The organism is uncultured Caulobacter sp. (assembly GCF_947036865.1).
Taxonomy (GTDB): Bacteria; Pseudomonadota; Alphaproteobacteria; order Caulobacterales; family Caulobacteraceae; genus Caulobacter.
Genome location: NZ_CAMQSF010000027.1, coordinates 1 through 48,465, shown reverse-complemented (window position 1 = coordinate 48,465; position 48,465 = coordinate 1). Strand labels below are relative to the sequence as shown.

The window sequence follows — 48,465 nt, the reverse complement described above, 5'->3', positions numbered from 1 at the left end:
ACCCGCGACCTCCGGCGTGACAGGCCGGCGCTCTAACCAACTGAGCTACATCCGCGTCGTGCGCCAGGGGCGCGACGGTCGTCCGTGGACCGAGGGGAGGGAAGCTGGCCACCGCGAAGGTGGCGCGAATGACGGGGCTCGAACCCGCGACCTCCGGCGTGACAGGCCGGCGCTCTAACCAACTGAGCTACATCCGCATAACCGTTCGCCGAGGCGAAAGCGCGACCCGCCGATCGGCGAGGCGCGTCTGATATGTCGCGCGGGGACTCGTGTCAACGGCCATATCGTGGAAGCGGCAAATCGCCGTCGCCGGCGCTCGAGTCCCGGCGCGAAACCCTTCGGCCGGCCAGGGCGGTCGGGCCTTGTCGGGCAAAGGCTTGGCCGCGCCGTCGCGACCGATCGCCGATCCGCGAAACCTCGCTAGTTGCGATCGTTTCTCAATGTGTCCGGGGTGTTTGAAGCGCCGACGACAGTGGGCTACAACCCGCTCGATTCAAGCCAAGGGCTGTCATGACCGCCTTCCTCCTCCAGTATCTGCCGATCGTGATCTTTCTCGGGATCGCGGCGGCTATCGGCATCGTCTTCCTGCTGGCCGCCGCCGTGCTCGCGCCGAAGGCGCCCGATCCGGAAAAGCTCTCCGCGTACGAATGCGGCTTCAACGCCTTCGACGACGCGCGCATGAAGTTCGACGTCCGGTTCTATCTGGTGTCGATCCTGTTCATCATCTTCGACCTGGAAGTGGCGTTCCTGTTTCCCTGGGCGGTCACGCTGCTGAAGCTGCCGCACGACGTGGCGCAGTTCGCCTTCTGGTCGATGATGGCCTTCCTCGGCGTCCTGACGGTCGGCTTCATCTACGAATGGAAGAAGGGCGCCCTCGAATGGGAGTGATCGTTCCCGCCAATTCCGCCGGCCGCTCGACGGTCGAGGGCTATGACCCCAAGCTGCACGACCCGTTCTTCGACGGCGTCTCGCAGCAGCTGGCCGACAAGGGCTTCATCACCGCCGCCGCCGACGACCTGATCACCTGGGCCCGCACCGGCTCGCTGATGTGGATGACGTTCGGCCTGGCCTGTTGCGCGGTCGAGATGATGCAGGCCTCGATGCCGCGCTACGATCTGGAGCGCTACGGCTTCGCGCCGCGCGCCAGCCCGCGCCAGTCGGACGTGATGATCGTCGCCGGCACGCTGACCAACAAGATGGCCCCGGCTCTGCGCAAGGTCTACGACCAGATGCCCGAGCCGCGCTATGTCATCTCGATGGGCAGCTGCGCGAACGGCGGCGGCTACTACTATTACAGCTACAGCGTCGTGCGCGGCTGCGACCGCGTGGTGCCGGTGGACATCTATGTCCCGGGCTGCCCGCCCACGGCCGAGGCCCTGGTCTACGGCGTGCTGCAGCTGCAGAAGAAGATTCGTCGGATGGGGACGATCGAGCGATGACCGACGTGGTTCCGACCGAGACCGCCGCTTCGCCGCTCGAGCTGCTGGGTCAGGCGATCGTCGCCAACAGCACGGGCGCGATCACCGGCTATTCCATCGCGTTCGGCGAGCTGACCGTGCATGGCCCGGCCCACCGCGTGGTCCAGGCGCTGGAGTTCCTGCGCGATCATCCCGAGTGCCGCTTCCACCAGCTGGTGGACCTGACGGCCGTCGACTATCCGCAGCGCGAGCGTCGTTTCGACGTGGTCTATCACCTGCTGTCGCTGGTGAAGAACCATCGCATCCGCCTCAAGGTCCAGACCGACGAGGACACCGCCGTTCCCAGCGTGACGCCGGTCTTCCCGGTCGCCGACTGGTTCGAGCGCGAGGCGTTCGACATGTACGGCGTCTTCTTCGAGGGCCATCCGGATCTGCGCCGGATCCTGACCGACTACGGCTTCCACGGCCACCCGCTGCGGAAGGACTTCCCCATGACGGGCTATGTGGAGGTGCGCTACGACGACGAGCTCAAGCGCGTCGTCTACGAACCCGTCAAGATCACCGAGTTCCGTGCGTTCGATTTCCTCTCGCCCTGGGAAGGCGCCAAGTACGCGCTGCCCGGTGACGAGAAAGCCGAGAAGCGAGCGGGGGATGCCTGATGATGGGTTTGCGACGGCCGACGTTCCGTTCCGCCACCGCGTTCTTTCTGGTCGCCTTTTCGACCGCGTTCCTGATGACCATCGGGATGCGGTTGACCGGCTGGTTCACGAAGGCGCCGGTGATCACGCCGGATCAGAACAGGTCCCTGGGCGTCGCGATCATGATCTCCGTCATCACCTTGGCCATCGGGGCCAGCATCCGCCGGATGGAAGTGGCCGAACTGCGCAGCGCCTTGCTGGGCGCGGCCTCCGTGCTGCTGGCCCTGCCGCTTTCCCAGGCCGCGATCTCCCAGAGCTGGAGCGTCGCGACCACCATCGTCACCTTGTTGGGCGTCGTCCTGCTCATGGCCGGACTGATCGTGTCGCTCAGCATCGAGCAGCGTAACGAAGGTCAGAACCCATGACCGGCACCAATTCGCCCGCCGCGGCGACCGACTTCTTCCGTGACGAGGCCACGGTTCCGGCGATCCCGGAAACGCTCGTCCGCAAGTTCAACATCAATTTCGGCCCGCAACATCCGGCCGCGCACGGCGTGCTGCGCCTTGTTCTGGAGCTGGACGGCGAAATCGTCGAACGCGTCGATCCGCACATCGGCCTGCTGCATCGCGGCACCGAAAAGCTGATGGAAGCGCGCACCTATCTGCAGAACGTGCCGTACTTCGACCGCCTGGACTACGTGGCGCCGATGAACCAGGAGCACGCGTTCTGCCTGGCCATCGAGAAGCTGCTGGGCGTCGAGGTTCCGATCCGCGGCCAGATCATCCGTGTTCTGTATTCCGAAATCGGCCGCATCCTGAACCACCTGCTGAACGTGACGACCCAGGCCATGGACGTCGGCGCCCTGACGCCGCCGCTCTGGGGCTTCGAGGAGCGCGAGAAGCTGATGGTCTTCTACGAGCGCGCCTGCGGCGCTCGCCTGCACTCCAACTATTTCCGCCCGGGCGGCGTCCACCAGGACCTGCCGCCGGAGCTGGTCGAGGACATCGACGCCTGGGCCAAGGCCTTCCCGAAGATCTGCGACGACATCGAGGGCCTGATCACCGACAACCGCATCTTCAAGCAGCGCAACGTCGACATCGGCGTGGTCAGCAAGGAAGACGCGATCGCCTGGGGCTTCTCGGGTGTGATGGTTCGCGGCTCCGGCATCGCCTGGGACCTGCGCCGCAGCCAGCCCTACGAGAACTACAACGACTTCGAGTTCGACATCCCGCTGGGCAAGAACGGCGACTGCTACGACCGCTATCTCTGCCGCATGCAGGAGATGCGCGAGTCGACCAAGATCATCCGCCAGGCCTGCGACATGCTTCGCAAGACGCCGGGCCCGGTGCTGTCGGAGGACAACAAGGTCAGCCCCCCGCGCCGCGCCGAGATGAAGCGGTCGATGGAAGCGCTGATCCATCACTTCAAGCTCTATACCGAAGGCTTTAAGACGCCCGAGGGCGAGGTCTATGCCTGCGTCGAGGCGCCAAAGGGCGAGTTCGGCGTCTATGTGGTCTCGGACGGCACCAACAAGCCCTATCGGTGCAAGATCCGCGCCCCGGGCTTCCCGCACCTGGCCGCCATGGACTGGATGAACCGCGGCCACATGCTGGCCGACGTCTCGGCCATCCTCGGCTCGCTGGACATCGTGTTCGGGGAGATCGACCGTTGAGCCTGGCCGATATCGCCCAGGCGCAGCTCGACGCCTACAACGCCCAGGACCTCGACGCGCACTGCGTCCACTTCGCCGACGACGTGATCGTGGGCGGGCTGAACGGCGATGTCGCGCGGACCGGAATCGAGGCTTACCGCGCCTGGTACGAAAAGGTCTTTTCGGATTTTCCGAAGAACAAGGCCCAGCTGCTGAACCGCATCGTGGTCGGCTCGAACGTGATCGATCACGAGCGCGTCGACCGCGGCAACGGCGATCCCGTGTTCGAGGTCGCCGCCATCTACACTTTCAAGGGCGACAAGATCGCTCGCGTTGATTTCGCCCGATGAGCGCCCCGAAATGAGTGTGAGACGTCTCGCTAAAGAACAGCCCGCCAGCTTCGCCTTCTCGGCGGAGAGCCAGGCCAAGGCCGACTGGTGGAAGGCCAAGTACCCGCCCGCGCGCAAGCAGTCGGCGGTGATCCCGATGCTGTGGCTGGCCCAGAAGCAGGAAGGCTGGGTGTCGGAGCCCGCGATCCAGGAGATCGCCAGGCAGCTCGAAATGCCGGTCATCCGCGTGCTGGAGGTCGCCACCTTCTACGTGATGTTCCAGCTGCAGCCGGTCGGCAAGGTCGCCTTCGTGCAGCTGTGCGGCACGACGCCGTGCCAGCTGCGCGGCGCCGAGGACCTGAAGAAGGTCCTGAAGGCCAAGATCGGCGACGCCAACCATGTCTCCGCCGACGGCAAGTTCAGCTGGGAAGAGGTCGAATGCCTGGGCGCGTGCTGCAACGCCCCGATGGCCGCGATCAACGACTACTACTACGAGGACCTGACGCCGGAGACCCTGGCCCAGATCCTCGACGACTTCGCGGCCGGCAAGGCCCCGAAGCCGGGCAGCTACGACGGCCGCGGCGCGTCGGAGCCGAAGGGCGCGATCCACACGCTCACGGACCCGAAGCTGTACGACGGCTCGTACGCCAAGAAGATCAAGATCCCGAACCTGCCCGAGAAGCCGAAGGCCTCGAAGGCCAAGCCGGAACCCACCGCCTAACATGACCGCCGACGCCGCTCTCCAGAAGAAGCGCCTGACCGTGATGCTCGCCATCAACGCGGTGTGCTTCGTGCTGGCCGGCGTGGCGATCTATGGCGCGGTGTCGCTGCGGATCGACTGGCTGCGGCTGGTCTTCCTGGGCGCGATTCTCGCGGGTCTGGGCTCGCACGTCTGGTTCATCCTGGGCTGGATGCGGGCGACCAAGGGGGAGGGCGCCTCGTCATGATCGACGACAGCGCGCTCAACATCCGCAGGGCCGCCTACGCGGACTCCATTCGGGCGCTCGGCCGCCGGGAGCGCGGCGTGGGTTTCCTGGCCTGTCTCGTCGGCGCGATCCTGTTGATCTGGGGCCGCACCGTCCAAGGCGCGCCGTCTTGGGCGGTCGTCGCCGGTCTCGTCACGATTGGCGTGGGCTGGTCGCTTTTCGCCTATGTCATTCTCCGTCGGACGCGCTATGTGCGCGCCCATCCTTTCGATCCGCAAAGCTGAGTCATGGTCGGTATCCTCGAAGACAAGGACCGCATCTTCACCAACCTCTACGGTCTCCACGACTGGGGCCTCGAGGGCGCGAAGAAGCGCGGCTGCTGGAATGGCACCAAGGACATCCTGGACGCCGGGCGCGACTGGATCATCGACAACATGAAGAACTCCGGCCTGCGCGGCCGGGGCGGCGCCGGTTTCTCGACCGGCCTGAAGTGGTCGTTCATGCCCAAGGAAGTGAAGGAAGGCCGTCCTCACTACCTGGTGGTCAACGCCGATGAGTCCGAGCCGGGCACCTGCAAGGACCGGGAGATCATGCGGCATGACCCGCATCTCCTGATCGAGGGCTGCCTGATCGCCTCGCGCGCCATGCTGGCCCACGCCTGCTACATCTATATCCGCGGCGAGTACGTGTTCGAGCGCGAGCGCCTGGAGGCGGCGATCAAGCAGGCCTACGAGGCCAAGCTGATCGGCAAGGACAATGTCCACGGCTGGGACTTCGACCTCTACGTCCACCACGGCGCCGGCGCCTATATCTGCGGCGAAGAGACGGCCCTGCTGGAAAGCCTGGAAGGCAAGAAGGGCCAGCCGCGCCTGAAGCCGCCGTTCCCGGCCGGCGCGGGTCTCTATGGCATGCCGACCACGGTCAACAACGTCGAGAGCATCGCCGTCGCGGGCACCATCCTGCGCCGCGGCGCGGCCTGGTTCGCCGGCTTCGGCCGTCCGAACAACGCCGGCACCAAGCTCTTCTGCGTCTCGGGCCATGTGAACCTGCCCTGCAACGTCGAAGAGGCGATGAGCATCCCGTTCCGCCAGCTGATCGAGGATCACTGCGGCGGCGTCCGGGGCGGCTGGGGCAACCTGAAGGCCGTCATCCCGGGCGGCTCGTCGGTGCCGATGATCCCGGCCGAGCAGTGCGAAGACCTGCCGATGGACTTCGACGCCCTGCGCAATCTGAAGTCGGGCCTCGGCACGGCGGCCGTGATCGTCATGGACAAGTCGACCGACCTGGTCCGCGCCATCGCCCGCCTGTCGTACTTCTACAAGCACGAGAGCTGCGGCCAGTGCACGCCGTGCCGCGAGGGCACCGGCTGGATGTGGCGCGTCATGGAGCGCATGGCGACCGGCGAGGCCGATCCGAAGGAGATCGACACCCTGCTGGACGTCACGACCCAGGTCGAGGGTCACACCATCTGCGCCCTGGGCGACGCGGCCGCCTGGCCGATCCAGGGCCTGTTCCGCCACTTCCGCCACGAGGTGGAGGAGCGGATCGCGTCGTATCGCGCCGGCCGCCCGCACGTGCAGGGCGCCAAGCTGATCGCGGCGGAGTAGGGAAGTGGCCGACGAACCGGACAATCTGGTTCTTGTCCTCCTCCAGAGGATGAACGATCGCCTGGTCCGCATGGACGAGAAGATCGATCGTCTTGTGGATGACGTGCGAGACCCGAAGGTCCGGATGAGTAACGTGGAAGAAGGATTGGGCGGGGTCAATCGCCGCCTGGATCGGCTTGAAGTGCGTGTCGAACGTATCGAAAAGCGTCTGGAACTAGTGGATTCGCCCTACGGCGGAGTGCGGGAATAATGGCTACAGCCAAGGTCAATGGCGTCGAGGTCGAGTTCGAGCCCGGCATGACGGTTCTGCAGGTCGCGGAACTGGCCGGGGAGGAGATCCCGCGCTTCTGCTATCACGAGCGCCTCAGCATCGCCGGCAACTGCCGCATGTGCCTGGTCGAGGTGAAGCCCGGCCCGCCGAAGCCGCAGGCCTCGTGCGCCCTGCCGGCCGCCGAGGGCCAGGAGATCTTCACCAAGACCCCGATGGTCAAGAAGGCCCGCGAAGGGGTGATGGAGTTCCTGCTCATCAACCACCCGCTGGACTGCCCGATCTGCGACCAGGGCGGCGAGTGCGACCTGCAGGACCAGGCCATGGGCTATGGCCGCGACGACAGCCGCTACGAGGAGAACAAGCGCGCGGTCGAGGAAAAGGCCATGGGCCCCCTCATCAAGACCGTGATGACGCGCTGCATCCAGTGCACGCGTTGCGTCCGCTTCATCACCGAGGTCGCCGGCTCGCCGGAAATCGGCCTGATCTCGCGCGGCGAAGACGTTGAAATCACGACCTATCTGGGCGCGGCGGTGACGTCGGAGCTCAGCGCCAACGTCATCGACCTGTGCCCGGTCGGCGCCCTGACCTCCAAGCCCTACGCCTTCGAAGCCCGTCCTTGGGAACTGAAGAAGACCGAGAGCGTCGACGTGATGGACGCGCTCGGCTCGGCCATCCGCGTCGACGCCCGCGGCAACGCGGTGCTGCGCGTGCTGCCGCGCGTCAATGACGAGGTCAACGAGGAGTGGATCTCGGACAAGACGCGCTACGCCGTCGACGGCCTGCAGCGCCAGCGCCTGGACCGTCCTTACGTCCGCGTCGGCGGCAAGCTTCAGCCCGCCACCTGGGCCCAGGCCTTCCAGGCGATCGCGGTCAAGATCAAGGCGACCGCGCCCGAGCGGATCGGCGTCATCGCCGGCGACCTGCAGGACGCCGAGAGCCTGAAGGCGACCAAGGACCTGTTCACCGCCCTGGGCGTGAAGAACCTCGACAGCCGCCAGGACGGGTCGGCCCTGGGCGCGGGTCCGCGCGAGGGCTGGCTGTTCAACGCGACGATCGCCGGGATCGAGAACGCCGACGTCGTGCTGTTCGTCGGGGCCAATCCGCGCCTCGAGGCGCCGGTGCTGAACGCCCGGTTCCGCAAGCAATGGCTGGCCGGCAAGACGCGCTTCGGCGTCATCGGCGAGCAGGCCGACCTGACCTTCGGCTATGACTATCTGGGCGCCGGCGCCAAGACGCTGTCGGGCCTGGCCAAGAGCAAGAACGACTTCGTCGCCGCCCTGAAGGCCGCCGAGCGTCCCGCGATCATCATCGGCCAGGGGGCCCTGGCCCGCGCCGATGGCGCGGCGATCCTCAAGGCCGCCGCCGGCCTCGCCAAGACGATGAAGGTGGTGCGCGAAGGCTGGAACGGCTGGAACGTGCTGCACACCGCCGCCGCCCGCGTCGCGGGCCTCGACATGGGCTTCATCCCGGCCGAGGGCGGCCTGTCGACCGCCGACATGCTGAAGCCGGGCGCCCTGGACGTGCTCTTCCTGCTCGGCGCCGACGAGTGCGAGACGGCCGCCTCGGACGCCTTCAAGATCTATCTCGGCACGCACGGCGACAACGGCGCCCACAAGGCCGACGTGATCCTGCCGGGCGCGGCCTACACCGAAAAGAACGGCCTCTATGTGAACCTGGAAGGCCGGGTCCAGGTGGGCCGCCGCGCGGTGTTCCCGAAGGGCGAGGCCAAGGAAGACTGGTCGATCCTGCGGGCGCTGTCGGAGGTGCTGGGCCACAAGCTGCCCTATGACAGCCTGGACCAACTGCGCGCCAAGCTGTTCGCCGATCACCCGACCTTCGGCCAGATCGATTACGCGCCGGGCTCCGTGGCCACGGCGTTCGACGTCGGCGCGCTGGGCGCCGACGGCGAGGTATCGGACGCGCCGTTCGAGAGCCCGATCAAGGCCTTCCACCTGACCAACCCCATCGCGCGCGCCAGCGTGACCATGGCCGAATGCGCGGCCGTGGCCTCGGGCGCCGCCAAGATCGCCGCGGAGTAGATCGTGGACCAGACCAATCCGCTTCTCTGGTTTGGCCTCACGACCGGCGGCGTGCTGCTGGTGGTGATCTGGGTTCTGCTGAGCCTGGCCTTCCTGCTGCTGGCCGACCGCAAGATCTGGGCCGGCGTCCAGATGCGCAAAGGCCCGAACGTGGTCGGCCCCTTCGGCCTGCTGCAGTCGTTCGCCGACTTCTTCAAGTTCGTGCTGAAGGAGATCGTGATCCCAGCCGGCGCCGACAAGGTCGTGTTCATCCTGGCCCCGCTGATCAGCCTGGTGCTGGGCTTCGTCGGCTGGGCCGTGGTGCCGTTCGCGCCGGGCTGGGTCGTCTCCAACCTCAATGTCGGCATTCTCTACCTGCTAGCGATGAGCTCGCTGGGCGTCTACGGCATCATCATGGGCGGCTGGGCTTCGAACTCGAAGTACCCGTTCCTGGGCGCGCTGCGCTCGGCGGCGCAGATGGTGTCTTACGAAGTCTCGATCGGCCTGATCATCATCACCGTGATCCTGCTGGCGGGTTCGATGAACCTGTCGACCATCGTCGAAAAGCAGAACGGCTGGTTCTGGAACTGGAACGTGTTCGGCGGCGCGGGTCTGAAGAACCTGATCCTGCTGCCGGTCATGGTCGTTGCCATGGGCATGTTCTACATCTCGGGCCTGGCCGAGACGAACCGTCCGCCGTTCGACCTGCCGGAAGCCGAATCCGAGCTCGTGGCCGGCTACCAGGTCGAGTACAGCTCGACGCCGTACCTGCTGTTCATGGTCGCCGAATATTCGAACATCGTGCTGATGTGCGCGATGATCAGCGTGCTGTTCTTCGGCGGCTGGAACCTGGGCCTGCCGATCGACCTGGTGGCGATGTGGGGCTGGTGGGGCAAGCTGGCCCTGGCGCTGGTCTTCTACGCCAAGATCGTCTTCTGGTTCTTCATGTTCGCCATGGCCAAGGCCATCGTGCCTCGCTACCGCTACGACCAGCTGATGCGGTTGGGCTGGAAGGTGTTCCTGCCGACCTCGCTGGTGCTGGTGGCCGCGGTCGCCGCCTGGCGCGTGTTCGGACCGGGGGCCTGATGCGCCGCGCCGCCGTCTTCGCGCTGGGACTGACCGGTCTCGCCCTCTCGGCCTGCCAGGCCGTGACGGCGCCGAACCAGTCCTACTCGCTGGGAGACGGCGTCGTGGCCTATGACGACCTGCGTCGCGCCGGCGACAAGTGCAAGGCCGACGGCGGGACGATCCGATTCAAGGAGGACGGGGGCGACCCCGCCCAGCTTTCGAACTACACCTGCGTGATCCCGCGCAAGACGAAGTAGCGGCCTTTCGGCCCGTATTGTTTTAGGAGAGGCTCTGGTGTTCCAGCGCATCACTCAGGCGGTCAAGGGCGCGGCCCTTCTGGACTTCGCGGGGGCGTTCGGCCTGGCCATGAAGTACATGGTCGCCCCGAAGAAGACGGTGATCTATCCGAACGAGCGCAACCCGCAGTCGCCGCGTTTCCGGGGCGAGCACGCCCTGCGTCGCTATCCCTCGGGCGAAGAACGCTGCATCGCCTGCAAGCTCTGCGAGGCCGTGTGCCCCGCCCAGGCCATCACGATCGAGGCCGAACCGCGCGAGGACGGCAGCCGCCGCACGACCCGCTACGACATCGACATGGTCAAGTGCATCTATTGCGGTCTGTGCCAGGAGGCCTGCCCGGTCGACGCCATCGTCGAGGGGCCGAACCTGGAGTTCGCGACCGAGACCCGCGAAGAGCTCTATTACGACAAGCAACGGCTTCTCGATAACGGCGACCGGTGGGAGCGCCTGATCGCGAAGAATCTGGAGTTGGACGCGCCCTACCGCTAAAGGACGGGCGAATCCGAAGGCGGCGGCGCGTCGTTCCGATGCGCGGTCATTGGACTTAAGTTTTCAGGGGAGCCCTGGGCCGATGCCCTTGCAGGCGATCGCATTCTATCTGCTGGCTTTCGTGACCCTCGCGTCGGGCTTGCTCGTCGTGTCGGCCAAGAACCCGGTGCACTCGGTGCTCTTCCTGATCACCGCCTTCTTCTCGGCCGCCGGCCTCTTCGTCCTCTTGGGCGCGGAGTTCCTGGCGATGCTGCTGGTCGTTGTCTATGTCGGCGCGGTGGCGGTGCTGTTCCTGTTCGTCGTCATGATGCTGGACGTCGACTTCGCCGAGCTGCGGCAGGGCTTCACCCAGTACCTGCCCTATGGCGGCGCGGTCGGGGTGGTGATCGCCGTCGAGATGGTGATGGTCATCGCGGCCGTGGCCAGCAACGGCGCGGCCGCCAAGCACGCGCTGCCGAACGCCTCGCCGGGTGGGGCGTCGAACACCGAGGCGCTGGGCCGGGTGCTCTACACCGACTACGTCTTCTTCTTCCAACTGGCGGGCCTGGTGCTGCTGGTCGCCATGATCGGCGCCATCGTCCTGACCCTGCGCCACAAGCCCGGCGTCAAGCGCCAGGACATCGGCAAGCAGGTCGCCCGCACGCCCAAGACCGGCATGCAGCTGGTCCAGATCAAGCCGGGTGAGGGGATCTCCGAATGATCGGCCTGCCGCACTATCTCGTCGTCGCCGCGATCCTGTTCACGATCGGCGTCTTCGGCATCTTCGTGAACCGCAAGAACATCATCGTCATCCTGATGTCGATCGAGCTGATCCTGCTGGCGGTGAACATCAACCTGGTGGCGTTCTCGGCCTTCCTGCACGACGTGGCGGGGCAGATCTTCGCCATGTTCGTGCTGACCGTGGCCGCCGCCGAGGCGGCCGTGGGTCTGGCCATCCTCGTCACCTTCTTCCGCAACCGCGGCGACATCGCGGTTGACGACGCCAGCATGATGAAGGGCTAAGCGACGTCATGCAGACGCTTGTCACTATTCTCGTTTTCGCGCCGATCATCGCCGCCGCCATCGCCGGCCTGTTCGGCCGCCGTATCGGCAACGTGGCCTCGCAGTCGGTCACGACCGGCGCGCTGATCCTGGCCTGCGCCCTGTCCTGGTACACGTTCAGCCAATGGACCTGGGGCCACATGGAGGCCTTCACCGTCCAGCTGTTGCCGTTCATCCACGTCGGGGACTTCCAGGCCAACTGGTCGATCCGCATCGACGCCCTGTCGGCGACCATGCTGATCGTGGTCACGACGGTCTCGGCCCTCGTGCACATCTATTCCTGGGGCTACATGGCCGAGGACGACAGCAAGCCGCGCTTCTTCGCGTACCTGTCGCTGTTCACCTTCGCCATGCTGTCGCTGGTCACCGCCGCCGACTTCATGCAGCTGTTCTTCGGCTGGGAAGGCGTGGGCCTGGCCTCGTACCTGCTGATCGGCTTCTGGTACAAGAAGCCCTCGGCCAGCAGCGCCGCCATCAAGGCCTTCGTAGTCAACCGCGTCGGGGACTTCGGCTTCGCTCTGGGCATCATGACGACCTTCTGGGCGTTCGGCACGATCCAGTTCGCCGAGATCTTCCCGCAGATCGCCGCTCACGCCGGCAAGACCTGGCAGTTCGCGGGGCACACGTTCCCGCTGATGGATATCGCCTGCTTCCTGCTATTCATCGGCGCGATGGGCAAGTCGGCGCAGTTCTTCCTGCACACCTGGCTGCCGGACGCCATGGAAGGCCCGACCCCGGTCTCGGCCCTGATCCACGCGGCCACCATGGTCACCGCCGGCGTCTACATGCTGTGCCTGCTGTCGCCGATGTTCGAATACGCGCCCGTCGCCAAGAACATCGTCACGGTGATCGGCGCGGTGACGGCCCTGTTCGCCGCCACGGTCGGCCTGACCCAGAACGACATCAAGCGCGTGATCGCCTACTCGACCTGTTCGCAGCTGGGCTACATGTTCTTCGCGGCCGGTGTCGGCGCCTATCAGGCGGCCATGTTCCACCTGTTCACCCACGCCTTCTTCAAGGCCCTGCTGTTCCTGGGCGCCGGTTCGGTGATCCACGGCATGCACCACGAGCAGGACATGCGGAAGTACGGCGCCCTGGCCAAGCTTCTGCCGGTGACCTTCATCGCCATGACGATCGGCACGATCGCCATCACGGGCCTGGGCATCCCGCCGCTGGAGCTGGGCTTCGCCGGCTTCTACTCGAAGGACACCATCATCGAGGCGGCGTTCGCGGCGGGCCAGCACAACCCGATCGGCATGTTCGCCTGGGTGATCGGCGTCCTCGTGGCGGGCCTGACTTCTTTCTACTCCTGGCGCCTGGCCTTCTTCACCTTCAACGGCCACGCCCGCTGGGGTCATTACGACCACCACGCGCACGGCCACGACGATCACGCCTCGCACGCCCAGATCGAGACGCACGACGAGCCGCTGCCGGACGATCACCACGACGATCACGGCCATGGCCACGACCACAAGCCGCACGAAAGCCCCTGGGTGATGCTGTTCCCGCTGGTGGTGCTGTCGATCGGCGCCATCGCCGCCGGCTTCGTGTTCGTCGATTATTTCGTCGGCCACGAGCAGGGCGAGTTCTGGCGCGGCGCGATCTTCAACGCCCCGACCAACCACGTGCTGCACGAGGCCCATGGCGTCGCCGAGTGGGTCAAGTACAGCCCGCTGGTCGCCACGATCATCGGTCTGATCGCCGCCTGGTACGTCTACATCCTGAAGGAAGGCCTGGGCGCCAAGCTGGCCGCCCGTCAGGGGCCGCTGTACGTCTTCTTCTACAACAAGTGGTTCTTCGACGAGCTCTATCAGGCCACCTTCGTGCGCCTGGCCAAGTTCCTCGGCGACCTGTTCTGGAAGGGCGGCGACCAGAAGCTCATCGACGGCCTGGGCCCCGATGGCGTCAGCGCGGTCTCGTACGAGGTCGGCAAGCGCACCGGCAAGCTGCAGACCGGCTATCTCTACCACTACGCGTTCGTCATGCTGCTCGGCGTCGCCGGCCTGCTGACCTTCGCCCTATACGCCTTCCGTTGAGGGGACGGAGTTCATGATCGGCCTTCTCAGCCTTACGACCTTCGCGCCGCTGCTCGGCGTCGTGGCGATCCTCGCCGCGCGCGCCCTGAACGGCGCGAGCGGAAAGACCGACACGCTCGCCAAGTGGATCGCCCTGGTGACCACGCTGGTGACGTTCGGCCTGTCGATCGTCCTCGTCGCCCAGTTCGACCCGAAGAACCCCGGCTTCCAGTTCGTGGAAGACATCGCCTGGTTCGCGGGCCTGCACTATCGGATGGGCGTCGACGGCATCTCGGTGCTGTTCGTCCTCCTGACCGCCTTCCTGCTGCCGATCTGCGTGGTGGCCAGCTGGAAGTCGGTCGAAAAGCGCGTGGTTGAATATCTGATCGCCTTCCTGGTTCTCGAGACCCTGGTGATCGGCGTGTTCTGCGCGCTGGACCTGATCCTGTTCTACCTCTTCTTCGAGGGCGGCCTGGTCCCGATGTTCCTGATCATCGGCATCTGGGGCGGCAAGCGCCGGGTCTACGCGGCCTACAAGTTCTTCCTCTACACGCTGCTCGGTTCGGTGCTGATGCTGGCGGCCATCCTGGCCATGATCGCCATCGCCCACACCTCGTCGATCCCGGCGCTGATGACCTTCAAGTTCGCGCCGTGGCTGCAGACCTGGCTGTGGCTGGCCTTCTTCGCCAGCTTCGCGGTGAAGATGCCGATGTGGCCCGTGCACACCTGGCTGCCCGACGCCCACGTCGAGGCGCCGACCGCCGGCTCGGTCATCCTGGCGGGCATCCTGCTGAAGATGGGCGGCTACGGCTTCATGCGCTTCAGCCTGCCGATGTTCCCCAATGCCTCGGAGCTGTTTCAGCCGCTGGTGTTCGCGATGTCGGTGATCGCCATCGTCTACACCTCGCTGGTCGCCTTCCGGCAGACCGACATCAAGAAGCTGATCGCCTATTCGTCGGTCGCCCACATGGGCTTCGTGACCATGGGCATCTTCTCGGGCAACGCGACCGGCGAGCAGGGCGCCCTGTTCCAGATGCTGAGCCACGGGGTGATCTCGGGCGCGCTCTTCCTCTGCGTCGGCGTCGTCTACGACCGCATGCACACCCGCGAGATCGCCTTCTACGGCGGTCTGACCAGCCGGATGCCGTGGTACGCCGCGACCTTCATGCTGTTCACCATGGGCAATGTCGGCCTGCCGGGCACTTCGGGTTTTGTCGGGGAAATCCTGACCATGACCGGCGCCTACAAGGCCTCGACCTGGACCGCGCTGGTCGCCGCCTCGGGCGTGATCTTCTCGGCCGTCTACGCCCTGACCCTGTATCGCCGCGTGATGTTCGGCGAGATCACCAACCCGCAGCTGGCCACGATCACCGATCTGGACACGCGCGAGATCCTGATCTTCGCCCCGCTGATCGTGTCGACCCTGGTGCTGGGCATCTATCCGAATTTCGTGTTCAACCTGACCGCGTCGTCCGTCGACGCGCTGGTCGGCGCCTGGCGCGCCGCCGTGGGCGGGTGAGGAGCCAATGACGTTTTCCGCCAACTTCTCGCTCGTTCTGCCCGAGGTCGTCCTCGCGGTCGCGGCCCTGGTCCTGCTGGTCGCCGGCGCCTTCCGGGGCAAGGTCGGACCGATCTTCACCCTGGCCGCCGTCGCGGCCCTGATCGCGGCCGCCGCCACGGCGGTGTTCGGTCCGCACGGCCACGCCTTCAACGGCGTTTACGCGGCCGACGCCGCGGCGACCTACGCCAAGGTGGCCATCTATCTGTCGAGCGCCGTGGCCATCGTGCTCGGCGACCGCTGGCTGGCCCAGCGCGGCGACCAGAAGTTCGAATACGCGGTCCTGGTCATCCTGGCCGCCGTCGGCATGGGCGTCACCGCCTCGGCCGGCGACCTGATCAGCCTCTATGTCGGCGTCGAGCTGCAATCGCTGGCCCTGTACGTGCTGGCCGCCATGCGGCGCGACGACGCCAAGTCGTCGGAAGCGGGCCTGAAGTACTTCGTGCTGGGCGCCCTGTCGTCGGGCCTGCTGCTGTACGGCAGCTCGCTGATCTACGGCTTCACCGGCTCGACCCACTTCAGCCAGATCGCCCTGGCCGCCGCCCATGGCGGGACGCACGGCACGGGCCTGCTGTTCGGCCTGGTGTTCGTGATCTGCGGCCTGGCGTTCAAGGTCTCGGCCGCGCCGTTCCACATGTGGACCCCGGACGTCTACGAAGGCGCCCCGACCCCGGTGGTCGGCTTCTTCGCCGCCGCGCCGAAGCTGGCCGCCATGATGATGTTCGCTCGCGTGCTGGGCGACGCCTTCCCGGCCTCGGGCGACAAGTGGCGTCAGATCCTGGTGATCGCGGCTCTGCTGTCGGTCTTCGTCGGCGCCTTCGCGGGCCTGGCCCAAAGCAATCTGAAGCGCCTGTGGGCCTACTCCTCGATCGCCAATGTCGGCTACGCCCTGCTGGGCGTGGCGGCCGGCGGCGAGAAGGGCCTGCAGTCGATGCTGGTGTTCATGGTGCTCTACATGGTCGACGTCACCGGCTTCTTCGCCTGCCTTCAGGCGCTGAACCGCGGCGGCAAGTCGATGGAGACCATTCAGGACATGGCCGGTCTGGTGAAGGAGCGCCCCGGCATCGCCGTCGCCATGACCGCCTTCTCGCTGTCGGCCCTGGGCCTGCCGCCGTTCTCGGGCTTCTGGTCGAAGTACTATGTGTTCGGCGCGGCGCTGGCCACGGGCGATGTGATGATGCAATGGGCCGCGGTGCTGGGCCTGGTCGGTTCGGTCGTGGCGGCCTTCTACTATCTGCGCCTGATCAAGACGATGTGGTTCGACGAGTCGGCCGGCGCGGTCGACGCGCCGTCGCCCTCGGCCCGCGCCGTCGGCTTCGCGGCCGCGATCTTCTCGTTCCCGATCGTGTTGGTGGCCCTGATGTGGCTCGACCCCGCCGCCAAGGCCGCCGCGGCCGCCTTTGGTCACGCGTGACGTGACGGGCGGCGCGCCCGTCGTCGTCCTCGACGAGATCGACTCCACCAACGCCGAGGCCCGTCGCCGGGCCGAGGCGGGCGAGACCGGGCCGCTATGGCTGCTCGGCCTTCGCCAGACCGCAGGCCGCGGTCGCCGCGGGCGCGCCTGGGAGACGGGAGCGGGCAATCTCGCCGCCACCTATCTGTTTCGCACCGACAAGCCACCCGCCGAGGCGGCGCAGGTGTCCTTCGTCGCCGCCCTCGCGGTGGCCGACATGCTGGGTCAGTACGCGCCGGCCAAGCTGGTCAGCCTGAAATGGCCCAATGATCCGCTGCTCGGCGGCCTCAAGGTCAGCGGGATCCTGGTCGAGTCCGGCGCGTCGCCGACGGGCGGGCTGTGGATCGCCGTTGGGATCGGCGTCAATCTCGCGCGCAAGCCGATCGACGCCGAACGGCCCGCCACCGCCATCGCCACCTACCGCGACAGCCCGCCGCCATCGCCGATCGAAGCCTTGGAAGTGCTTTCGGGCGCGTTCGATCGCTGGTCCCGGACGTGGACCACCCTCGGCTTTCCCGCCATCGCCGACGCCTGGACGGCGCGCGCCCACGGCCTGGGCGAGGCCTGCGTCGCGCGTCTGGGAACGGAGACGGTTGAGGGCGTCGCCGAGGGCCTGGACGGCGACGGCGCGCTGCGGCTTCGTCTGGCCGACGGCCAAGTCCGCCGGATCACCGCCGGCGATGTCTTCTTTGGAGGCGCGTGATGCTGCTGGCCATTGAGCAGGGCAACACCAACACGATGTTCGCCATTCACGACGGCCAGTCGTGGGTGGCCCAATGGCGGGCGGCGACCGAGAGCACCCGCACCGCCGACGAATACGTGGTCTGGCTCTCGCAGCTTCTGTCGATGCAGGGCCTGGGCTTCCGGGCCATCGACGCGGTGATCATCTCCAGCGTCGTGCCGCAGTCGATCTTCAATCTGCGCAACCTTTCCCGCCGCTATTTCGGCGTCGAGCCGCTGGTGATCGGCGAGAACGCCAAGCTGGGCATCGACGTCCGCATCGAAAAGCCGTCCGAGGCCGGGGCGGACCGCCTGGTCAACGCCATCGGCGCTCACATGGTCTACTCGGGCCCGCTGATCGTCATCGACAGCGGCACGGCGACGACCTTTGACATCGTCGCGGCGGACGGCGCGTTCGAGGGCGGGATCATCTCGCCGGGCATCAACCTCTCGATGCAGGCGCTGCACGAGGCGGCGGCGAAGCTGCCCCGGATCGCCATCCAGCGTCCCGCCGGTAACAAGATCGTGGGGCGCGACACCGTGTCCGCGATGCAGTCTGGCGTGTTCTGGGGATATATCTCTCTGATCGAGGGCCTCGTGTCGCGCATCAAGGCCGAGCGCGCCGAGCCCATGACCGTCATCGCCACCGGCGGTGTCGCCTCGCTGTTCGAGGGCGCCACCGACAGCATCGACCATTTTGACTCGGATCTGACGATCCGGGGCCTCCTCGAAATCTACCGAAGAAACACCATCTCCGAGTCCTGATGAAAAAATCCAAAGACGACGAACTCGTCTTCCTGCCGCTGGGCGGGTCGAACGAGATCGGCATGAACTTCAACCTGTATGGCTTCGGCCCGCCCCACGATCGCAAATGGATCGTGGTCGATCTGGGCGTCACCTTCGGCGACCAGACGACGCCCGGCGTCGAGATCATCCTGCCCGATCCCACCTATATCGAGCCGTATGCCGACGACATCGTCGGCATCGTCCTGACCCACGCGCACGAGGACCATCTGGGCGCCGTGCACTGGCTGTGGCCGCGGCTGAAGGCGCCGGTCTACGCCACGCCGTTCACCGCCTTCCTGCTGCGCGAGAAGCTGCGCGACGCGGACCTGCTGGACGAGGTGCCGATCACCGAGATCCCGCTGGGCGGAACGTTCGAGCTCGGGCCCTTCTCGCTGGAGCTGATCACCCTGACGCACTCGATCCCCGAGCCGAACGGCCTGGCGATCAAGACGCCGCTGGGCACGATCCTGCACACCGGCGATTGGAAGATCGATCCCGAGCCGCAGCTGGGCGCGCCGACCGACGAGGCCGCCATCCGCCGCCTTGGCGACGAAGGCGTTCTGGCCATGGTCTGCGACAGCACCAACGTCTTCGTGGAAGGCCAGGCGGGTTCGGAGGCCGATGTCCGCAAGGCCTTGGGCGACCTGATCCAGAGCCTCAAGGGCAAGATCGCCGTGGCCTGCTTCGCCTCGAACGTGGCGCGGATGGACACCGTGATCCGCGCCGCCCAGGCCAGCGGGCGCAAGGTGTGCCTGGCCGGGCGCTCGATGCACCGCATGGCCGCCGCCGCGCGGTCGGTGGGGCTGCTGCAGGGCATCGAGCCCTTCATCAACGACGACCAGGCCAAGCACCTGCCCGAGAACGAGGTGCTGTTCCTCTGCACCGGCAGCCAGGGCGAGGCCCGCGCGGCGCTGTCGCGCATCGCCGACGGCAGTCATCCCCACGTCAAGCTGGGGCAGGGCGACCACGTGATCTTCTCCTCGCGGGTCATCCCGGGCAATGAGATCCCGATCCGCAATCTGCAGAACAAGCTGGCCGACCGCGGCGTGCGCCTGCACACCGAGCGCGACACGCCAGGCATCCACGTCTCGGGCCACCCGTGCCGCGACGAGCTGCGCCAGATGTATTCCTGGGTGCGTCCGCACATCGCCGTGCCGACCCACGGCGAGCGCCGCCACCTGATCGAGCACGCCGCCTTCGCCAAGGATCTGCAGGTCCCGCACGCCGTCTCGCCGCGCAACGGCGACATGGTGCGCCTGGCCCCTGGCCAGCCGGGGATCATCGACGAGGTGCCGGCCGGCCGCCTCTATGTCGACGGCGGCGTCGTCACGCCGGAGAACGGCGAGGCCCTGCGCGAGCGGCGGCACGCGGCGTTCAATGGCATGCTGGCGGTCTCGATCGTGCTCGACGGCCGCAACAGGATCGTCTCGGGCCCGCAGGTGCGCGGCATCGGTCTCACCGGGGACGACGAGTACAGCCTCGACGACGCGCTGGACGACCTCTGCGAGGAGGCCGAGAGCGCCTACAAGAAGCTGGACGGCGACGCCCGCGAGCTCGACGAGACCATCGAGAGCGCCATCTCCCGCGCCGTGAAGAAGGCGGCGTTCCGCATCTGGGAGCGTAAGCCCGTGGTAGAGACGACGGTGCTGAGGCTCTGATCGGGTAGGGCGGCCGCGAAAACGCCGTGGTCGCCCTATCTTTCCGCAATGCAGCACTGGTGCTAGGCCATCACCCAACAACCAGAAAAGCAGCGGGAGTTTCGGCGATGATCGGCAAGTTGAACCATGTGGGCGTCGCGACGCCTTCGATCGACGACTCTGTGAAGCTGTATCGCGAGTTGCTCGGCGCCACCTCGGTGACCGAGAAGTGGGCGATGCCGGAGCAGGGGGTTTGGGTGTGTTTCGTCAACCTGCCCAACAGCCAGATCGAACTGATCGAGCCGTATGGCGAAAATTCCCCGATCCACGGCTTCCTGGCCAAGAATCCGAAGGGCGGCCAGCACCACATCTGCTTCGAGGTCGAGAACATCTACGAAGCTCGCGACGATCTGGTCGCCAAGGGCGCGACGGTGCTGGGCGAGCCGCGCATCGGCGCCCATGGCACGCTGATCATCTTCGTTCACCCCAAGGACATGGGCGGCCTGCTGGTCGAGCTCATGGAAACGCCCAAGGAGGCGCATCACTGATGAGCCCGATCACCTGGTTCGCGATCTACGCCACCATCTGGTGGACGGTGTTGTTCGCCGTGCTGCCGCTGGGCTCGCGCAGCTTCCACGAGGCCGGGATCACACCGCCGCCGGGCGCGGATCCCGGGGCCCCGGTCAATCCGGACCTGAAGCGCAAGTTCCTGACGACCACCTGGGTTTCGGCGATCGTGTTCGCGATCTTCTTCGCCGTGGTGCAGTTCCATCTGGTCACTCTGCCGGATCTTCCGGCCGCGGCCTGACCGGCGGGCGCCCAAGGCTTGGGCGTGGCGTGGGCGATTTGCCCTCGATCGCCCAAGGCTTGGGCGAACCACCTCGATTTTGGCGCGCGGGCCGCACGCCCGTGCCCCAACAGATGTTCGGGCGCTAAGGTGGCTTCAGGAGATCGGCCTTGCCGGTCTCGCTCTGTGGCGTCTTCCCCGACGATGACTGACAGGCCGCGCGGCGATCCGCGCGGCCTCTCTTTTTCCGCCACGGAGCCTTACTTTAGCCTCGCGCGTTGCCAAGCTCACGGCCGAGGGGGTATCTCAAGCCCCTCTCGAATTCCCGGAGTTTCCAAGCTGATGCGCTTGTCGCGCTATTTCCTGCCGGTGCTGAAGGAAGCGCCGTCCGACGCCCAGATCGTTTCGCACCAGCTGATGCTCCGCGCCGGCATGATCCGCCAGGAGGCGGCGGGCATCTACGCCTGGCTGCCGCTGGGCCTGCGCGTGCTGAACAAGATCGAGCAGATCGTCCGCGAGGAAATGGATCGCGCCGGCGCCATCGAGCTGCTGATGCCGACCATCCAGCTGGCCGACCTGTGGCGCGAGAGCGGCCGCTATGACGACTACGGCGACGAGATGCTGCGCATCACCGACCGGCACAAGCGCGAGCTGCTGTTCGGTCCGACGGCCGAGGAAGTCGTCACCGACATCTTCCGCGCCTCGATCAAGAGCTACAAGGACCTGCCCAAGAACCTCTACAACATCCAGTGGAAGTTCCGCGACGAGCGCCGTCCGCGCTTTGGCGTGATGCGCGGCCGCGAGTTCTTCATGAAGGACGCCTACAGCTTCGACCTCGACGCCGATGGGGCGCGCAAGTCCTACAACCGTATGTTCGTGGCCTATCTGAACCTGTTCGCGCGGATGGGCTTGAAGGCCGTGCCGATGCGCGCCGACACCGGTCCGATCGGCGGCGACCTCTCCCACGAGTTCATCGTGCTGGCCGAGACCGGCGAAAGCGCGGTGTTCTGCCACAAGGACCTGGTCGAGATGCCGGCCCCCGGTCCGGACCTCGACTGGATCAACGGCGACCTGCAGCCTCTGGTGAACCAGCGCACGGCGCTCTACGCCGCGACCGAGGAAATGCACGACGAAGCGGCCTTCAACGCCCTGCCGGAAGCCGACCGTCTGTCGGCGCGCGGCATCGAGGTCGGCCACATCTTCTCGTTCGGCACGAAGTACTCCGAGCCGATGAAGGCCACGGTCCAAGGCCCCGACGGCCAGCAGGTCCCGGTGCAGATGGGCAGCTATGGCGTCGGCGTCTCGCGTCTGCTGGGCGCGATCATCGAGGCCAGCCATGACGAGGGCGGCATCATCTGGCCGGAAAGCGTCGCGCCGTTCGACGTCGGCATCGTCAACATGCGCCAGGGCGACGCCGGCTGCGACGAGGTCTGCGACAAGGCCTACGCGGCCCTGACCGCCGCCGGCAAGGACGTGCTCTACGACGACACCGACGCCCGGGGCGGCGCCAAGTTCGCGACCATGGACCTGATCGGCCTGCCCTGGCAGCTGATCGTCGGTCCCAAGGGCGTGGCCGAGGGCGTGGTCGAGGTCAAGAACCGCAAGACCGGCGAGCGCTACACGGCCTCGCTGGACGCCGTGATCGCCAACCTCACTCAAGGACGCTGATGCCAGACGCCCGCGCCGCCGGTCCCTTCAGTCGCTGGGAGCGCTCGGTCGCTCGCCGGTATCTGTTCGCCAAGCGCAAGAACGGCGGCGTGGCGCTGATCGCGATCATCTCGTTCTGCGCGGTGATGCTGGCGGTGTTCGCCCTGATCACCGTGATGAGCGTGATGAACGGGTTCCGGGCCGAGCTCCTCGGCCGGATCCTAGGCTTCAACGGCCATCTCTACGCCCAGTCCCCGCTGATCAACGGGCCGGATCGCGAGACGGTGATCCGCCGGATCAAGGCCGCGCCGGGGGTGATCCAGGCGACGCCGATGGTCGAGGCCCAGGCCATGGTGATCGGGCCGACCCAGGTGACCGGGGCCATCGTGCGTGGCGTCTCGACGGCCGACCTGCGGCGCACCCGGATCATCGCCGACAACATCAAGAAGGGCTCGATGGCCGGCTTCGGCCAGGGCGAGTATGGCGGCGACATCGTGCTGATCGGCGATCGCATGGCCCAAAGCCTGGGCGTCCAGCCCGGCGACGCCATCAGCCTGATCTCGCCCTCGGGCTCGGCCACGGCCTTCGGCAGCGGCACCCAGGAGAAGAGCTACATCGTCGGCGGGATCTTCAGCGTGGGCATGAGCCAGTTCGACGAGGCCTTCGTCTATATGCCTCTGGAGCAGGCCCAGCTGTTCTTCGGTCGCGACACCTCGGTCGACTATGTCGAGATCAAGGTCGACGATCCCGACAAGGCCACCGCGTACAAGCACGATGTCGAGGTCGCCAGCGGTCCCGGCGCCCTCGTCACCGACTGGGTCGACAAGAACCACAGCTATTTCACCGCGCTGCAGGTCGAGCGGAAGGTGATGCGGCTGATCCTGTTCTGCATCGTGGCCATCGCGACGCTGAACATCATTTCCAGCCTGGTCATGCTGGTGAAGAACAAGGGCAAGGACATCGCCATCCTGCGCACCATGGGCGCAAGCCAGGGCGCGGTGCTGCGGATCTTCATCATGGCGGGCGCTTCGATCGGCGTGGCCGGCACGCTTTGCGGCCTGGCGCTGGGCGCGCTCTTCTGCACCTACATCACCCCGATCCAGAATTTCGTGGAATGGGCGACGGGGACCTCGGTGTTCAACGCCGACGTCTACATGCTCTCGCACATTCCGGCGAAGATCGACTGGACGGAGGTGGGCGGCATCGTCGCGATCTCGGCCCTGATGAGCATCCTGGCGACGCTGCCGCCGGCGCTGCGCGCCTCCCGCCTCGATCCGGTGGAGGCGCTGCGTTATGAGTGAGCCCATCCTGGCCCTGCGCGGAGTCGAGCGCGTCTACAAGACCGAGGCCGGCGACCTGCCCGTGCTGCGCGGCGTCGATCTCGACGTCTATCCCGGCGAAGTGGTCGGCTTGATCGGCCCCTCCGGCTCCGGCAAGTCGTCGCTGCTGCACTCCGCGGGCCTCCTGGAGCATCCCGACGCCGGCCTCGTCGCCCTGGAGGGCCGCGACTGCTCGCGGCTCTCGGAGCGGGCGCGAACCCGCATTCGCCTGGGCACGGTGGGCTTCGTCTATCAGTTCCACCACCTGCTGCCCGAGTTCACCGCGCTGGAGAACGTCGCGATGCCGCTGACCATCGCCGGCAAGCGTCGCAAGGACGCGGAGGCGAGGGCGCTCGAACTGCTCGAGAGCCTGGGGCTCGGCGCCCGCGTTCACCACCAGCCCGCTCAGATGTCCGGCGGCGAGCAGCAGCGGGTGGCCATCGCCAGGGCCCTGGCCAATCGCCCCAAGCTGCTGCTGGCCGACGAGCCGACGGGGAACCTCGACCCGGCCACGTCGGCGGCGGTGTTCCAGGCGCTGTACGAGGTCGCCCGCCAGCAGGGCGTGGCGGCCTTGATCGCGACGCACAACATGGAGCTGGCGCGCTATATGGATCGCGTGATGGCCTTGAAGAACGGCCACCTTGAGGCTCAGCGCTTCTAGAACTGCTGGCGGAAGGCCGCTTGCAGAACCGTCTGGGTCTGCCGGGGCGCCAGCCCCAGCCGCGCGCGATCGCGCCGGAAGCTGCTGATGCGCAGCGCCTCGAACACGACCTGTCGGTTCGGCATTACGTCCCAGCGATAGGCGGCCAGCTGCGACCAGCCGTGCTCGGCGTTGTTGTCCGTGCCCTTGTTGGTGCGGTCGGTCGTCGAGAAGTGATCCAGGCGCGCGGTCAGCGAGCCCGGGCCGACCGCCTTGCTTGCCGAGACATAGGCCGCCTCGAACCCCATGTCGGCCCAAATCCCCAAGGCGTTCGAGTAGCCCATCAGGGTTTCGCCGGTCATGGCCTGGGCTTTCAGGGCGACCGCGTCGAGGTCCAGTCGCGCGCCGAGGTTCCAGAACCGTGTCTGCCAAGACCATTCGCGATGGGCGTCGACGCTAGTGCGGTCGCCGCGATTGTCGTAGCCGAACAGATCGATCGTCACCCGTGACGAAGGCTGCCAGGCCAGACGGCCGTAATAGCCTATATGCCCGTCGATCTCGGCCAGCGGTGTGGTGAACGGCGCTTGCCGCGTCGCCATCTTGGCGCTGAGCGGCGGCAGCGGGAAGCGGCCGAACACCGGCGACTTCAGATCGTGCAACGCCCAGCCGCGGAAGGTCAGCTCGGTGCCTGAGGTGTCGCCGTGCTTGAAGCCGCCGGCGGTCAGGGTGAAGGTCTGGTCGCCGAGCGTCCGCCGGACCGTGGCCTCGACCCCGACGACCTTGGTCTCCTCCGCCACCCAGCTATTGATCGCCGACGGCGTGAGCGTGTCGGCGACGGACCAGTCGAGGCCGTCATGCTCCAGCGAGATCGGCGGATAGAAGACCCCGGCGCGGCCGGAGATCCGCACCGCCGACCCAGGCCGCGAGCGATAGGCCAGATAGCCCTCGCCAAGCTCGATCAGATGTCGTTGCCCGTCCTGGCTCTCGCCGACCACCACGGCCGAGAGGGTGTCGGAAAACCGCGGGTTCCAGACCAGCGCGGCCTCGCCCAGGCGCAGGCCCTGGTGGCCGGCGCCGAAGCGGGCCTTGCCGACGCGGCCGTCGACCCAGGAGGCTTCGCCGTCGGCGCCCACCAAGCGCAGATCAATGACGCCGGACACCGTCTCACGTGAAAAGAGATCAGCCTCCGCGCGCGCCGCTTCGCCTAGCGCCAAGCTTAGCGTGAGCGTCAGCAGAGATGTGGCGAGTCCTTTCATGGCGCTAGTCTGCCGCCGAGCGCCTGAGATAACGTTAAGCCAGCGCCCTTTTCATTGCTTGAAAGAAGCCGTCGCGATCTATCTCTTTGATCACCCTTGCGTTGGGTGGTCGACGTTTCAGACTGGGGTCGGCGATCTCGATATCCGGCAGGATCGCGTGCGAGACGGACAGATAGCCGCGCGTCAGCTCGCCGATCGTCTCGACATCGACGACGCAGTCCTCGGCGGCCAGGATCAGCCGCTCGTCCAGCGCGAGGGCGCAGGTGAGGGCGTCGGGGTGCAGGCTGCCGTTCAAGCCCTCGGTCTCGCGCGCGAAAGCCAGCGACGCCCGGTTCACGTCCGTGAAGAACCGGGCCCGCTCGGTGCCGAGCGCCTCCAGTTCCGCCAACTGCTCCATGTCCAGCAGTCCGTCTTGTAGGGTGAGGGTCCAGGTGACGATCGAGAGGTTGAACCCGGCGTTGACCACGATCTTCGCGGCCTCGGGGTCGACATAGAAATTGTACTCGGCCGCCGGCGTCACGTTCCCCACGCCGTTGTCCGTACCGCCCATGATCCACAGGCGCTTCACGGCCTGGGCGATCCTGGGTTCGCGCAGATAGGCAAGGGCGATGTTGGTCAGCGGCGCCTGAGCGATCAGCGTGATCTCCCCGGGCGCGGCCATGATCCGGCGGACCAGCTCGTCCACCGCGTGCCCCTCGGCGGGGCGTTGGGCCGTTCGCGCGAAGCCGCTGTCGCTCATGCCGTCGCGGCCGAAGACATAGGCCGCGTCGAGCGGCGCGCGGGTGAAGGGCGCCTGGGCGCCGAGATAGACCGGAACCGCGCCCCCTCGACCGCAGCGCTCCAGGGTGACCAGGGCGTTCTCGGCGTGCTGGACGAAGCCGACATTGCCGTGGGCGATAGTGATCGCCTCGACCGTCACCTCCGGGCGGGTCAGGGCCAGCATCAGGGAGAAGACGTCGTCTCCGGCGGTGTCGGTGTCGATGATCAGGCGCATCCCGCCGATCTGCACCGTTCGGCGCGACTTGGCCATGGCTTATCGCCGCCGCGCCAGGAAGAGCGCCGGGCGGGCGAAAAAAGAGCGGCGGACATCGAAAGAACATCTTGTGAACAGAACAAAAGCGGAATATGGAACAAAACAAGAAATCTGTGGAGGTTCCGATGATCCGTGTCGCGCGTGAGTCTTTGGCCCTTGTGTCCGTCGCCGGCTTCGTCTGGATGATGTGCACGGTCGCCCAGTTGGTGGCCTGAGTCGCGCGGGCGGCTGGGGTGTAGCGGAGAACGGCGATGGCGGACGCGGAGGGGCAAGGTTTCGTCCACCTGCGGGTCCGTTCGGCCTATTCGCTGCTCGAAGGGGCCATCAAGGCCGACCAGATCGGCAAGCTGGCCGCCGCGGCCGGAATGCCGGCCGCCGGTCTCGCCGACCGGGCCAACCTGTTCGGCGCCTTGGAATATTCGTCCTACGCCAAGGACGCGGGGGTGCAGCCCATCATCGGTTGCGCCTTGCCGGTCACCGGCATCGGCGGCGGTCCGACGGAACGCTGGGCGCGCGCGCCGACGGTCACGCTCCTGGCGCAGAGCGAGCAGGGCTATCTGAACCTCTCCGAGCTGTCGTCGATCGCCTATCTCGACAGCGCCGAACTGCCCGAGCCGATCGTGCCTTGGGCCAAGGTGGCGCGGTACAGCGAGGGCCTGATCCTGCTGTCGGGCGGGACCGACGGGCCGGTGGACGCCCTGTTCGCCGCCGGCAAGTCGGGCGAGGCCGCGGCGGCCCTGGCCGAGATGCATCGGGTCTTCGGCGACCGCTTCTATGTCGAGCTGCAGCGTCACGGCCTGCCCAAGCAGGCGGCGGCCGAGCCTGGCCTGGTCCATTGGGCCTATGACAACGACGTGCCGCTGGTCGCCACCAACGACGTCTATTTCGCCAAGGAAGGCTTCTACGACGCGCACGACGCCTTGCTGTGCATCGCCGACGGCGCGTTCGTCGGGCAGGACGAGCGACGTCGCGTCACGCCCGAGCACTGGTTCAAGCCGGCCGCCGACATGCGCAAGTTGTTCTCGGATCTGCCGGAAGCTTGCGACAACACGCTCGACATCGCCCGGCGCTGCGCCTTCATGGTCCACAAGCGCGCGCCGATCCTGCCCAGCTTCCCGACGGGCGACGGTCGCAACGAGGCCGAGGAACTGCGCCATCAGGCCCGCGAGGGCCTCAAGATGCGCCTCGACGGGCTGACCCTGTCCGCCCCCGAGGAGGAGTACTGGAAGCGGCTCGAGTTCGAGCTGGGCATCATCGAGAAGATGGGCTTCCCAGGCTACTTCCTGATCGTGTCGGACTTCATCAAGTGGGGCAAGGCGCACGGCATTCCGGTGGGGCCGGGGCGGGGTTCGGGGGCCGGTTCGCTGGTCGCCTGGGTGCTGACCATCACCGACCTCGACCCGCTTCGCTTCGGCCTGCTGTTCGAGCGCTTCCTCAATCCCGAGCGGGTCTCGATGCCCGACTTCGACGTCGACTTCTGCCAGGAGCGGCGCGAAGAGGTGATCTCCTACGTGCAGGAAAAGTACGGCCGCGATCGCGTGGCCCAGATCATCACGTTCGGCTCTCTGCAGGCGCGCGCCGTGCTGCGCGACGTGGGCCGGGTGATGCAATTGCCGCTCGGGCTCGTCGATCGCCTCTGCAAGATGGTGCCGAACAATCCGGCCGCGCCGGTGACCCTGGCTCAGGCCATCGAGCTGGAACCTCGCCTGAAGCAGGCCAAGAAGGAAGACGCCAACGTCTCGGCCTGTCTCGACGTCGCCCTGCAACTGGAAGGCCTGTTCCGCAACGCCTCGACCCACGCGGCCGGCGTGGTGATCGGCGACCGGCCGCTCACCCAACTGACCCCGCTCTACAAGGATCCGCGCTCGGACCTGCCCGCCACCCAGTTCAACATGAAATGGGTCGAGAGCGCTGGCCTGGTGAAGTTCGACTTCCTGGGCCTGAAGACCCTGACGGTGCTCGACCGCGCGGTTAAGCACCTGAAGAAGCGCGGCTTCGACATCGATCTGGGCAGGCTGCCGTTCGACGACGCCAAGACCTATGAGCTGCTCGCCTCGGGCCAGACGGTCGGGGTGTTCCAGCTCGAAAGCCAGGGCATGCGCGACACGCTGCGCAAGATGCGCTGCGGCTCGATCGAGGAGATCACCGCGCTGATCTCGCTGTATCGCCCTGGTCCGATGGACAACATCGACACCTTCGTCGACTGCAAGTTCGGCCGCAAACCCGTCGACACCCTGCATCCCTCGCTGGAGGGGGTGCTGAAGGAGACCTACGGCGTCATCGTCTATCAGGAACAGGTGATGCAGATCGCCCAGATCCTGGCGGGCTACAGCCTGGGCGAGGCCGACCTGCTGCGCCGGGCCATGGGCAAGAAGAAGAAGGAGGAAATGGATCTACAGAAGATCCGTTTCGTCTCCGGCGCCAAGGAGAAGGGCGTTCCCGAGGAGCAGTCGGGCTCGATCTTCGAACTGGTGGCCAAGTTCGCCGGCTACGGCTTCAACAAGTCGCACGCCGCCGCCTATGCCTTCATCTCGTACCAGACGGCCTGGCTGAAGGCGAACACGCCGGTCGAGTTCTTCGCCGCCTCGATGAGCCTTGATCTGTCGAACACCGACAAGCTGGCGGTCTTCCACCAGGACGCCCGCAAGTTCGACGTCACGGTGCGGGCGCCGGACGTCAATGTCGCCGGCGCCGATTTCGAGGTCGAGAACGGCGAGGTGCTGTACGCGCTGGGGGCGATCCGAAATGTCGGCCTGGAGGCGATGAAGCATCTGGTGGCCGTCCGCGAGGAGGGCGGGCCGTTCCGCGACATCTTCGATTTTGTCGAGCGGATCGATCCCAAGCAGGTCAACAAGCGCGCGATCGAAAACCTGGCCCGGGCCGGCGCCTTCGACTCGATCCACAAGAACCGGGCTCAGATCGTGGCCTCCGCCGACGTACTGATCGCGCACGCCCAGAGCGTCTATGCCGACCGCCAGGGCGGGCAGGGCGGTCTGTTCGGCGCCGATCCGGGCGCGGGGCGACCCCGCCTCTCCAAGACCGAGACCTGGAACCAGGTCGATCTGCTGGACGAGGAACTCTCGGCCGTCGGTTTCTATCTGACCGGGCACCCTCTGGAGGACATGGTCGGCCTGCTGCGTCGCCGCCGCACGGCGATGCTGACCGAGGCCATGGCCCAAGCCGAGGCCGGGATGGAAGCCTTCCGCATGTGCGGCGTGGTCCGCCGCCGGCAGGAGCGCGCCTCGCAAAGCGGCGAGAAGTTCGCCTTCGTCTCGCTGTCGGACCCGACCGGCGAGTACGAGGTGCTGTTCCCCCCCGAAAGCCTGCGCAAATGCCGCGACGTGCTGGAGCCGGGCAAGGCCGTGGCGATCAAGGTTCGGGCCAAGGCGCGCGACGGCGAGGTTCGCTTCTTCGGCGACGACGCCGAGCCGATCGAAAAGGCGATCGAGAACGTCGTCGCCGGCCTGCGCGTCCACCTGTCGCCAAGCGCGGCCGAGATCGAAGCCTTGAAGCGCCGTCTCGAACCCGCGCAGTCGCAGAGGGGCGGGGAGGTCACGGTGGTGGCGGCCATCGGCGGCGGCCGCGAGATCGAACTGCGTCTGCCGGGGCGCTACACGCTGGACGCCGCCTTGCGCGGCGCGTTGAAGACCGCGCCCGGGGTGGCGCTGCTGGAGGATGTCTAGGAATAATCCCGTTGCGTTTGCTCGGACTAGGAGCGCGTGGGAAGACGAGACGTGTGGACGCGCCGTCGTGGCGGCGGGCCGAGAGACGAATGGTGAGGCCTAGGCCGGGCTCGAAAGCGTCTCGGGAGCCATGCCCTTCGATGAACTGGAGGCGGCGCGGGCTTAAGAGGAGGCCTAGCCGAGCGCCAGCTTGGTGCGTGCCCCCGGCTCTGGCTGACGTTCTGTCTCGAAACCGTAGGGCCTTGAAGCCAAGCGAACGCCATGTCGCCAGACGGCCAGGCTGAAGGCCGCGACGGGGCTGGGGCGCTATTTCAGTGGAAGAACTCGAAGAGACCCGACGCCGCTCGGCGAACCGGTAGCGCCTGTCGATCCGGCGCGAGATCGGCGGCGACCCCCAAGATGGCGACGGACCTGAGCGTCGTCGGTGTTCGCGGGCCTCGCTGAAGATCGTCCCGTGAGCGCCTCGGCTCACCAGGCCGCCGCGCGGCCGTTGGCCAGGCCAGCCCGAAACAGCCGTCGCTCGGCCGCCTTGCCGCCCTTGACGATCACGGGCCTCTCGGCGGCGCGCAGCAGCGGCAGGTCGTCGAGGCTGTCGGTATAGGCATAGGCCCAGCGCGCGCCGTGGCCGGCTTCGGCCAGGGCCTGGCACTTGCGCTGGTTGCGGCAATGGACGTCGGCGACCCAGCCGCCGGCGCGGCGCTTCAGCGAGGTGCCCAGCACCTCGATGGGCTCGCCCAGCGGGCCGATCAAGGCCTTGGCCAGCACCGCGGGGGCCGCCGTGACCACCACGACCCGCTCTCCGCGGGTCAGATGGTCGCGCAGAGCGGCCAGACCGCCGGCGCGCCAGGACAGCGCGCTGGTCCCGGCGCGGAACCGTTCGCCGAACGCCTCGCAGGAGGCTTGCAGGTCTCTTTCGCGGAGCCCGACCGTGGCGATCCAGAGCAGGATCGAGGCGCCGGCGCGGCGCGTGCGCGGGATCGCCACCATCGGCACGGCGATTGGCGCGATCGCCAGCATCGCCAGCGCGCGCGGCGGCGAGCGGCGCATCCGGTCCCAAAGCCAGAGCGCCGTGGAATCGCCGTCGAGCAGAGTTCCGTCCAGATCGAAGACCGCGAGCATCAAGCCTCCTCCCGCCTCGCTCATATCGACGACGCGGACGCGGAGGAGCCTCAGTCCGCCTGTGTCGCCTAGGCGACGAAACCAGATGATGTCGCGGCGCTCTCCGCGTTCGCGGCTGGCCGCCGGGGCCGGATGTGCTCGCGGGCGCTTTCACCCTGGCAAGGAACGAGCGCTGGGCCGCCATTTCGCGCCAAGGGCTTGCCTTTTCTCCGCCAAACGACTATCTGCGCGCCCATTCCACACGCGGATGTTCGGCAGCGCCGGGGAGAAATCCCGGTCCGGCCGTTCCGGTCCCGCTCCAGAATGGTCTGGAACGGGGGTGTCCGCGGAGGTTCAACCGGAAAAAGGACAAAGGCCCGATGGCTCTTCCCGAATTCTCCATGCGTCAGCTCCTGGAAGCCGGCGCCCACTTCGGCCACCAGACGCACCGCTGGAACCCGAAGATGGACCGCTACATCTTCGGCTCGCGCTCGAACATCCACATCATCGACCTGTCGCAGACCATCCCGCTGCTGCACCAAGCCCTGGTGAAGGTCCGTGAAGTCGCCGCCGCCGGCGGTCGCGTGCTGTTCGTCGGCACCAAGCGCCAGGCCAGCGACCCGGTCGCCACGGCCGCCAAGCGCTGCGCCCAGTACTATGTGAACCACCGCTGGCTCGGCGGCACCCTGACCAACTGGCGCACCGTCTCGGGCTCGATCGCCCGCCTGCGCGAGCTGGAAGGCGTCCTGGCCGGCGAAGGCCAAGGCCGTTCCAAGAAGGAACTGCTGCAGCTGACCCGCGAGCGCGACAAGCTGGAACTGTCGCTGGGCGGCATCAAGGACATGGGCGGCATCCCCGACATCATGTTCGTGATCGACACCAACAAGGAAGCGATCGCGATCCTGGAAGCCCGCAAGCTGAACATCCCGGTCGTCGCCATCCTCGACACCAACTGCGATCCGGACGGCATCACCTATCCGATCCCGGGTAACGACGACGCCGCCCGCGCCCTGCAGCTGTACTGCGACCTGATCGCCGACGCCGTCCTCGACGGTCTGGCCGCCGGTCAAGCCGCCGCGGGCGTCGACCTGGGCGCCTCGGTGGCCCCGGTCGAGCCGGCCCTGGCCCGCGAACTGGCGCCGGAAGCCCCGGAAGCCGCCGCCGAGGCGGCCCCGGAAACGGCCGAAGGCTGATTTCCCAACGTGTCGCCGCTGGCCGTCCGGCCGCGCGGCGACCGTCGCGACCCTGACACGGGACCGGGCTAAGAAGCCCGGTCCCTGATCTTTATAGCTTTGGCGGGCTACGCGCCCGGTCGCTAAACGTTTGAATCTGGAGAGAATCGATGGCTGAGATCACCGCCGCCCTCGTCAAGGAACTGCGCGAAAAGTCCGGCGTCGGCATGATGGACTGCAAGAAGGCTCTGGCCGAGAACAACGGCGACATCGAAGCCTCCATCGACTGGCTGCGCGCCAAGGGCCTGTCCAAGGCCGCCAAGAAGGCTGACCGCGCCGCCGCCGAAGGTCTGGTGGCGATCGCCGTCGTCGACACCGGCGCGGGCGAAACCGCCGCCGCCGTCGAGGTGAACGCCGAGACCGATTTCGTGTCGCGCAACGACCTGTTCCAAGGCGCCGCGCGCCAGATCGCCCAGGCGGCCGTGGCCACCGACGGCTCGATCGAGGCCATCACCTCGGCCAAGCTGGCCGGCGGCGAGACCGTGCAGGATCACCTGACCAACCTGATCGCCACGATCGGCGAGAACATGATGGTGCGTCGCGCGGCCAAGTGGACGATCGAGAACGGCGTCGTCGCCTCGTACATCCACAACGCCACCGCGCCCGACCTCGGCCGCATCGGCGTGCTGGTCGCGCTGGACTCGACCGGCGACAAGGCCGCCCTGCGCGAGCTGGGCCGCAAGATCGCCATGCACGTCGCCGCGACCGCCCCGCTGTCGCTGTCGCCGGACGATCTGGACCCGGCCGCCATCGAGCGTGAAAAGGCCGTGTTCACCGAGCAGGCCCTGGAATCGGGCAAGCCGGCCGCCGTCGTCGAAAAGATGATCGAAGGCCGCATCCGCAAGTTCCTGGAAGAAGTCGTGCTGCTGAAGCAGGCCTTCGTCATGAACCCGGACCAGACGGTCGAGCAGCTGGTCGCCGAGACGGCCAAGACCCTGGGCGCCCCGGTGACCGTGAAGGGCTTCACGCGCCTGGCCCTGGGCGAAGGCGTGGAAAAGAAGCAGGACGACTTCGCCGCTGAAGTCGCCTCGATGACCGGCCAAGCCTAAGGCCCTTCGTCGAGGATCGCTGGATCCTCGACAGACAATCAGGGCGCGGCGCGTCTAGACGCGCGCCGCGCCCTTTTTGCGCCCGCCGTTCGGCCTTGAGCCTTGGTTGGCAAAATCCATCCCACTTCTGTACAACGCGCGTAATGTGCGTGCCGACGACTCAGGAATAGCGGTCCATGTCCGATACCAGCGCGCCCTTCAAATTCCGCCGCATCCTGCTGAAAGTCTCCGGCGAGGTGCTGATGGGCGACACGCCCTACGGCATCGACACCAACACCGTTCAATCCGTGGCCGAGGACGTGGCCGAGATCGTCAAGTCGGGCGTCGAGCTGTGCCTGGTGATCGGCGGCGGCAACATCTTCCGCGGCATGGCGGGCGCGGCCAAGGGCATGGAGCGCTCCAGCGCCGACTATATGGGCATGCTGGCCACGGTGATGAACGCCCTGGCCATGCAGGACGCCCTGGAGCGGATCGGCGTCCAGACGCGCGTTCAGTCGGCCATCCCGATGGCCACGGTCTGCGAGCCCTACATCCGCCGCCGCGCCCAGCGGCACCTCGAGAAGGGCCGCGTGGTGATCTTCGCGGCCGGCACCGGCAATCCGTTCTTCACCACCGACACCGCCGCGGCCCTGCGCGCGGCGGAGATGCAGTGCGACGCCCTGTTCAAGGGCACCAGCGTCGACGGCGTCTACACCGCCGATCCCAAGAAGGATCCGACGGCCAAGCGCTACGACACCCTGACCTATATGGACGTCTTGGCCAAGGATCTGCGGGTCATGGACGCCTCGGCCGTGGCGCTGATGCGCGACAGCAACATTCCGATCGTGGTCTTCTCGATCAAGGGGCGTGGCAATCTGCTGACCGTCCTGAGAGGCGAGGGGACCCACACCGTGGTCGCCGCCGACCGCGCCGCCTGATCTTTTTTGAACGTCGCCGCTGGGCCGTGGGGTCGGGCGGCCGAAAGCGAGGAGAGCCCGTCATGGCCGCCGCCGAAAAACCCGTCCTGTCGCGTTATCGCGACCGCATGGACAAAGCCGTCGCCGCTCTGAAGGAAGAGTTCGGCTCCCTGCGCACCGGCCGCGCCTCGGCCAGCCTGCTGGATCAGGTGATGGTCGAGGCCTACGGCTCCAGCACGCCGCTGAACGCCGTGGCTTCGGTCAGCGTCCCCGAGCCGCGCCAGATCAATGTCAGCGTCTGGGATCGCGGCGTCGTCGTCTCGGTCGAGAAGGCCATCCGCGCCGCCGGGCTCGGCCTGAACCCGGTCGTCGAGGGCCAGAACCTGCGCATCCCGATCCCGCCGCTGACCGAGGAGCGCCGCAAGGACCTTTCCAAGATCGCCGGCAAGTACGCCGAGCAGCAAAAGATCGCCGTGCGAAACGTTCGCCGCGACGCCAACGACGATCTCAAGAAGGCGGAAAAAGACGGCGCTGTCGCCGAGGATGAGCGCAAGAAGATGGAGACCGAGGTCCAGAAGATGACCGACGAAGCCATCAAGCGCATCGACGAGGCCTTGAAAGTCAAGGAACAAGAGATCATGCAGGTTTGATCGTTCCCTCGGGAGAGTTCGGGAACGACGAGGGAAGGTTGAAGCGAATGCCGGCGACCACCGGTCCGCGGAACGTTTCGGACGCCGACGCGGCCGACCAACGTCTGCATGTGGCCATTATCATGGATGGCAACGGCCGCTGGGCGAAGCAGCGGGGCATGCCGCGCGTGCTGGGTCACCGCGCCGGCGTCAACGCCCTCAAGCGCACCGTGGAGGGCGCGCAGAGCCAGAACGTCGGCGTTTTGACGGTCTTCGGCTTCTCGACCGAGAACTGGCGTCGCCCGGCCCACGAAGTCTCCGAGCTGATGAACCTGCTCAAGGCCTATGTGGAGTCGGACCTCGAGCGCCTGGCCAAGGCCGGCGTTCGCGTCCGCGTCATCGGCCGCCGCACCGGCCTGTCGGCCGACATCGCCGAGGTGATCGACCGGGCCGAGCGCCGGACGCGCGACAACACCGCTTTCACGCTGCAGGTCGCCTTCAACTATGGCGGTCAGGCCGACATCACGGACGCGGCGCGGACCTTCGCCGAACGGGTCGAACGGGGCGAGGCCAAGGCCTCGGACCTGACCGAGGCGATGTTCGAACGGTTCCTGTCGACCGCGTCGGCGCCGCCGCCCGATCTGATCGTGCGCACCAGCGGCGAGCAGCGGATCTCGAACTTCCTGCTCTGGGATTGCGCCTATGCCGAGCTCGTCTTCCAGGACGTGCTCTGGCCCGACTATGGGCCCGAGGCGCTGGCGGCCGCCATCGCGGAGTATCGCCGGCGGGATCGACGTTACGGAGGGGTCGCGGCCGATGACGTCGCCGTCGCCGGCTAAGCGCTTCAACTGGGGCAATCTTCGAACGCGCGTGGTCTCGGCCACCGTGCTCGTGCCGACGGTCGTGGCGGCCGTCTGGCTGGGCGGCTATTGGTTCCTGGCGCTGTCGCTGGTCTGCACCGGCGTCCTGGCGCGGGAATGGGGCAAGATCAGCGCGCCGAAGGCGCCGAACGCCGTGGGCGCCGTGGTCGGCCTGTTCTGCGCCATCGCCGTGGCGGCGGCCTTCCTGCACCACTTCTTCGTCGCATGGGCGGTCGTGCTGATTGGGGCCTTCCTGGCGGGTCTGATCGCCCGGGGCGCCGTCGAGCGCCGGGCCGACGCGGCCTATGGCGTGGTCTATATCGCGCCGGCCGTCATCGCCATGGTGTGGGTCCGCTCGCTGTCCGACGGGCTGTGGTGGACGCTGCTGCTGTTCGTGGTCACCTGGTTCGCCGACATCTTCGCCTATGTGGTCGGCAACCTGCTGAAGGGGCCCAAGCTGTGGCCCCGGATCTCGCCGAACAAGACCTGGTCGGGCTTCATCGGCGGCCTGGTGGCGGCGGCGATCGGCGCTGTGGCGGTGGCCGAACTGGCCGACCTGCGGCTGGTGTGGCCGGCGGCGGCGTTGATCGGCCTGCTGGGCGGCTTGGCGACCATGGCCGGCGACCTCTGGGAGTCGATCCTCAAGCGCCGCTTCGGGGTCAAGGACAGCGGCGACATCATCCCCGGCCACGGCGGCCTGCTGGACCGCGTCGACGGCCTGATGTTCGCGGCCATCGTCATCGCGGCCATCCGCCTGATCGATCACCTGAAGTGGCATCATTGACCGCGCCCCGTCAGGTGGTGGTGCTGGGCTCGACCGGATCGATCGGCCTTTCGACCTTGAGCCTCTTCGAGGAAGCCGCCGCGCCGGTGGAGATCCTGGCGCTCACCGCCGGCCGCAATGTCGAGCGGCTGATCGAGCAGGCCCGGCGCTGGCGGCCTCGGGTCGCGGTGATCGACGACGAGTCCAAGCTCCAGACGCTGAAGGACGGACTCGCGGGGACGGGCGTGCGCGCCGCCGCCGGCGCTGCCGCCGTCGCCGAGGCGGCCGCCATGGGGGCCGACTGGGTGATGTCGGCCATCGTCGGGGCCGCGGGCCTGGCGCCGACCCTCGCCGCCGCCCGCACGGGGGCGGTGATCGCGCTGGCCAACAAGGAAAGCCTTGTCTGCGCGGGCCCCGCGCTGCTGGCCATCGCCAAGGCCGCCGGCGGCTCGGTGATCCCGGTCGATTCGGAGCATTCGGCCATCTTCCAGGTGCTGCAGCCCGATTGCGCGCATCGCGTGGCGCGCCTGATCCTGACGGCCTCGGGCGGTCCGTTCCGGACATGGGACCGCGCCGCCATGGCCGCCGCCACGCCCGAACAGGCCATCGCCCATCCCAACTGGAGCATGGGCGCGAAGATCTCGGTCGATTCCGCGACGATGATGAACAAGGGGCTCGAGATGATCGAGGCCTCATATCTGTTCGACACGCCCGAGACTCGCATCGACGTGGTGATTCACCCTCAGTCGGTGATCCACAGCCTGGTGGAGTACGCCGACGGCTCGACCCTGGCCCAGCTGGGTCCGCCCGACATGCGCGCGCCGATCGCCTGCGCCTTCGCCTGGCCGGACCGCCTGGTCTGGCCCGCGCCCCGCCTAGATCTGGCCGCCTATGGGCAGTTGACGTTCGAATCGCCGGATCTGGATCGCTTTCCCGCCCTCGGAATCGCTCGCGAGGCGATGCGGCTGGGCGGCGGCGCGCCGACCGCTATGAATGCCGCCAACGAGGTCGCGGTCGCCGCTTTCCTTGACCGGCGGATTGGCTTTCTCGATATTGCCGCCGCGGTGGCGGAGACCCTCGAGCGTATGAACAGTCTGGGAAACCTCGCCGTCGCCGAACGCGACGCTGTCGACGACGCGATGATGATTGACGCCAGCGCTCGCCGCATTGCGGCCGAGGTTGTCGCGCAAAAGCATCGCCGGCTCTGATCCGGGGGACCCGGCCACCTATATGACCGACGCGCTTATCTTCATCCTGTCCACCGTCTTCGTCCTGTCCGTCGTGGTGACGATCCACGAGCTTGGGCACTATTGGGCGGGGCGCGCGTGCGGCGTGGCGATCGACTGCTTCTCCATCGGGTTCGGTCCGCCGCTGGTGTCGTGGCGCGACAAGCGGGGCGTCGAGTGGCGGATCGCCTCGATTCCGCTCGGCGGCTATGTGCGTTTCTCGGGCGACGAGAACGCCGCCAGCGTGCCCGACCAGGACGGCCTGGCCGCCATGCGCGAGGCGATCGTGCGGCGGGAAGGCGAGGCGGGCCTTTCCCGCTACTTCCATTTCAAGCCGGTCTGGCAAAGGGCGATCATCGCGGTCGCGGGACCGGCGTCGAACTTCGTGCTCGCCATCCTGATCATGGCCGTCATTCTCGTGCTGGTCGGCAACCAGCATGGCTCGGTGACGGTCCGCAAGGTCATGCCCAACACGCCCGCCGCCGCCGCGGGCTTACAGCCCGGCGACCGCATCGTTCGCGCCGACAAGACCGACATCAAGGGCGTCGGCGACGTCGTGGCCTATGTCTCGCTGCGCGCCAATCTGCCGATCGACCTGACGGTGCTGCGCGCGGGCAAGCCGGTGCATCTGACCGTGACGCCGGCCCTGGTCGAGAACCGCGACGACATCCGCGGAAAGGTCAAGGAAGGGCGCATGGGCGCCGAACTGGCCACCGTGGCGTCTCTGCAGAAGTCCTCGCTCGCCTCGGCGATCCCCGACGCGACGCTCGAGGTCTGGGGCATGATCAAGACGATCGGCTTCTATCTGGGACGCCTGGTGACCGGACAGATGCCGGCGGACCAGGTCAGCGGCATCATCGGCATCGGTCACACCGCCGGCGCCGTCGCCAAGGCCAGCACCGAGGGCGCGCCCAGCGTCTCGATCATGGCCCTGCGGCTGTTCTTCAACTTCCTGGTGCTGATCGCCAGCCTGTCGGTCAGCATCGGTTTCATGAATCTCCTGCCCATTCCGGTCCTGGATGGCGGGCACCTCTTGATGTACGCCTACGAAGCCGTGGCCAAACGGCCTCTGCGGGCGGATTTCCAGGCGGCCGGGTTCCGCGCGGGGCTTGCCTTGATCCTGGGTTTCATGTTGTTCGCGGCGTGGAACGACCTCAACCGCTACGACGTGTTCAAATTCATCGGCGGCCTGTTCACGTGAACGCCCGCCCTCCGTCCATGATTGGTCACATGAACAAACTTCGCGCCCAAAGCGCCGCGTTCGCCACGGGTATGGCGCTGCTCCTCGGGTCCACGGCCCTGGTGGCGCCGCATCAGGCCTTCGCCCAGGCCGCCCAGACCGGCGTGGTCCAGCGCATCGTCGTGCAAGGCAACGAGCGGATCGAGCAGGGCACGGTCCTGTCCTACCTGCCGATCCAGCCGGGCGACACGGTCGACTCCCAGCGCCTCGACCTGGCGCTGAAGACCCTGGCGCGCACCGACCTGTTCGCCGACGTCAAGATCGAGATGCAGGGCGGCGACCTAGTCGTGAAGGTCGTCGAGAACCCGATCATCAACCAGGTGGTCTTCGAGGGAAATTCCTCGCTCAAGGAAGACAAGCTGAAGGACGAAGTGCAGATCCGCCCGCGCGGCATCTTCACCCGCGCCAAGGTGCAGGCCGACGTCCAGCGCATCATCGAACTCTATCGCCGCTCGGGCCGCATCTCGGCGACCGTGACGCCGAAGGTCGTGGAACTGCCGCAGAAGCGCGTCGACCTGGTCTTCGAAATCAGCGAAGGCCCCAAGAGCGGCGTGCTGGGCATCAACTTCCTGGGTAACAGCGAGTACTCGGACAACGACCTGCGCGACGTGGTCGTCACCAAGGAGAGCCACTGGTACAAGTTCCTGACCAGCAACGACAACTACGACCCCGACCGGATCGAGTACGACCGCGAGCAACTGCGCAAGTTCTATCGCAACCGCGGCTATTTCGACTTCCGCGTCATCTCGTCGGTGGCCGAGCTGGCCCCGGACAAGAACGGCTTCGCCGTCACCTACACCCTGGACGAGGGGCCGAAATACAAGTTCGGCAAGGTGACCGTCGAGACCGAGCTGAAGAAGCTGGACGGCAACCTGCTGGCCCAGATCCTGCCCATCCGCGCCGGCCAGCTCTACGAGGACGAGCGCATCGAGCAGGCCACCGACGCCCTGACCTTCGCGGCGGGCGCGGCTGGCTTCGCCTTCGTCGACGTGCGTCCGCGCTACGTGCCCAACCGCGAGACCAAGACCGTCGACGTCGTGTTCTCGGTGCGTGAAGGCCCGCGCGTCTATGTCGATCGGATCGACATCGTCGGCAACACCCGCACGCTGGACTACGTCGTCCGCCGCGAGCTGGAGGTCGCCGAGGGCGACGCCTACAACCGCGTGCTGGTCGACCGTTCGAAGAACAACATCCGTCGCCTGGGCTTCTTCAAGGACGTCGACATCACCGACGCCCCGGGCTCGGCCCCCGACCGCACGGCGCTGAAGGTCAAGGTCGAGGAACAGCCGACCGGCGAGCTTTCGTTCAGCGCCGGCTACAGCTCGGTCGACAAGCTGGTGCTGGACGTCGGCATCACCGAGCGGAACTTCCGCGGCCGGGGTCAGAACCTGCGGGCGCGCGCCTCGGTCGGCTCGCTGCGCCAGCAGATCGACTTCGGCTTCAGCGAGCCGCGCTTCCTGGGGCGCAACCTGGTGGCGGGTCTCAACCTCTACACCTTCCGCTACGACCTGTCGCAATACGCGGCCTATGACACCAAGTCGGTCGGCGGCGACATCCGCGTCGGCTTCCCGCTGACCCAGGCCGCCTCGATGAGCCTGCGCTACACGCTGCGTCAGGACGAGGTCAGCGTCGCCGACAACCTCTGCACCACCGGCTCGGTGTCGCAGATCCTCTGCCTGCAGCGCGGCGCCTACATCACCTCGCTGGTCGGCTATCAGCTGCGCCTCGACAAGCGCAACGATCCGATCAACCCCACCCGCGGCTGGTTCGCGGACCTGAGCCAGGACGTGGCCGGCGTGGCGGGCGACGTGAAGTACCTGAAGACCGAGGCCGACGCCGGCTGGTACTACGGCTTCACCAAGAGCCTGGTGCTGAGCCTGACGGGCTCGTTCGGCTATATCGAGGGTCTGGGCGGCGACAACGTCCGCATCAACGACCGCTTCTATCGCGGCGGCGACACCTTCCGCGGCTTCGAGATCGCCGGCATCGGCCCGCGCGACGTCTCGAGCACTAACAATTCGATGGGCGCGAAGCTTTACGCCATCGGCACCGTCTCGCTGGACATCCCGACGTTCCTGCCCGAGCAGTACGGCATCAAGGCCGCGCTGTTCAGCGACTTCGGCACTGCCGGCCTGCTCGATGATGTGGATCGCCAGAAGTCCCCCGGCGTCTTCGATCCGAACATCAAGGATAACCTCGGCCTGCGTGCCTCGGCGGGTATCTCGATCGACTGGAAATCCCCCATGGGTCCCATTCGATTCGATATCAGCCGCATTTTGGCCAAGGAAAGCTACGACCGAACCGAAACCTTCCGGTTCTCCACCTCCACAAGGTTCCAATAGACATGTCCAAGTTCCTGTCCGCGGCCGCGTCCAGCGTCGTCGCCCTTGCCCTCGCGACCAGCGCCTCGGCCCAGACGGCTCCGGCCGCCGCCGCGCCGGCCGCTCCGGCCATCACGCACGGCCCGGCTCTTCCCGGCGTCTGCATCTTCTCGAGCCAGCGCGCCGTGGCGCAATCGCAGGTCGGTAAGGCCGTCGCCGCGCGTCTGAACACCATCAGCCAGCAGGTCACCGCCGAGCTCGGCGCCGAGCGCACCGCTCTGGAAAACGAAGGCAAGGCGCTCGACGCCAAGAAGGCGAGCACCGCCCAGGACGCCCTGGAGCAACAGGCCGCCGCCCTGCAGGTCAAGGCCAACGCCTGGCAGCGCAAGGGTCAGCTGCGTCAGCGCGAGCTGGAAGCCACCGAGCAGAAGGCGCTGTCGCGCGTCTATCAAGAGATGGATACGCCCATCAAGCAGGTCTACCAGGCTCAGAAGTGCAGCCTGCTGCTGGATCGTGAATCGGTGATGCTGGCCAATCCGGCCATGGACATCACCGACGGCGTGGTCGCCGCCCTCGACGGCCGCATCAAGACCCTGACCTTCGATCGCGAGCGTCTGGACCAAGCCGTCCCGGGCGCCGCGCCGCTGCAACCGACCAATAAGTAAGCGAATCGTCTCCCTTGGGGTTACCTAGGGGCAGTCTATTCGCCGTGAGGAGCCATGCCGGACCCGCGTTTCTTCGACAGCCTGGGTCCGGCATCGCTTTACGAGTTGGCCCGGGCGGGCGCCGCCGAACTAGCGGACGCCGCTCTGGGCGAGCGGGCGATCGCCCGCGCCGCGCCTCTGGACGCGGCCGATCCTGAAGCGATCGCCTTCTTCTCCGACGCCAAGCGCAAGAACTCCGCGGCGATGACGGGCGCCGGGGCCTGTTTCGTGCGCCCAGAGCATCGCGACCTCTTGCCTTCGACTTGCGCCGCGCTGATCACCAAGCATCCCCAGGCCGCATGGGCCGCGGCGGCGGCTCGCCTGCACGCGCCGCGTCGCCACGACCCCTCGGCCCAGGCCATCCATCCGGACGCCGAGCTCGAGACGGGCGTGCTGCTCGCGCCGAACGTGACGATCGGGCAGGGCGCGCGGATCGGACGGGGAACACGGATCGCGCCCGGGGCGGTTATCGGTCCCGGCGTCCTGGTCGGACGCGATGGCGTGATCGGTCCCAACGCCGTGATCGGCTTCGCCCTGCTCGGGGATCGGGTTTCGATTTCCGCCGGCGCGGTGATCGGCGAGGCGGGCTTCGGCGCCGCCCTGGGGCCGCGCGGCATGGTCGACCTGCCGCAACTGGGCCGCGTGGTGATCCAGGACAATGTCACGATCGGGGCCAACAGCTGCGTCGATCGCGGCGCCTTCGCCGATACGACGATCGGCGAGAACACCAAGATCGACAACCTGGTTCACGTCGCGCACAACGTCCGTATAGGTCGTAATTGCGTGCTGGCGGCCTATACGGGCTTGTCCGGCAGCACGGTCGTCGGCGACGGCGTCGCCTTCGGCGGCAAGGCCGGGGTCGCCGATCATTTGAACATCGGCTCGGGCGCGAGCATCGGGGCCGCCGCCTCGGTGTTCAAGGACGTGCCGGACGGTGAAACTTGGACGGGATTCCCCGCGCGGCCGCTGAAGCGGTGGCTCCGGGAGACCGCGTGGCTCTCGCGCATGGCGGGCGGCCGAGGGACGAGGGGCTAGTAGAATGACCGAGAACACCGACCAAACGGTGCAGACCGAGATCGACATCGCCGAGATCCTGGCGCGCATCCCGCACCGCTACCCGTTCCTGCTGGTCGACCGCGCCGAGGCCTACAAGCCCCACGAGTCGATCGTCGGCATCAAGTGCGTGACGATCAACGAACCCTTCTTCCAGGGGCACTTCCCTGGCAATCCGGTGATGCCGGGCGTGCTGATCATCGAGGCCCTGGCCCAGACCGGCGCGGTGCTGATGAGCAAGTCCCTGGAGGTCGACACCGAGGGCAAGACGATCTTCTTCATGTCGGTCGACAACGCCCGTTTCCGCAATCCGGTGCGTCCCGGCGACGTGATCCGCATGGAGGTCGAGGTCGTTCGCGCGCGGTCGTCGATCTTCAAGTTCAAGGGCGTGGCCAAGGTCGGCGACAAGGTGGCCGCCGAGGCCGAGTTCGCCGCCATGGTGGTCGAGACGGGACCCAAGGCATGACGATCCACCCCACCGCGATCGTCGCGCCCGAAGCGCGGATCGCCTCGGACGTCGAGATCGGCCCCTACAGCATCGTCGGTCCCGACGTGACGCTGGAAGCCGGCGTGCGCCTGCTGTCGCACGTGGTGATCGAAGGCGCGACGACGATCGGCGAGGGCTGCGTCGTCCATCCCTTCGCCAATCTGGGCGGCCCGCCCCAGCACCTGGGCCACAAGGGCGAGCGGACCGAACTGCGGATCGGCGCGCGCAATATCATCCGCGAGCACGTGACCATGCACACGGGCACGGCCTCCGGAAAGGGCGTGACCACGATCGGTTCGGACGGCCTCTACATGGTCGGCTCGCACGTGGCGCACGACTGCGTGGTCGGCGACTTCGTGGTCCTGGCCAAGGGCGCGACCCTGGGCGGCCACGTGGCGATCGGCGACTATGTGTTCATGGGCGGCCTGGCCGCTGCGCATCAATTCTCGCGCATCGGCCGCTACAGCTTCATCGGCGGTCTGGCGGCCGTGACCAAGGACGTGATTCCCTATGGTTCTGTGTGGGGCAACCACGCCCACCTGGAAGGGCTCAACCTGGTGGGCCTTAAGCGGCGGGGCTTCTCGCGCGAGACGATCAACGCCCTGCGGGCGGCCTATCGGCTGATGTTCGCCGACGAAGGCACGTTCCAGGAGCGCCTTGACGACGTGGCCGAGACCCACGCCGCCATTCCCGAGGTCATGGAGATCGTCGACTTCATCCGCGCCGACGCCAACCGGCCGCTTTGCCTGCCCGAGCGCGAGGTCTAGTCTCGACGGATGCGTAAGCTTGGCCTGATCGCCGGCGGCGGCGCGCTGCCCGTCGAACTGGCGGCCCGTTGCGAGGCCGCCGGCCGCGCCTTTTCGGTCATGCGCCTGAAGAGCTTCGCCGAACCGGCCCTGGCCCGCTATCCCGGCGCCGAGGTCGGGCTCGGCGAGTTCGGCAAGGTGTTCAAGGCGCTGCGCGCCGAAGGCTGCGAGGTCGTTTGTTTCGCGGGCAATGTCAGTCGCCCGGACTTCTCGGCCCTGATGCCCGACGGACGTGGCCTGAAGGTGCTGCCGGGCCTGATCGTCGCCGCGCGCAAGGGCGACGACGCCCTGCTGCGCCGTGTTCTCGACGAGTTCGAGAAGGAAGGCTTCGACATCGAGGGCGCGCACGAGGTGATGGGCGAAATGACCCTGCCGCGCGGGCGTCTGGGCAAGCATGGGCCGCGCGAGGTCCACATGGCCGATATCGACAAGGCGCTGAAGGTGGCGCGCGAGATCGGCCGCCTCGACGTGGGGCAGGGCGCCGTGGTCTGCGAGGGTCTCGTGTTGGCCGTGGAGGCCCAGGAGGGGACCGACGCCATGCTCCGTCGGGTCGCCGACCTGCCCGAAGCGATCCGAGGCCGCGCCGAGGCGCCCAGGGGCGTTCTGGCCAAGGCCCCCAAGCCGATCCAGGAGACCCGTGTCGACCTTCCCACGATCGGCGTCGCCACGATCCAGCGGGCGGCCCGCGCCGGTCTGGCCGGCGTGGTCGGCGAGGCCGGACGCCTCCTGGTCGTGGACCGCGACGCGGTCATCGCGGCGGCGGACGAACTGGGCCTCTTCGTGCTCGGCGTCGACGCGCAAGGGCCAGGCCCGGCGTGACGCCGCTGAAGGTCATGCTGGTGGCCGCCGAGGCCTCGGGCGACGCCCTCGGCGCCGGCCTGGCCAAGGCTCTGCGGGCGCGGCTGGGCGACCGGGTGACCTTCGTCGGCGTCGGCGGGGCCAAGATGGCCGAGCAGGGGGTCGAGAGCCCTTTCGACATCGCCCAGCTTTCGATCCTCGGCATACTGGAGGGGCTGAAAGCCTATCCGACGGTCAAGGCCCGCCTCAAGGACACCGTGGCTCTGGCGGCCCGGGAAAAGCCCGACGTGGCGGTGCTGATCGACAGCTGGGGCTTCAACATCCGCCTGGCCCACGCGCTGCGGAAGCTCGACCCGGCTTTGCCGTTGGTGAAGTACGTCGCGCCGCAGGTCTGGGCCTATCGCGCTGGCCGGGCTCGAAGCCTGGCCAAGTCGGTCGATCTGCTGCTGTCGATCCAGCCGATGGACCGCCCGTACTTTGACGCCGCCGGCCTGGAAAGCGTCTTCGTCGGCAATTCAGCCCTGGCCAAGCGCTTCGACCACGCCGATGGCGCGCGGCTGCGCGCCGCGATCAAGGTCGCGCCCGAGGCGCCGCTGCTCCTTGTGCTGCCCGGCAGTCGCCCGTCCGAGATCGAGCGGGTCATGCCCGCCTTCGAGGACGCCGTGCGCCGGCTGAAGGTCGATCGGCCCGAGCTGGCGATCGTCGTGCCCGCCGCCTACACCGTCGCCGAGGCGGTGAAGGCTCGCGTGGCGGGCTGGCCGTTCCGCGCCCATGTCGTCGAGGACGAGGCGTTGAAGGACGACGCTTTCGTGGCCGCCGACGTGGCCCTGGCCTGCAGCGGCACCGTGACCACCGAGTTGGCCCTGGCCGGCCGGCCCATGGTGGTGGGCTACAAGACCGGCGCGGTGACCTACGCGATCCTCAAGCGCTTGATGAAGCCGAAGTGGATCACCCTGTTCAACATCGCCGCCGGGAAGGCGATCGCGCCCGAACTGATCCAGGACGCCTGCGAGGGCGATGGCCTGGCGCGCGAGGTCGCCCGGCTGCTCGACGATCCGGCCCTGCGCGCGCGTCAGACCGCCGAGCAGAATGCCGCGCTCGACAAGATGGGACGGGGCATGCCCGATCCGTCCGAGGCCGCCGCCGACGCCCTACTGAAATTCATGGCGCGGCGCGGCGATCGGCTCGGCTGACGTCTCGCGCCGCGTCGCCCGCTCCAAGGCTTGAAGCAGCTCGGCCACGTCGATCGGCTTGCCGACATGGCCGTCCATCCCGGCGGCCAGCAGCGCCTCCACCTGATGGCGCATGGCGTTGGCGGTGAGGGCGATGACCGTCGTGCGCGGCCGCTGTTCCTCTGCCTCCAGGCGCCGGATCTCCTTCAGCGCCGCGAGGCCGTCCATGACCGGCATGTGGATGTCCATCAGCACCACGTCCCAGTCGCCGCGGCGCCAGGCTTCGACGGCCTGGGCGCCGTCGTCGACGATGGTCGGTTCGACGCCCGCTTGCTGGAGCACCAGCCGAAGCACGAGCTGGTTGGTCGGATTGTCCTCCGCGGCGAGGACGCGGAGCGCGGGCGCCACCGACGGCGGCGGAGGCGCGGCCGCCGGCGCGGCCGTCTCGACACGGGGCAGGGGTAGGCTCACCGTGAAGGCGCTGCCCTCGCCAGGACGGCTGCGGACGGTGATGTCGCCGCCCATCGCCCGGGCCAATTCGCGGCAGATCGCCAGGCCAAGGCCCGCGCCGCCCTGACGGCGCGTGGCGATGTCGTCCAGCAGCACGAACCGCGCGAAGAGTCGCTCCTGCTCCTCGGGCGCGACGCCGGGGCCGGTGTCCGCCACGGTCAATTCCAGCCTGTCATGCTCGTACCGCGCGGCGATCGAGACGCCGCCCGCTTCGGTGAACTTGACCGCGTTGGACAGCAGGTTGAGCAGGATCTGCCGCAGGCGGCCGACGTCCCCCAGATAGGCGCCTTCGGCGGCGGGGTTGATGGCCAGATCGTGAGTCAGGCCCTTGCCCTCGGCGAGCGCGGCGAAGGTCTGGCCGCAGCCGGTCAGCAGCTCGCGCAGATCGAAAGGCTCCGGCCGCAGCTCCAGCTGCCCGGCTTCGATGCGGGCCAGGTCCAGCACGTCATTGAGGATCACGGTCAGGGCCGCGCCCGACTGACGCACGACCTGCAGACGTTCGCGCTGGGGCGGCGAGAGCGCGTCGCCCTCCATCACCTGGGCCATGCCCATGATGCCGTTCAGCGGCGTGCGGATCTCGTGGCTCATCGTGGCCAGGAAGGCGGTCTTGGCGGCGTTGGCGCTGGCGGCCTCGGCCTCTCGCGTCTGGGCCAGGGCCATGGCCTCGGCCATCCGCAGCGCCGCCCGCTCGCGGTGCAGCGCGTATTGCAGGACATAGGCGAAGAAGCTGATCACCGCGATCAGCGCGAAGGCCGTCCGCGGCAGATGTTCCGGCTCGAAGGTGATCCAGGCCAACACCGCGACGTGGGCGAGAACGCCGAGGAGGGCCGCCGATCCGATCCGACGCGAGATCACGAATTCGGCGGTGCAACTGAGCGCGATGGCGCCCATCATCGCCGCGCCCGCCAGCACCGCCGTCCGCTCGCCTTGCAGGATCAGGGCGGCGGGCAGGATGGCGTAGACGAAGGTGTAGCCGAGGGTGAAGGCCGCCATGCCCAGCTCCAGCGCGGGCTCGTCAGCCTTCTGAAGCGCGATGAAGCGACAGAGGGCTTGATTGACGGCGATCAGGATCGCCACCACCACCAGCCATGCCAGGCAGGTGCGCGTCCCCAGCCAGACCGTCGATCCGCCCGCGGCCAAAAGGGTCATGGGGATGATGGACAGCAGATCGCGACGTCTGTGCGCGACGATATTACGCCACCCCATATCCGTACGCGCCTCAAGCTACAGAAACTTCACCGTCCAACCTAGCCGCGAAATCCTCAGCAATGGTGAACGGCGCTAGGTGTCGTTTCCAAGAAGGTTGTTTACACGCTGCCAGGGGGTGAGGCCGC

49 protein-coding genes and 1 tRNA gene are annotated in these 48,465 nt (G+C 67.3%); 45 read left to right on the top strand and 5 right to left on the bottom strand.

The annotated features are described in order from the left end of the window. Positions 1-120: 120 nt before the first annotated feature. A tRNA-Asp gene (locus Q0V34_RS14315) sits at positions 121-197 on the bottom strand. A gap of 313 nt (positions 198-510) precedes the next feature. Between Q0V34_RS14315 and Q0V34_RS14310 the strand changes: the two genes are divergently transcribed. The 28 genes from Q0V34_RS14310 (at position 511) to Q0V34_RS14175 (ending at position 24,336) form a co-directional block, all read left to right on the top strand. Next, on the top strand, positions 511-888 hold the full coding sequence (locus Q0V34_RS14310) for an NADH-quinone oxidoreductase subunit A (RefSeq protein WP_297513020.1): 378 nt from the start codon (positions 511-513) through the stop codon (positions 886-888). Further along, positions 858-1,439: an NADH-quinone oxidoreductase subunit B family protein gene (locus tag Q0V34_RS14305; protein ID WP_297513018.1), complete on the top strand. Its 582-nt coding sequence runs from the start codon at positions 858-860 to the stop codon at positions 1,437-1,439. Before Q0V34_RS14310 ends, Q0V34_RS14305 begins: the two co-directional genes overlap by 31 nt. After that, entirely contained in the window at positions 1,436-2,077 is a 642-nt protein-coding gene (locus tag Q0V34_RS14300; RefSeq protein ID WP_297513016.1) for an NADH-quinone oxidoreductase subunit C, read from the top strand. Before Q0V34_RS14305 ends, Q0V34_RS14300 begins: the two co-directional genes overlap by 4 nt. A gap of 2 nt (positions 2,078-2,079) precedes the next feature. Further along, positions 2,080-2,481 carry a hypothetical protein gene (locus Q0V34_RS14295; RefSeq protein ID WP_297513029.1) on the top strand — a complete coding sequence of 134 codons (402 nt, stop codon included), beginning with the start codon at positions 2,080-2,082 and terminating at the stop codon, positions 2,479-2,481. Beyond that, on the top strand, positions 2,478-3,728 hold the full coding sequence (locus Q0V34_RS14290) for an NADH-quinone oxidoreductase subunit D (protein WP_297513014.1): 1,251 nt from the start codon (positions 2,478-2,480) through the stop codon (positions 3,726-3,728). Before Q0V34_RS14295 ends, Q0V34_RS14290 begins: the two co-directional genes overlap by 4 nt. Further along, positions 3,725-4,057 carry a nuclear transport factor 2 family protein gene (locus Q0V34_RS14285; protein WP_297513012.1) on the top strand — a complete coding sequence of 111 codons (333 nt, stop codon included), beginning with the start codon at positions 3,725-3,727 and terminating at the stop codon, positions 4,055-4,057. The genes Q0V34_RS14290 and Q0V34_RS14285 overlap by 4 nt, the downstream gene beginning before the upstream one ends. A gap of 10 nt (positions 4,058-4,067) precedes the next feature. Next, positions 4,068-4,757, top strand: a complete 690-nt coding sequence (nuoE, locus tag Q0V34_RS14280) for an NADH-quinone oxidoreductase subunit NuoE (protein WP_297513010.1) — start codon at positions 4,068-4,070, stop codon at positions 4,755-4,757. Between the two features lies 1 nt (position 4,758). After that, the gene (locus tag Q0V34_RS14275) at positions 4,759-4,983 is read left to right on the top strand and encodes a hypothetical protein (protein ID WP_297513008.1); all 225 of its coding nucleotides are present in this window, start codon (positions 4,759-4,761) and stop codon (positions 4,981-4,983) included. Beyond that, entirely contained in the window at positions 4,980-5,246 is a 267-nt protein-coding gene (locus Q0V34_RS14270; RefSeq protein WP_297513006.1) for a hypothetical protein, read from the top strand. Before Q0V34_RS14275 ends, Q0V34_RS14270 begins: the two co-directional genes overlap by 4 nt. Positions 5,247-5,249: 3 nt before the next feature. Beyond that, positions 5,250-6,569 carry an NADH-quinone oxidoreductase subunit NuoF gene (nuoF, locus tag Q0V34_RS14265; RefSeq protein WP_297513003.1) on the top strand — a complete coding sequence of 440 codons (1,320 nt, stop codon included), beginning with the start codon at positions 5,250-5,252 and terminating at the stop codon, positions 6,567-6,569. 4 nt (positions 6,570-6,573) lie between these two features. Then, positions 6,574-6,819 (top strand): hypothetical protein, encoded by a 246-nt coding sequence (locus Q0V34_RS14260; RefSeq protein WP_297513001.1) that lies wholly within the window; start codon positions 6,574-6,576, stop codon positions 6,817-6,819. After that, positions 6,819-8,879 (top strand): NADH-quinone oxidoreductase subunit NuoG, encoded by a 2,061-nt coding sequence (gene nuoG, locus Q0V34_RS14255; RefSeq protein ID WP_297512999.1) that lies wholly within the window; start codon positions 6,819-6,821, stop codon positions 8,877-8,879. Before Q0V34_RS14260 ends, nuoG begins: the two co-directional genes overlap by 1 nt. Then, on the top strand, positions 8,880-9,944 hold the full coding sequence (nuoH, locus tag Q0V34_RS14250) for an NADH-quinone oxidoreductase subunit NuoH (protein ID WP_297513027.1): 1,065 nt from the start codon (positions 8,880-8,882) through the stop codon (positions 9,942-9,944). After that, positions 9,944-10,183 carry a hypothetical protein gene (locus Q0V34_RS14245; RefSeq protein ID WP_297512997.1) on the top strand — a complete coding sequence of 80 codons (240 nt, stop codon included), beginning with the start codon at positions 9,944-9,946 and terminating at the stop codon, positions 10,181-10,183. Before nuoH ends, Q0V34_RS14245 begins: the two co-directional genes overlap by 1 nt. A 37-nt stretch (positions 10,184-10,220) precedes the next feature. Beyond that, entirely contained in the window at positions 10,221-10,712 is a 492-nt protein-coding gene (gene nuoI / locus Q0V34_RS14240) for an NADH-quinone oxidoreductase subunit NuoI (protein ID WP_297512995.1), read from the top strand. An 82-nt stretch (positions 10,713-10,794) separates the two neighbouring features. Continuing rightward, the gene (locus Q0V34_RS14235) at positions 10,795-11,412 is read left to right on the top strand and encodes an NADH-quinone oxidoreductase subunit J (RefSeq protein ID WP_297512993.1); all 618 of its coding nucleotides are present in this window, start codon (positions 10,795-10,797) and stop codon (positions 11,410-11,412) included. Beyond that, positions 11,409-11,714, top strand: a complete 306-nt coding sequence (gene nuoK, locus Q0V34_RS14230; RefSeq protein WP_172271469.1) for an NADH-quinone oxidoreductase subunit NuoK — start codon at positions 11,409-11,411, stop codon at positions 11,712-11,714. The genes Q0V34_RS14235 and nuoK overlap by 4 nt, the downstream gene beginning before the upstream one ends. A gap of 8 nt (positions 11,715-11,722) precedes the next feature. Beyond that, a complete protein-coding gene (nuoL, locus tag Q0V34_RS14225; RefSeq protein WP_297512991.1) occupies positions 11,723-13,789 on the top strand; it encodes an NADH-quinone oxidoreductase subunit L in 2,067 nt (688 codons plus the stop codon). 13 nt (positions 13,790-13,802) lie between these two features. Beyond that, entirely contained in the window at positions 13,803-15,287 is a 1,485-nt protein-coding gene (locus Q0V34_RS14220; RefSeq protein ID WP_297512989.1) for an NADH-quinone oxidoreductase subunit M, read from the top strand. 7 nt (positions 15,288-15,294) lie between these two features. Then, the gene (gene nuoN / locus Q0V34_RS14215; protein ID WP_297512987.1) at positions 15,295-16,740 is read left to right on the top strand and encodes an NADH-quinone oxidoreductase subunit NuoN; all 1,446 of its coding nucleotides are present in this window, start codon (positions 15,295-15,297) and stop codon (positions 16,738-16,740) included. Between the two features lies 1 nt (position 16,741). After that, positions 16,742-17,482 (top strand): biotin--[acetyl-CoA-carboxylase] ligase, encoded by a 741-nt coding sequence (locus Q0V34_RS14210; RefSeq protein ID WP_297513025.1) that lies wholly within the window; start codon positions 16,742-16,744, stop codon positions 17,480-17,482. Further along, a complete protein-coding gene (locus Q0V34_RS14205; RefSeq protein WP_297512985.1) occupies positions 17,479-18,264 on the top strand; it encodes a type III pantothenate kinase in 786 nt (261 codons plus the stop codon). The genes Q0V34_RS14210 and Q0V34_RS14205 overlap by 4 nt, the downstream gene beginning before the upstream one ends. Continuing rightward, the gene (locus tag Q0V34_RS14200; RefSeq protein WP_297512982.1) at positions 18,264-19,943 is read left to right on the top strand and encodes a ribonuclease J; all 1,680 of its coding nucleotides are present in this window, start codon (positions 18,264-18,266) and stop codon (positions 19,941-19,943) included. Before Q0V34_RS14205 ends, Q0V34_RS14200 begins: the two co-directional genes overlap by 1 nt. 107 nt (positions 19,944-20,050) lie before the next feature. After that, on the top strand, positions 20,051-20,470 hold the full coding sequence (gene mce, locus Q0V34_RS14195; RefSeq protein ID WP_297512980.1) for a methylmalonyl-CoA epimerase: 420 nt from the start codon (positions 20,051-20,053) through the stop codon (positions 20,468-20,470). Next, on the top strand, positions 20,470-20,730 hold the full coding sequence (locus Q0V34_RS14190; RefSeq protein ID WP_297512979.1) for a DUF1467 family protein: 261 nt from the start codon (positions 20,470-20,472) through the stop codon (positions 20,728-20,730). The genes mce and Q0V34_RS14190 overlap by 1 nt, the downstream gene beginning before the upstream one ends. Positions 20,731-21,051: 321 nt before the next feature. Then, a complete protein-coding gene (proS, locus tag Q0V34_RS14185; RefSeq protein WP_297512977.1) occupies positions 21,052-22,377 on the top strand; it encodes a proline--tRNA ligase in 1,326 nt (441 codons plus the stop codon). Then, on the top strand, positions 22,377-23,657 hold the full coding sequence (locus tag Q0V34_RS14180) for a lipoprotein-releasing ABC transporter permease subunit (protein WP_297512975.1): 1,281 nt from the start codon (positions 22,377-22,379) through the stop codon (positions 23,655-23,657). Before proS ends, Q0V34_RS14180 begins: the two co-directional genes overlap by 1 nt. Continuing rightward, positions 23,650-24,336, top strand: a complete 687-nt coding sequence (locus Q0V34_RS14175) for an ABC transporter ATP-binding protein (RefSeq protein ID WP_297512972.1) — start codon at positions 23,650-23,652, stop codon at positions 24,334-24,336. The genes Q0V34_RS14180 and Q0V34_RS14175 overlap by 8 nt, the downstream gene beginning before the upstream one ends. On the opposite strand, the gene Q0V34_RS14170 is transcribed toward Q0V34_RS14175, so the two are convergent. Both Q0V34_RS14170 and Q0V34_RS14165 read right to left on the bottom strand, forming a co-directional pair. After that, positions 24,333-25,475, bottom strand: a complete 1,143-nt coding sequence (locus tag Q0V34_RS14170) for a hypothetical protein (RefSeq protein ID WP_297512970.1) — start codon at positions 25,473-25,475, stop codon at positions 24,333-24,335. The genes Q0V34_RS14175 and Q0V34_RS14170 overlap by 4 nt on opposite strands. A gap of 130 nt (positions 25,476-25,605) precedes the next feature. Beyond that, on the bottom strand, positions 25,606-26,565 hold the full coding sequence (locus tag Q0V34_RS14165; RefSeq protein ID WP_297513024.1) for a nucleoside hydrolase: 960 nt from the start codon (positions 26,563-26,565) through the stop codon (positions 25,606-25,608). A gap of 164 nt (positions 26,566-26,729) precedes the next feature. Between Q0V34_RS14165 and sidA the strand changes: the two genes are divergently transcribed. Together sidA and dnaE are read left to right on the top strand one after the other, a co-directional pair. Further along, positions 26,730-26,819, top strand: a complete 90-nt coding sequence (gene sidA, locus Q0V34_RS14160) for a cell division inhibitor SidA (RefSeq protein WP_297512968.1) — start codon at positions 26,730-26,732, stop codon at positions 26,817-26,819. 36 nt (positions 26,820-26,855) lie between these two features. Next, positions 26,856-30,287, top strand: coding sequence for a DNA polymerase III subunit alpha (gene dnaE, locus Q0V34_RS14155; protein ID WP_297512966.1), 3,432 nt, complete (start codon positions 26,856-26,858; stop codon positions 30,285-30,287). Positions 30,288-30,755: 468 nt separating this feature from the next. Here dnaE and Q0V34_RS14150 read toward each other — a convergent pair whose 3' ends face one another. Further along, positions 30,756-31,406, bottom strand: coding sequence for a haloacid dehalogenase-like hydrolase (locus Q0V34_RS14150; RefSeq protein ID WP_297512964.1), 651 nt, complete (start codon positions 31,404-31,406; stop codon positions 30,756-30,758). 359 nt (positions 31,407-31,765) lie between these two features. On the opposite strand from Q0V34_RS14150, the gene rpsB reads away from it, so the two are divergent. The 15 genes from rpsB to lpxB all read left to right on the top strand — a co-directional run bounded on the left by rpsB (position 31,766) and on the right by lpxB (position 46,642). Next, the gene (gene rpsB, locus Q0V34_RS14145) at positions 31,766-32,578 is read left to right on the top strand and encodes a 30S ribosomal protein S2 (protein ID WP_297512962.1); all 813 of its coding nucleotides are present in this window, start codon (positions 31,766-31,768) and stop codon (positions 32,576-32,578) included. A 149-nt stretch (positions 32,579-32,727) separates the two neighbouring features. Beyond that, complete coding sequence (tsf, locus tag Q0V34_RS14140; RefSeq protein ID WP_297512960.1) at positions 32,728-33,666, top strand: translation elongation factor Ts; 939 nt, start codon at positions 32,728-32,730, stop codon at positions 33,664-33,666. A 176-nt stretch (positions 33,667-33,842) separates the two neighbouring features. Next, the gene (gene pyrH, locus Q0V34_RS14135) at positions 33,843-34,583 is read left to right on the top strand and encodes a UMP kinase (RefSeq protein ID WP_297512958.1); all 741 of its coding nucleotides are present in this window, start codon (positions 33,843-33,845) and stop codon (positions 34,581-34,583) included. A gap of 62 nt (positions 34,584-34,645) precedes the next feature. Continuing rightward, positions 34,646-35,212, top strand: coding sequence for a ribosome recycling factor (gene frr, locus Q0V34_RS14130; RefSeq protein ID WP_297512956.1), 567 nt, complete (start codon positions 34,646-34,648; stop codon positions 35,210-35,212). Positions 35,213-35,259: 47 nt separating this feature from the next. Next, positions 35,260-36,030 (top strand): polyprenyl diphosphate synthase, encoded by a 771-nt coding sequence (gene uppS / locus Q0V34_RS14125; protein WP_297512955.1) that lies wholly within the window; start codon positions 35,260-35,262, stop codon positions 36,028-36,030. Next, a complete protein-coding gene (locus tag Q0V34_RS14120) occupies positions 35,933-36,835 on the top strand; it encodes a phosphatidate cytidylyltransferase (protein ID WP_297512954.1) in 903 nt (300 codons plus the stop codon). The genes uppS and Q0V34_RS14120 overlap by 98 nt, the downstream gene beginning before the upstream one ends. After that, entirely contained in the window at positions 36,823-38,022 is a 1,200-nt protein-coding gene (gene dxr / locus Q0V34_RS14115) for a 1-deoxy-D-xylulose-5-phosphate reductoisomerase (RefSeq protein WP_297512951.1), read from the top strand. Before Q0V34_RS14120 ends, dxr begins: the two co-directional genes overlap by 13 nt. A gap of 22 nt (positions 38,023-38,044) precedes the next feature. Beyond that, entirely contained in the window at positions 38,045-39,241 is a 1,197-nt protein-coding gene (locus Q0V34_RS14110; RefSeq protein WP_297512949.1) for an RIP metalloprotease, read from the top strand. 17 nt (positions 39,242-39,258) lie between these two features. Further along, on the top strand, positions 39,259-41,622 hold the full coding sequence (gene bamA / locus Q0V34_RS14105; protein WP_297512947.1) for an outer membrane protein assembly factor BamA: 2,364 nt from the start codon (positions 39,259-39,261) through the stop codon (positions 41,620-41,622). 2 nt (positions 41,623-41,624) lie between these two features. Then, positions 41,625-42,266 carry an OmpH family outer membrane protein gene (locus Q0V34_RS14100; RefSeq protein ID WP_297512945.1) on the top strand — a complete coding sequence of 214 codons (642 nt, stop codon included), beginning with the start codon at positions 41,625-41,627 and terminating at the stop codon, positions 42,264-42,266. 54 nt (positions 42,267-42,320) lie between these two features. Then, the gene (gene lpxD, locus Q0V34_RS14095) at positions 42,321-43,340 is read left to right on the top strand and encodes a UDP-3-O-(3-hydroxymyristoyl)glucosamine N-acyltransferase (RefSeq protein ID WP_297512939.1); all 1,020 of its coding nucleotides are present in this window, start codon (positions 42,321-42,323) and stop codon (positions 43,338-43,340) included. A gap of 4 nt (positions 43,341-43,344) precedes the next feature. Next, positions 43,345-43,824: a 3-hydroxyacyl-ACP dehydratase FabZ gene (gene fabZ, locus Q0V34_RS14090; protein WP_297512937.1), complete on the top strand. Its 480-nt coding sequence runs from the start codon at positions 43,345-43,347 to the stop codon at positions 43,822-43,824. After that, on the top strand, positions 43,821-44,612 hold the full coding sequence (gene lpxA, locus Q0V34_RS14085) for an acyl-ACP--UDP-N-acetylglucosamine O-acyltransferase (RefSeq protein WP_297512935.1): 792 nt from the start codon (positions 43,821-43,823) through the stop codon (positions 44,610-44,612). Before fabZ ends, lpxA begins: the two co-directional genes overlap by 4 nt. Before the next feature lie 9 nt (positions 44,613-44,621). Next, a complete protein-coding gene (locus Q0V34_RS14080; protein WP_297512933.1) occupies positions 44,622-45,470 on the top strand; it encodes an LpxI family protein in 849 nt (282 codons plus the stop codon). Positions 45,471-45,484: 14 nt separating this feature from the next. Continuing rightward, on the top strand, positions 45,485-46,642 hold the full coding sequence (gene lpxB, locus Q0V34_RS14075; protein WP_297513022.1) for a lipid-A-disaccharide synthase: 1,158 nt from the start codon (positions 45,485-45,487) through the stop codon (positions 46,640-46,642). Here lpxB and Q0V34_RS14070 read toward each other — a convergent pair. Beyond that, complete coding sequence (locus Q0V34_RS14070) at positions 46,601-48,280, bottom strand: ATP-binding protein (RefSeq protein ID WP_297512931.1); 1,680 nt, start codon at positions 48,278-48,280, stop codon at positions 46,601-46,603. The two genes, lpxB and Q0V34_RS14070, sit on opposite strands and share 42 nt — an antisense overlap. Between the last annotated feature and the right edge of the window lie 185 nt (positions 48,281-48,465).

Coding starts and splice junctions, on each gene's coding strand:
- Q0V34_RS14310 (WP_297513020.1), top strand. CDS start 511: ATGACCGCCTTCCTCCTCCAGTATCTGCCGATCGTGATCTTTCTCGGG.
- Q0V34_RS14305 (WP_297513018.1), top strand. CDS start 858: ATGGAAGAAGGGCGCCCTCGAATGGGAGTGATCGTTCCCGCCAATTCC.
- Q0V34_RS14300 (WP_297513016.1), top strand. CDS start 1,436: ATGACCGACGTGGTTCCGACCGAGACCGCCGCTTCGCCGCTCGAGCTG.
- Q0V34_RS14295 (WP_297513029.1), top strand. CDS start 2,080: ATGGGTTTGCGACGGCCGACGTTCCGTTCCGCCACCGCGTTCTTTCTG.
- Q0V34_RS14290 (WP_297513014.1), top strand. CDS start 2,478: ATGACCGGCACCAATTCGCCCGCCGCGGCGACCGACTTCTTCCGTGAC.
- nuoE (WP_297513010.1), top strand. CDS start 4,068: ATGAGTGTGAGACGTCTCGCTAAAGAACAGCCCGCCAGCTTCGCCTTC.
- Q0V34_RS14275 (WP_297513008.1), top strand. CDS start 4,759: ATGACCGCCGACGCCGCTCTCCAGAAGAAGCGCCTGACCGTGATGCTC.
- Q0V34_RS14270 (WP_297513006.1), top strand. CDS start 4,980: ATGATCGACGACAGCGCGCTCAACATCCGCAGGGCCGCCTACGCGGAC.
- nuoF (WP_297513003.1), top strand. CDS start 5,250: ATGGTCGGTATCCTCGAAGACAAGGACCGCATCTTCACCAACCTCTAC.
- nuoG (WP_297512999.1), top strand. CDS start 6,819: ATGGCTACAGCCAAGGTCAATGGCGTCGAGGTCGAGTTCGAGCCCGGC.
- Q0V34_RS14245 (WP_297512997.1), top strand. CDS start 9,944: ATGCGCCGCGCCGCCGTCTTCGCGCTGGGACTGACCGGTCTCGCCCTC.
- Q0V34_RS14235 (WP_297512993.1), top strand. CDS start 10,795: ATGCCCTTGCAGGCGATCGCATTCTATCTGCTGGCTTTCGTGACCCTC.
- nuoK (WP_172271469.1), top strand. CDS start 11,409: ATGATCGGCCTGCCGCACTATCTCGTCGTCGCCGCGATCCTGTTCACG.
- nuoL (WP_297512991.1), top strand. CDS start 11,723: ATGCAGACGCTTGTCACTATTCTCGTTTTCGCGCCGATCATCGCCGCC.
- Q0V34_RS14220 (WP_297512989.1), top strand. CDS start 13,803: ATGATCGGCCTTCTCAGCCTTACGACCTTCGCGCCGCTGCTCGGCGTC.
- nuoN (WP_297512987.1), top strand. CDS start 15,295: ATGACGTTTTCCGCCAACTTCTCGCTCGTTCTGCCCGAGGTCGTCCTC.
- Q0V34_RS14200 (WP_297512982.1), top strand. CDS start 18,264: ATGAAAAAATCCAAAGACGACGAACTCGTCTTCCTGCCGCTGGGCGGG.
- mce (WP_297512980.1), top strand. CDS start 20,051: ATGATCGGCAAGTTGAACCATGTGGGCGTCGCGACGCCTTCGATCGAC.
- Q0V34_RS14190 (WP_297512979.1), top strand. CDS start 20,470: ATGAGCCCGATCACCTGGTTCGCGATCTACGCCACCATCTGGTGGACG.
- proS (WP_297512977.1), top strand. CDS start 21,052: ATGCGCTTGTCGCGCTATTTCCTGCCGGTGCTGAAGGAAGCGCCGTCC.
- Q0V34_RS14180 (WP_297512975.1), top strand. CDS start 22,377: ATGCCAGACGCCCGCGCCGCCGGTCCCTTCAGTCGCTGGGAGCGCTCG.
- Q0V34_RS14175 (WP_297512972.1), top strand. CDS start 23,650: ATGAGTGAGCCCATCCTGGCCCTGCGCGGAGTCGAGCGCGTCTACAAG.
- Q0V34_RS14165 (WP_297513024.1), bottom strand. CDS start 26,565: ATGCGCCTGATCATCGACACCGACACCGCCGGAGACGACGTCTTCTCC.
- sidA (WP_297512968.1), top strand. CDS start 26,730: ATGATCCGTGTCGCGCGTGAGTCTTTGGCCCTTGTGTCCGTCGCCGGC.
- dnaE (WP_297512966.1), top strand. CDS start 26,856: ATGGCGGACGCGGAGGGGCAAGGTTTCGTCCACCTGCGGGTCCGTTCG.
- Q0V34_RS14150 (WP_297512964.1), bottom strand. CDS start 31,406: ATGCTCGCGGTCTTCGATCTGGACGGAACTCTGCTCGACGGCGATTCC.
- rpsB (WP_297512962.1), top strand. CDS start 31,766: ATGGCTCTTCCCGAATTCTCCATGCGTCAGCTCCTGGAAGCCGGCGCC.
- tsf (WP_297512960.1), top strand. CDS start 32,728: ATGGCTGAGATCACCGCCGCCCTCGTCAAGGAACTGCGCGAAAAGTCC.
- pyrH (WP_297512958.1), top strand. CDS start 33,843: ATGTCCGATACCAGCGCGCCCTTCAAATTCCGCCGCATCCTGCTGAAA.
- frr (WP_297512956.1), top strand. CDS start 34,646: ATGGCCGCCGCCGAAAAACCCGTCCTGTCGCGTTATCGCGACCGCATG.
- uppS (WP_297512955.1), top strand. CDS start 35,260: ATGCCGGCGACCACCGGTCCGCGGAACGTTTCGGACGCCGACGCGGCC.
- Q0V34_RS14120 (WP_297512954.1), top strand. CDS start 35,933: ATGGGCCCGAGGCGCTGGCGGCCGCCATCGCGGAGTATCGCCGGCGGG.
- Q0V34_RS14110 (WP_297512949.1), top strand. CDS start 38,045: ATGACCGACGCGCTTATCTTCATCCTGTCCACCGTCTTCGTCCTGTCC.
- bamA (WP_297512947.1), top strand. CDS start 39,259: ATGATTGGTCACATGAACAAACTTCGCGCCCAAAGCGCCGCGTTCGCC.
- Q0V34_RS14100 (WP_297512945.1), top strand. CDS start 41,625: ATGTCCAAGTTCCTGTCCGCGGCCGCGTCCAGCGTCGTCGCCCTTGCC.
- lpxD (WP_297512939.1), top strand. CDS start 42,321: ATGCCGGACCCGCGTTTCTTCGACAGCCTGGGTCCGGCATCGCTTTAC.
- fabZ (WP_297512937.1), top strand. CDS start 43,345: ATGACCGAGAACACCGACCAAACGGTGCAGACCGAGATCGACATCGCC.
- lpxA (WP_297512935.1), top strand. CDS start 43,821: ATGACGATCCACCCCACCGCGATCGTCGCGCCCGAAGCGCGGATCGCC.
- Q0V34_RS14080 (WP_297512933.1), top strand. CDS start 44,622: ATGCGTAAGCTTGGCCTGATCGCCGGCGGCGGCGCGCTGCCCGTCGAA.
- lpxB (WP_297513022.1), top strand. CDS start 45,485: ATGCTGGTGGCCGCCGAGGCCTCGGGCGACGCCCTCGGCGCCGGCCTG.
- Q0V34_RS14070 (WP_297512931.1), bottom strand. CDS start 48,280: ATGACCCTTTTGGCCGCGGGCGGATCGACGGTCTGGCTGGGGACGCGC.